Below are 57071 nucleotides of genomic sequence, written 5' to 3' on the forward strand. Positions count from 1 at the left end.
GAACGCGTCGCAGGCCTCGTCCAGCTCAACGTCAACCTTGCCGACAACCGCGAACTCGACGGCCTCGTCCGGGCGCTGGACGGGCGTTTCGTGCCGCCCTCCCCCTCCGGCGACCTCCTGCGCACGCCGGACCTTTTGCCCACGGGCCGCAACATCCACGGCTTCGATCCCTTCGGCATTCCGAGCGCCTTTGCCGTACAGGATGGCGAGCGGCAGGCCGCGCGCGTGCTCGACCGGTTTCTGAAGACCGAGGGACGCCTGCCGGAAACGGTAGCCGTCGTGCTCTGGGGGACGGATAATCTCAAGACCGGGGGCGCACCGCTCGCCCAGGCCATGGCCCTGATGGGCGCCAGGCCCCGGCTCGATGCCTATAACCGCGTCTGCGGCGCGGTGCTCATCCCGCTCGAGGAGCTGAAGCGGCCGCGCATCGATGCCGTCATGACGCTGTCGGGCATCTTCCGCGACCTCCTGCCGATCCAGGCGAGCATGCTGGCAGAGGCGAGCAGCCTTGCGGCGCTGGCCGACGAGCCGGTGGAGATGAACTTCATCCGCAAACATGCGCTCGCCTATGCGAGCACCCATGGCTGCGATGTCGAGGCGGCCGCCTACCGCGTCTTTTCCAATGCCAACGGTGCCTATGGCGCCAACGTCAACATGCTGATCGCCTCGTCTGCCTGGACAGACGACGAGGAGATCGCCGACACCTATACGAGCCGCAAGAGCTTCGCCATCGACAGCAAGGGCAAGACGAGCCAGCAGGCCGAGGTGCTGGATGCCGTGCTCGGCGGCGTCGACATGGCCTATCAGAACCTCGATTCCGTCGAGGTCGGCGTTACCACCATCGAACATTACTTCGACACGCTGGGCGGGCTGACGCGGGCCGTCATGAAGGCGCGCGGCGAGACGGCACTGCCGGTCTTCATTTCCGACCAGACGCAAGGCGAGGGCAAGGTGCGCACGCTCGGCGAACAGGTGGCACTGGAGGCCCGCACCCGTACGCTGAACCCCAAATGGTTCGAGGGCATGCTGAAGCACGGCTACGAGGGCGTGCGCCATATCGAGGCGCAGGTGACCAACACGCTCGGCTGGTCGGCAACGACGGGGGGCGTCGAGCCCTGGGTCTACCAGCAGATGACCGAGACCTTCATGCTCGACCCCTTCATGCGCCGGCGCCTTGCCGCGCTCAATCCGGCTGCGGCGGCCAAGGTCGCCTCGCGCCTGATCGAAGCCCAGGAGCGCCGCTTCTGGGAGCCGGATGCGCAAACGCTAGAGGCGCTGCGCCTTGCCGGCGAGGAACTGGAAGACCGGCTGGAAGGCCTGGTCAGGGAGGCTGCCCAATGAACATCTTCACCCACCCCAAGACGAGCGAGCGGGATCTGAGGCTCAAGGCCGCCGCGCTCGGCCGGGGCGAAGACGGTGACGGGAGCGTGCAGGTCCATCTCGACCCCACCGCAGACCTCGACGGCGCGAAGGTCTTTGCCATCTACGGCAAGGGCGGCATCGGCAAGTCGACGACCTCGTCCAACCTCTCGGTGGCCTTCTCCAAGCTCGGCAAGCGCGTGCTGCAGATCGGCTGCGACCCCAAGCATGACAGCACCTTCACGCTCACCAAAAGCCTGATCCCGACCGTCATCGACGTGCTGGAAAAGGCCGACTTCCACACCGAGGAGCTGCGGCCCGAGGATTACGTGGTCGAGGGCTATAATGGCGTGCAGTGCATCGAGGCGGGCGGCCCGCCGGCCGGCACGGGCTGCGGTGGCTATGTGGTGGGGCAGACGGTGAAGCTCCTGAAGGAGCATCACCTGCTCGACGACACCGATGTCGTGATCTTCGACGTGCTGGGCGACGTCGTGTGCGGTGGCTTTGCCGCGCCGCTCCAGCATGCCGAACGCGCGGTGGTGGTCGCCGCCAACGATTTCGATTCCATCTTCGCCATGAACCGCATCGTCTCGGCCATCAAGGCGAAGGCGAAGAATTATGACGTGCGCCTCGGCGGCGTCATCGCCAACCGCTCGCGCGAGACCGATCAGATCGACCGCTACAATGCCGCGATCGGCCTCAAGCGCCTCGCCCATGTGCCCGACTCCGACCACGTGCGCCTCAGCCGCCTGAAGAAAAGCACGCTCTTCGAGATGGGCGACAGCCCGGAGATCCTGGCCATCCAGCGCGAATACATGCAGCTCGCCGAGCGGCTGTGGGCCGGCGTGCCCGGCCTTTCGGCCGAGCCGATGAAGGACCGGCAGATCTTCGATTTTCTCGGTTTCGAATGAGAACAGGAAAGCAGTCCGCCATGAGCCATGCCGACCACATTGCCGATTACAGGCGCCGCACCGGGGAGATCGAGCACTATTTCGATCGCACGGCGCTGGATGCCTGGAAGCGGCTGACCAGCACCGAGCCGGTCGGTGGCATTCGCGCCACGGTGCGCCGCGGCCGCGACACCATGCGCGCCACCCTGCTCGACTGGCTGCCGCAGGACCTTTCCGGCTGGCGCATCCTCGATGCGGGCTGCGGCTCGGGTGTCCTGTCGCTGGAGCTTCTGGCCCGCGGCGCGGATGTGCTCGGCGTCGATCTCTCCGCGCAGATGGTGGAGCACGCCCGCGAGCGCGGGGAGGCGGCCGTGAAGGCCATGGGTGGCCGGCCGGGGAGCCTGCGCTTCGAGAGCGGCGACATGCTCGACACCCGCCATGGCAGCTTCGACGCCATCGTCGCGATGGATGTGCTGATCCACTACCGCGCCGCCGATGCCACCCGCATCCTCGAACGCATGGCGGCGCGCACCTCCCACACGCTCCTCTTCACGCTGGCGCCGGGATCGCGGCTCCTGCGCGCCATGCTCGCGACCGGCCGGATCTTCCCGCGCGGCAACCGCGCCCCTGCCCTCTATCCGGTCGCGCCCGAGCACCTCGTCTCCGGCCTCGTCAGCCGACCCGAAATGGCCGGCTGGGCAGGCGGGCGTAGCGCGCGCGTCTCGATCGGCTTTTATACCTCGCAGGCCATGGAGGTGAGGCGCCCATGAGCCGGATCCTCGCCCATCGCAAGCTCGTCACGGTCTGGCAGAAGCTCGGCACGCGCTTCCTGCCCTTTGCCGATGCCGCGACGGTCGATCTTCCGCTCGGGCGCCTGCTCCGCCTCTCGCTGTTCCAGGTCTCGGCCGGCTGCATCATGGTGCTGCTCAATGGCACGCTGAACCGCGTGCTGATCGTCGAACTCGGCGTGCCCGTCGCGCTCGTCTCCGCCGTCATCGCTATTCCCGTGCTCGCGGCGCCGCTGCGACTGTTCTTCGGCTACCGCTCCGACACCTACCGCTCCGTGCTCGGCTGGCGGCGCGTGCCCTATGTGTGGATGGGCAGCATGCTGCAGTTCGGCGGCCTCGCGATCATGCCCTTTGCGCTGCTCCTGCTGCAATCCCAGACCGTCGGGCCGGAATGGGCGGGCGCGGCCGGCGCGTGCCTTGCCTTCATCCTCTGCGGCTTCGGCCTGCACATGGCGCAGACGGCGGGGCTCGCGCTCGCAAGCGATCTCGCGCCGGAAGACAAGCGCCCGCGCGTCGTGGCCCTCCTCTATCTCATGCTGCTCGCCGGCATGATGGCGGCCTCGGCCTTCTACAGCGTCGCGCTCACCGATTTCACGGCCGTACAGCTCATCCAGGTCATCCAGGGCACGGCGGTGCTGACGCTGGTGCTCAACGTCATCGCCATGTGGAAGCAGGAGGCGCGCAACCCGCGCCTGACCGCCGCCGACCGGAAAGTGCCGGGATTCTTCGAGGCGCTGTCAGCCTATCGCAGCGATCCCGGCGTGACCCGGCTGCTCGTCGCTGTCGCCATCGGCTCCATGGCCTTTTCCATGCAGGACATCCTGCTCGAACCCTATGGCGGCGAGATCCTCGGCATGCCGGTCGGACGCACCACGCTGCTGACGGGCCTGTGGGCGGCCGGCGCCATGCTCGGCTTCATGCTTGCCGCCCGCAGCCTGCAACGCGGCGGCGCGGTGCATCGCATCGCGGCGCGGGGCCTCATGATCGGCATCGCCGCCTTCAGCGCCATCATCTTTGCCGAGCCCATGGCCTTCGACGCTCTCTTCTACATGGGCGCGGCCGCAATCGGGCTCGGCAACGGCCTTTTCTCGGTCGGCACGCTGCTGGCCGCCATGGCGGTGTCGCGTCGCGCCGACAGCGGCGTCGTCGTCGGCGCCTGGGGCGCGGTGCAGGCGACTGCCATCGGCACGGCCCTGCTTCTCGCCGGCTTCATCAAGAATGTCGTCAATGCGCTGGCGCTCTCCGGCGCGCTGGGTCTCGCCATGCTGACGCCGGCCTCCGGCTATCTCGTCGTCTACGGGCTGGAGATCGTCCTTCTGTTTTTCTGCCTTGCGGTGATCGGCCCCCTGTGTGGCGCCCGCACTGGCTCGCATGAACGCACTGAAACCCGTTTCGGCCTGGCAGACATGCCCGGCTGACCGCCATCATTTGGGGAGGCTTATATGACCGGATCTCTCGTCGGCAGCATGGATGTGGCGCAGGTGGTGCTCTACGCCTTCTGGCTCTTCTTTGCCGGGCTCATCTGGTATCTGCGCCAGGAGGATCGCCGCGAAGGCTATCCGCTCGAGGAAGACGCCACGGGCCGCTACAACAAGCATCCCTTCCTCTTCGTCCCGCCGAAGAAGACCTTCGTGCTGCCGCACGGCCAGGGCACGCATGCCGTGCCGGACTTCGTGCGCGACACCCGCACCCTATCGGCCCGCCGCATCGCCAAGGCCCCGGGCTCGCCGATCGAGCCGGTCGGCAATCCGCTGCTGGCCGGCGTCGGGCCGGGCTCCTGGGCGGAACGCGCCGAGCGTCCCGACATGACCGCCCATGGCGATGCCCGCATCGTGCCGCTCAGGGTGGCCGAAGGCTTTGGCATTGCCGAGGGCCAGAAGGATCCGCGCGGCCTGCCGGTCGTCGGCTGTGACCGGCGCGATGCGGGTATCGTCACGGATGTCTGGGTCGACCGCGCCGAGCAGCTCCTGCGCTACTACGAGGTGACGCTGGCCGAGGGCGGGCGAAGCGTGCTGCTGCCCAACAATTTCGTCGTCTTCCAGACCGTGCGCGGCCGCCGGCAGATTTTCGTCCACGCCATCACCGCCGCCCAGTTCGCCGACGTGCCCGCCACGGCCGCGCCGGAGACGGTGACGCTGCGCGAGGAAGACCGCATCGTCGCCTATTTCGGCGCTGGCCTCCTCTACGCGACCCGCGACAGACAGGAGCCGCTGCTGTGAAACAGTTCGTCGTCCGCGAGCATGAGATCGAGCCGGTTCCGGGCCTTCCGGGCACGCTTCCGGCCGGGGAGCGCATTCTCTGGCAGGGACGCCCCAGCGCCCGGCTCGTCGCCCGCCATAGCCTGAAGAACATCTATCTCGCCGCCTATTTCGTCATTCTCGCCGTCTGGGCCATCGCCGCCGGCCTTTCGGATGGCCAGCCGGTCGGCGGCATCCTGTTTGCCGTGGCGGTGCTGACGGCGATCGGTGCCCTCCTGATCGGCCTTGTCGAGCTCTTTGCCTGGGGCGTCGAGCGCACCACGCTCTACACCATCACCTCGGAGCGTCTCGTGATGCGCTTTGGCGTGGCGCTCTCCATGACGCTGAACCTTCCCTATCGCCGGATCAATGCGGTCTCGATGGCACCGCGCGGCAAGCGGGGCGGCACGATCGCCATCGCGCTCCTGCCGGGCCATCGCCTTTCTTGGCTGGTGCAATGGCCGCATGTGCGCGGCTGGCGCTTTTCAGAGCCGCAGCCGGCGCTGATCTGCCTTGATGACGCCGCCGGCGTTGCCGAAATCCTGGCGCGGGCCGTCATCGCCTGGCGCAACAGCCCGGCCGGTGCCCATGGGAAGACGGGTGTCGCCCGTCCGCTTGAGCCGGTGATCGACGCGCCCGACTACCTGCCCGGCGGCCATGCCGCCGCGGCGGAATAGGAGGCACGCCATGACCTCCGCCCTCAGCCTCGGCTATCTCGACAAGCGCCGCCCCGGAAAGACCGCGCGCATTCCGACGCCGCTGATCGTGGCCGCTATCGGCCTGCTCTTCTTTGCCACCGGCGCGGTTCTCTTCGGCCAGACCACCGGCCGCGGCCTTGTCAGGGTTGACAATGGCCGTGCGGTCGCCGTGCGCGATATCGTCATCGGCCGTGGCACCGGCGATGTCGTGACCGTCACCGACGCGCGCACTGGCGAGCGGATCGCCGCCTATGCGAAGGATACGGGCGGCTTCGTGCGCGGCTCGCTGCGCGCCTTCGAGCGCATGCGCCAGATATCGGTCGTGCCCGTCGAAACGCCCTATCGCCTCATCCGCTGGGAAAGCGGCCATGTCAGCCTATCGGATACGGCGACGGGCGAACGCATCACGCTCGAAGCATTCGGCCGGGACAATGCAGCAGCCTTTGCCGCCCTGCTCGGCAACCAAGGAGGATCCCGCCCATGATGTCACCGCTCACCGCGCTTTTTGCCCTGATGCGCCGACGCGAGACCGTCGACTGCACCGTGGAGATCAACAACACCTTCGAGGCGCTCGGCGCCCATCTGCGCTTCGACAACGGGGTCGTCGTGCATCCCGGCGACGAAGTGCAGGTGCACGGCGCGCCCGTGCAGATCCCCTATGGCCAGTGCCGCAATTTCCGCCGCAAGGCGACGATCACGCGCGCCGGCGCGCTCGAGCGGGCATGGACCCGCGCCACCGGTGATCTCGACATGATGGAACTGTGCGAATTCAGCTTCACGGAAAGGGCCCTGTCATGAACAACCACGTTTCCACCAGCGACCTTCACGATCATGAACCGGCCATCGAGGACCGCCTTGCGGGCGTCAACGACACGACCCGCAGCGCGCTCGTTTCCACCATGCTGACGCCGCGCTTCTACACGACCGATTTCGAGGAGATGGACCGGATCAATGTCGAGCCCGTCCGCGCCGAATGGGACGTCCTGATCGCGCAGATGAAGAGCGACCCGAACCGCGGCCACTTCAAGCGCAATGCCGACTGGGAAGACATCGACATCGACGCGCTGCCGGATGGCCTGCGCGAGGAGTTCATCGACTTCCTCGTTTCCTCGCTCACCTCGGAATTTTCCGGCTGCGTGCTCTACAAGGAGATGAAGCGGCGCGGCAAGAACCAGGAGATCTGCGAACTCTTCGGCTATATGAGCCGCGACGAATCCCGCCATGCCGGCTTCATCAACGATGCGCTGAAGGAGTTCGGCATCGGCGTGAACATGGGCTTCCTCGCCAAGGCCAAGAAGTACACCTTCTTCAAGCCGAAGTTCATCTATTACGCCACCTATCTCTCCGAGAAGATCGGCTACGCCCGCTACATCACCATCTTCCGGCATCTGGAAAAGCACCCCGAACAGCGCTTCCACCCGATCTTCAAGTGGTTCCGCGAGTGGTGCAATGACGAGTTCTCCCACGGCGAGGCCTTCTCGCTGATCATCCGCTCCGACATAAAGCTGATGCAGGGCGTCAACCGCTACTGGATCAAGTTCTTCCTGCTCGCCGTCTTCGCCACAATGTATGTGCGCGATCACATGCGCCCGGCCTTCCACGCCGCGCTCGGCGTCGATATCGACGATTACGACATGCGTGTCTTCCGCCTGACGTCGGAAATCTCCCGCCAGTGCTTCCCGCTGGTGCTCGACCTCGACAATCCCGCCATGCGTGCCGGCTTCCGGCGCATGGAGCGCATCAACCGCAAGATGATCGCCGCCACGCAGGCCGGCGGTATCGGCGGGCGGCTGCGCAAGGGCTTCTGGACGCTGGCGGCCGCCGCCAATTTCTGTCGCATGTATGCGATCCCGACCAAGGAGAACGCCATTCCCGCCACCTCCCGCCTCCAGCCGGTCTGGTAGGCGGTGATGGCTTTTTCGCACCCGCTCGTCGTCGTCCTCGTCGCCATCGGCGTCTGGTGGCTGTCCACCGGGCTGGTGCTGGCCATGGTCAACCGCACGGAGCGGGGCGGCTGGCGGGCGCGGCAGGTGCTGCCGGTGATGACGCTCGCGGGCGGGCTCGGCGTGGTGCTGATGGTCTTCGGCGGGGCGGAGCGCACGCCGCTCGGCTCCTATGCCGGCTTCTTCGGCGCCCTGCTCGTCTGGGCCTGGCACGAGGCGGCGTTCCTCACCGGCGCGCTGACGGGCCGGCGCCGGGGCGAGTGCCCGCCGGGGCTTAAGGGTCTCAAACGCTTCAAGGCCGCTTTCGAGGCGGTCTGCGACCATGAGATCGCCATCCTCGTCACCGCGCTTGTCCTGTATCTTCTGCTGTACGATGCCGACAACCGCTTCGGGCTCGCCACCTTCGGCCTGCTCTGGGGCATGCGCATATCGGCGAAGCTGTTGATTTTCCTCGGCGCGCCGCACGCCGTCAGCGAGTTGATGCCGCGGCCGATCGCGCATCTGAAGACCTATTTCAAGACCGACCGCATCGCGCCGATCTTCCCGCTTCTGATGGTGGCGGCGACGGGCCTGTTCGCGGTGCTGGTGATCGGCGCCATGAGCGCCAGCGACGCCCATTCGCTGGTCGGCCATATTCTTCTGGCGAGCTTCATGGCGCTCGCCATTCTCGAACATCTCATTCTCGTGCTGCCGGTGTCGGACACGGCGCTGTGGCGCTGGGCCATGCCGCGAAAGGCAAAGCCCGTGCCCACCGTGCTGGTGGTGAGCGGGCGCGAGCCGGCGGCCGAGGCCCGCACCGAACGGATTTTATGAAGGGGGCGCTCCCCTTCCCGCCACGGGTGGAGGGGAACACAGCGTCCGACATGACAGGGGAGGAAAGGCAGATGGATATCAACCAGCACATGGCGTCGGCTCTCGATGAGCTGCGCACCGCCGGCAATTATCGCGTTTTCGCGGAGCTCGAACGCCAGTGCACGGCGTTTCCGAAAGCCAGCATCCACACGGCCGAGGGGGTCGGCGAGGTCACCGTCTGGTGCTCCAACGACTATCTCGGCATGGGCCAGAATCCCATCGTCACCGATCGCATGATCGAGATCATCCGCAAATGCGGCGCCGGCGCCGGCGGCACCCGCAACATCTCCGGCTCCAACCACCACCATGTGCTCCTGGAGCGGGAGTTGGCCGATCTGCACGGCAAGGAAGCGGCGCTGATCTTTACCTCCGGCTACGTCTCCAACTGGGCAGCACTCGGCACGCTCTTGTCGAAGATCCCCGGTATCATCGTCTATTCCGATGCGCTGAACCATGCCTCGATGATCGAGGGCATCCGCGCTTCGGGTTGCACGCGCCGCATCTTCCGACACAACGACTATGGCCACCTGCGCATGCTGATGGCCGCCGATGATCCGGCCGCGCCGAAGCTGGTGGCCTTCGAATCCGTCTATTCCATGGATGGCGATATCTCGCCGATCCGCGAGATCTGCGATGTCGCCGACGAATTCGGCGCAATGACCTATCTCGACGAGGTGCATGCCGTCGGCATGTATGGCCCGCGCGGCGATGGCGTGGCGGCCCGCGAGGGGCTGATGCATCGCCTGACGGTGATCGAGGGCACGCTCGGCAAGGCCTATGGCGTCATGGGCGGCTATATCGCGGCCTCGGCGACGCTGGTCGATTTCGTCCGTTCGTTTGCGTCAGGGTTCATCTTCACGACCGCCATTCCGCCGGCACTCGCCGCCGCCGCAACGGCCTCGATCCGGCATCTGAAGGAAAGCCAGGTGGAGCGCGCCGAACATCGCGCCACTGTCGCCAAGGTGCGTGCGGCGCTGGACAGGCGCGGCATTCCGCACATGGCCAATGCCAGCCACATCGTGCCGGTGATGGTCGGCAATGCCGCCAAGTGCAAGTGGATCTCCGACGTGCTGCTGAATGATTTCGGCATCTATGTGCAGCCGATCAACTATCCGACGGTCGCCGTCGGCACGGAGCGGCTACGCATCACGCCGACCCCGCTGCACAGCGACGCTGACATCCGCCATCTGGCCGAAGCGCTCTGTTCGCTCTGGTCGCAATGTGCGCTCGCCCGCCGCGTCGCCTGAGATTTGGCCTTTGCCGGAAAGAGGCGTATGAGGGGCCCGTCGCCGGCCCCTCCCCTTGCGGGGCCTCCCCTTTTCCGGGGCCATGACACGAAAGAACAGACCATGCCGCGCCCGACTGCCCCCGTCATCATCCCTGCCGTTGCCGGCGACGGCGCGCTCTTTCCGATCGAGAAGATGAAGGCGCATGTGGACGGTCAGCTGCATCTCGCCGTCTCGGTCTTCGTCTTCGACGGCGAGCACCTGCTGCTGCAGCGCCGGGCGGCGGCGAAATATCACTGCGGCGGGCTTTGGGCCAACACCTGCTGCACCCATCCCAACTGGCGCGAAACGCTGGAGGCGGCGGCCGGCCGGCGGCTGACGGAAGAGCTCGGCTTCACCCTGCCGCTCGCCCGCCACGCCACCGTCGATTACGCCGCCGATGTCGGCAACGGCCTCAGCGAACACGAGCGCGTCACCCTCTTCAGCGCTACCGCCGACCGGCACAGGCTGGCCATCGCACCCCATCCGGACGAAGTCTCCGAGACGCGCTGGATCACCCGCGACGACCTCGCCGCCGAGATATCCGCCTTCCCCGAGCGCTTCACGCCGTGGCTGCGCATCTACCTCGCCCGCTTCCCCGGCCTGCACCTGCCACCCACCCGCCTCGCGGGGTGACGGGGGAGACTTTGACAGAGGGAAGACGCCGTTATACTATTTTCAATAAATCAGTATAACGGCGCGACGCGCGGATGGACGCTCCGATGAAGACCATCGATCTCATGTACCGCACGCTCTATGCGGAGCTGACACAGCGGGCGATGGATGAGCGGTTTATCAGCGAATTCAGCACCCGCGGCCGCTTCGTCCGGGTCAAGGTGAAGGACCGGGATTACTGGTATTTCGACCTGCCCGGCGAGAATGGCCGTCAGACACGCAAATATGTTGGCCCCGATGCCGATCCGGATATTCGAAGCCGCGTCGAGCGGTTCGCGGAACTCAAGGCCGATGCCCGCCAGCGCCGACGGTTTGTCACCACGCTGAAGCGGGAGGCGCGGCTTCCCGGCCCGGAACCTTTTACCGGCGAAATCATCGAGGCGCTGGCCAGGGCGGGCTTCTTCCGGCTGCGCGGCGTGCTGATCGGCACTGTCGCCTATCAGTGCTACCCCGCCTATCTCGGTATCCACCTGCCTTCGACCTCGATGCGCACGGCGGATGCGGATTTCGCGCAGTTCCACTCGATCTCTGTCGCCATTGAGGACCAGACCGCGCCGATCGGTGACGTCTTGCGGACCGTCGACCCGAGTTTTACCGAGGTGATGAGCCCGATGGATGGGCGGCGCCATATGATGTTCCGCAACCGGGATGGCTACAAGGTCGAGTTCCTGACCCCAAACACCTCCAGCGACGATTACCAGGGGCAGCCGGCCACCATGCCGGCGCTGGGCGACACGGGCGCGCAGCCCATCCGCTTCCTCGATTTCCTGATCTACCAGCCGGTTCTCGTCACGCTGCTGCATGGGTCCGGCGTGCCGATCCTCATTCCCGCGCCGGAGCGCTTCGCCGTGCACAAGCTGATCGTGGCGGCGCGCCGGGGAACTGAGGATGGCGGCGCTGCCAAGCGGGAGAAGGATGTCATGCAAGCCCTCACTCTCATGGAAGCCCTCATCGCCACCCGCCGCGCCGGCGACCTTGCCGATGCCTTTGACGAAGCGCGCGAACGGGGCGAGGCGTGGCGGGAGGCGCTCGCGAAAGGACTCGACATGATCGAGGATCGGGAGCGGCTGATGGCGGTGGTACAGGCGCTCGATGCGGCGTTGAAGGCGATCGGCGCTGGGCCCGTGATGCGGGACGGAGCGTCCGTGTGACGGCGTTATACTGGATTGAAGATTTCAGTATAACGCTTGATATTGCAAGCTTTCCGCCGTCCACCCTTCCTTGTCCGTCGATGATTGCGACTGCAAACAGCAAGGCCGCGCCTGAAGTTGCAGGGCGCGGCCTTTGTCAGCTTGTCTTGACGTCCCGGCTCAGTTCGTCGCCGCCGGCGCGGGCAGCGTCGTCGGGCCGTCGGCGCCCATGACTTGGGTCTTGCCGGGCTCGTACTTGGTATAGTCGGGCACGGCCGTGTCGCCCTTTTTGCCCAGCGCGTCCACATAGTCCTTCAGCATCGAAACGCCGTAGAGCGGCTTTTGCACGCCGTTGTGGCAGGTGAAGCAGCCGACCTTCAGCACGTCGCCTTCCGGTCCCTTGCGGTTGGCGGGGAAGACCGGGTCAAGGCCGGTCATGTAGGTGGCGTTAATGTCGCGGGTCATGCGGATGCCGTGCCAGGCGGTCACGCGTTGCGGCGGGCTCTGGTCCCAGTCGTTGAAGGCGCGGGAATTGTGGCAGGTGACGCAGTTGACGCCGAGGGATTCCGACATGTGGATCATCAGCGACCAGGTCTTCTCGGTCTCCTTGGTGCCGGCCGTCGAGGTGCCGCTCGGCAGGGCCGTGGTGGCGTGCACGCGGATCGGTTCGTTGCCGAGGAGGTAGGCGGCCAGCGCGTTCTGCGGCAGCGAGGTATTGCCGGCCAGCGCGGAGGCGACGTTCTGGCCGTCGCGGTCCTGGGTCATGTTGCCGGCCGGCTTCGGCTCCAGACTGGTGCTCCAGACATTGGCGGGCACGGCATTGCCGCGGTGACAGGTGTAGCAGGTGACGCCGGTGGCGCCGACATGCGGCGTCCAGTCGACATTGATCGCCTGCGTCATCTGGATCATGCGCCGGGCCACGACCTTGGTGTAGACTTCGTCCGACGCCATGTTTTCCGGATTGTGGCAGTAGTTGCAGCCCTGCTCTTCCGGCGCGATCCACGCGGTGATGGCGGCCATGGCCTGGTTAAACTGGTCGTCGGAGAGTTCGCCGAGAACCTGGACGTTCTGGTAGATGTTCTTGGCCTTTTCGCCGGCGGGATCGGGCACCCATGGCGGATCGGGCACGACGTTGGCCGCCTTCAGCGCCTCCTGGGTCTCGACATCCCGGTGAAGGACCATGCCGGTGCCGCGATAGCCGAGCTGGGTCGATTCCACCGGGGGCGCATCCCAGCCGGCACCCACGAAGCTTGCGATGGTCAGGAGCGTCCCGGCGGAGACGGCGAAGGGGATCCACAGTTTCATCGTCGTTCTCCTTACAGCGCCGGATCGACGACGCCGGGCCACATTTGCGGCAGCGGCGAGACGAGGCCGTGATTGACGCCCCACAGGTACCAGTTGTCGACCACCGTGCCGGTCAGCAGGATGCCGATGCCGCCGGTCAGCGGGGTCAGGATCGCGAACCACCAGGCCCAGCGGTGCACGGATTCCATCGTGGCGTTGAAGCCCATGGTCCAGCGCCAGAAGAGGGCGGCGCGCTCGGAGGCCGTGCCGCGGTCGGTGATCTGCTCCAACTCGCGCTCGCCGCCATATTTGCCGACGGCCAGGATCGTCGCGCCGTGCATGGCAAACAGCAGCACGGAGCCATAGAGGAAGACGATCGAGAGGCAGTGGAACGGGTTGTAGTAGAGATTGCCGTAGCGGATCGACAGCGCTGCGGTCCAGTCGAGATGCGGGAAGATGCCAAAGGGCACGGCTTCGGAGAAGTTGCCCATCAGCAGCGGGCGGATGAAGCCGAGCACCAGGAAGAGCCAGATGGCCGAGGCAAAGGCCCAGGCCACATGCATGCCGAGCTCCAGCTGCCGGGCGCGGCGGTAGATGCGCACCCACCATAAAATGACCGACAGCGTCAGGAAGAAGCCGGCGATCAGCCACCAGCCGCCTTCGGCGAGCGGCGGCAGAACTTTCAGCCCGTATTTGGCAGGCGGCGGCTCCAGCCCCAGCCAGAAGAGCTGGCGCACGAACTGGATCGGATCCCAGCCGACGGAGGCGAACATGTTGAGGCCGATGATCTCGAAGGCGATGAAGCCGAAGACCAGCGAGAGCGTACCGAGATAGCCGAGATAGATCGGGCCGATCTGGGCATTGCCGATGATGCCGAAGAGGCGCACGAAAAAAGCCTTGCCGGTGCGCGGACTGTCGCCGCGCGGCAGCGGCATGCCCTCTTCGATCGGGCCTGATATCTGGATCGGCGTGATGATGTTCTGATATTGCACCATGACGGTTTCCCCCTCACTTCCAGATCGGCAGCTCGAGCCACCAGTTCCACCATTCCGGCCAGCCGCGGTTCCAGAAGGGGCCGCTGATGACGATGCAGACAGCGCTCCAGAAACCGGCATTCAGCGCCAGGATCAAACCGAGACGGTGGATGCCGAGCGTGCCGATGGAGTAGCCGATGATGTCGCGGAAGAAGGTGTCTTCGTATTCCGGCGTCTTGACCTCGGCCTGCTGGCCGGGCGCATCGCGCGAGGCGCCGGGATTGGCCGCCGACAGGATGAGGCCGCCATGCAGGGAGAGTGCGAATGTCGTCGTGAAGAAGAACGACACGGCGATCATGTGGGCGGGATTATAGTGGAAATGCAGATACTGGTAGCCGACGTTCGACACCCAGTCGAGATGGCTGAAGATGCCGTAGGGGAAGCCGTAGCCCCAGGCGCCGAGCAGCAGCGGGCGGATGACGACCAGCGTCGCATAGGCAAAGATGGCAAAGGAAAAGGCGAAGGGCACGTGATAGCCCATGCCGAGCTTGCGGCAGATTTCCACCTCGCGCAGCGCCCAGGACGAGAAGGCGCCGAGCGCGCAGACGGTGATGATCTGCCAGAGCCCGCCTTCCTTCAGCGGCGCGAGCGCCAGCCCGTAGGAAATGTCGGGCGGGGCGATCGAGATCTGCCAGATGTTCCAGGTGGGACCGATGGCCGCGCCGTAGATGATCAGCGCCGTGCCCAAAATGGCGAAGAAGGCCGTGGTGACCCCGAAGAAGCCGACATAGAAGGGCCCGACCCAGAAATCGAACAGGTCGCCGCCGATCAGCGTGCCGCCGCGCACGCGGTATTTGCGTTCGAAACTCAGCAGCGCCATCAGGGGTTCCTCCTCGGGCCGTCCGCAGATTTTGGCGGTCGCCGCCGCGTCATTCGCGGAGCGTCCCGGCCGGTGTTCGGCGGCGGGCGGGGCCAGATGTCCGGCCGCGCCCGCTGCCCTCTTGGGGTTCAGCCGATGAGCCGCTGATCCTGATCGCTGCCGATGACGTGTTCGATCGCGCTGGTCTTCAGGGGCTTGCCCTCAAGCCAGTTGAACCGGTCCGTGCTCAACAGGATGAAATGGATCAGAATGGCGAGCGTGAACAGGAAGACGGACAGAGCAACCAGCGCCTTGCGCGGGTCGAACATCAGCCAGATTCTCCACATTGTCGCTCTCCTCAGGCCAGCATCGGCAGAAGCGCCTGGGCCGACTGGTTGATGTTCTCAAGGAACACATACCCTTCCGGCCCCGGGATCCAGGGACGCCACATCCAGACCAGGATGTGCGCGACGACAGCAATCGCCGTGAACATCAGGAAACCCTGGATGAAGAGCCCGTGGAACTCGCGCGCTTCGCTTTCGGTCAGACCCGAAAGTGAAACATTCGATGGATCAGCCATCAAACGCACCTCCTAGCCTCGAATACCGCGGCACCCCCGCGGCGGGGTTCCGGCAGACCGCGAGCGGCGCTGCCGGGGTCCTGACGGTGTCGAGAACACCGCCAAAGCTTGACAAGGTCACGCGTGGAAGGCGTAACCGACGGCCGCATAGGCCGAGGACCGGGCCTCGGCGAAGACCGATTGATCGGAAGACGCCGCCTTGCCGGAGGCGAACGCGGTGGCGCGCCTGGCCAGCGCCGCCATCAGGCAAAGCGGGTAGGAAATCAGGAAGAGTTGGCGCATCTCGATCCGCTCGGCGCGACGATCGAGATGGACGCTTCCGGCCGCGCCGGTGACTGCTGGTTTCTGGTGCATGGCATGCCCTCCTCGCGGCCCGTCGGGCCATCCGTGTTCCCTTGCCGGTCCGCTGATCACGCGGGCAGCGGCACTTTCGCGGCCCGCGCCACATGGGCGGGCGTCACTTCGCTGGCATCGGCCCTCTCGGCCTCGCGCTCGGCCGCATCGCGCAGCCGCTTGGCGGCGGAGATGCGCACCAGCACGGGTTCGTCGGCCATCTGTTTGTCGAAAAGCGACTGGGCCTCCGGCTGCCATGGAAACTCGCCGGAACGTCGCGCCGTCGTTGCTTCGATGGCGTCGAGTTCGCTGGCCTTCGGCAGGATCGAAAACAGCATGTCGAAGAGCGCATTGCAGACTTCCTGGATCAGCCAGGCCGCACCCGAATAGCCCATCACCGGCGTGCCGGTGTGGCGGCGCACCACGGCGCCGGGGAAGGAGAGCTGCACGAAGGTGGCCCGCGCATTGCGCTCAGCGAGATACATGCGCTCGTTGAAGGAGCCAAAGAGGATCATCGGCGGACGCTTGGCGACGAGCTCGGCGACAGCCGCATTGTCGGTCTTCTCGCCCGGACGGCGGGCGACGGCGAAGGTGCAGGGCAGGCCCATCTCGCCTTCGAGAAACTGCTGGACGCCGCGGGCATAGGTGTCGGTGGCGACGACCGCGAAGCTTGCGGTCGCGAAGAAATCCTGCGTCACCGAGCGCCAGAGATCCCACAGCGGCTTCAGCGTCGTGTGCTTCTCGCGCGTGATGAAAGGTTCCGGGTCGAGGCCGAGAAGCGCGCCGAGGCTGCGCAGGAAGGCAGTCGTCTGGTGGATGCCGATCGGCGCCTGCAGGTAGGGCCGGTCGAGGCTTTCGCAGAGCAGACGGCCGAATTCGCGGTAGAGACAGATGTTGACGTCTGCATCCGCCAGCTTGCGCACGTCTTCGAGATGGCTGCCAAGCGGGAAGATCATGTTGATCTCCGCGCCGATGCCTTCGACGAGCCTGCGGATTTCGGCAAGATCGGAGGGCATGTTGTAGGTGCCGTAGATCGGGCCGATGATGTTGACGCGGGGCTTTGCCCCCTCCGGCCGGCGGCGCGGGGCGGGCACCTTGCCGCCCTTTGGGCCGAATTCCGTCCACAGCCAGCGCAGCGCCCGGTCCGCGCTCTGCCACTGGTCCTCGTCGATGGTGCGCGGCAGGAAGCGCAGGATGTTGGAACCCTCCGGCGTCACGCCGCCGCCGATCATCTCGGCGATGGAGCCGGTGACGACCACGGCCGGCAGATCCGGATCGAGCGCGCGGCGCGCCCGTTTCATGGCGCCTTCCGTGCCGTGCTGGCCAAGTTCGTCCTCTGACAGACCGCTGACGACGATCGGCAATTCGTGCGGCGGCAGCGCGTCGGTGTAGTGCAGCACCGAGGTCACCGGCAGGTTCTCGCAGCCGACGGGGCCGTCGATGATGACCTGCAGGCCCTTGATCGCCGTGAAGGCATAGACGCTGCCCCAGTAGCCGCCGGCCCGGTCGTGGTCGAGGATCAGCATCCGACGCTCTCCCCGTTGTCGACCGCGTTCATCGACTTGCGCACCTTGGCCGCATAGGTCTTGCGGAAGCTGCCATGGTCCTTCGGCGTCTCCTGCCAGATGCCGGCCGTCTCGCCGGAGCCGACGCCGGCGAAGAAGGCATCCATGGCCTCGAACCGCGCCTTGTTGGCGATGGCGGCATTGATGACGTCGGGCAGCGAGCCCGCACCGGCCGGGCCCATCAGCGGGCGGGCCGAGATAAGATTGGTGAAATAGAGCGCCGGCGTTGCCGTCTCCTTGGCCTTCTGCACTATGGGCGTGGTGCCGATGGCGAGATCGGGCGAAAATTCGTGGTAGGCGTCGAGATCGTCTTCGAGCGAGGCGCGGAAACGCAGCTCGACGCCGTGGGCCGCGAGCCATTCGGCATCGGCGGCATTCCACGGCGTGCGCGGACAGGCCGTGCCGACATAGCGCAGATCCGCGCCAAGCTCGACCAGCAGGCGGCCGACGATGAGTTCGGAGCCCTCGTAGCCGGAGAGCGTGATGCGGCCGTCGATGCGCTTGGCCTGAAGGCTGGCGGAAATTGCGCCGCGCATGGCATTGCGGCTTTGGTCGATCCGGGCGCGGGGCACGCCGCAGGCCGAGCCGATGGCCGAGAGCCAGGCATCGGTGCCTTCGAGACCCACCGGCGCGGAGCCGACGACAGGACGTCCGGCGGCTTCGAATTCGCGGATGCTGGCGGTGTAGAAGGGATGGATGGCGGCGACTGCGGCGCAGTCGAGCGCGCCGTAGAGATCGCGCCATTCGCGCACCGGCACGGTCGGGCCGGCGGCAAGGCCCATCGGCTCCAGCATGGCGCCGATGACCATGGGGTCGGCCGGGAACATTTCGCCGAGCAGCGTGACGGTCGGGCGGTCGGTGGTCTGCTGGCGCGGGCGCTGCACGGGCCCGGCTTCAACCTCCTGCCGGGCATAGGCGAGCATGGCAGCCGAGAGCACGTCCTTGGCCTCCGCATGGGTCGGCACGCCGAAGCCGGGAACGTCGATGCCGACGATGCGCACGCCGGAAATTTCGCGCGGCAGCATCTTCAGCGGTACGCCGGATGCGGTGGGCACGCAAAGATTCGTGACGACGACGGCGTCGTATTTCTCCGGGTCCGCCATCTGGTGCACGGCCTCGACGATGTCCTCGAAGAGCTTGCCGGTGACCAGCGTTTCGGAACTGAAGGGCACGTAGCCGACGGAGCGTTTCGCGCCATAGAAATGCGAGGTGAAGGTCAGGCCGTAGACACAGCAGGCCGAGCCCGAAAGGATCGTCGCGACGCGGCGCATGCGCAACCCGACGCGCAGCGAGCCGAAGGCCGGGCACATGGATTGGGGCTGGTCGTGGGGACCCTTGGGATAATCGGCCTCGAAGCGATCCATCAGCGCACCGTTGCCGGCGGCGCGGGCTGCGGCACGCGAAAGCTCGGCGCCACTGTGGCAGGCGCCTTCCCCCGCCGCGTCGGAGGGGCCGGAGGCGTCGATTGGGGCCGTGTCGGCTACGTCGAAGGGCTTGAGGTCATCCATGATCAGGCTCTTCCGACCGTGTCGTAGATGACTTCGAGCGAGGGGCGCACGAGTTGGCCGGCGGCGCACATGTCGGCGGCGGTCGCCGGTTCCAGCCGGTAGTCGGCGCCCGTCTCGCTGGCGTCGAAAAGGGAAAGCAGGCCATCCTGGTCGAGCGGGCGCGGCAGCACCGGCGGGGCCTCGGCAAGGTTGATCGAGAGCGCCTCGAACAGCGGGCCCCAGCGATTGTCGGGCGTGCCGATGATCTGGTAGTTGGCGCTCTTGCGGCGGATGTCCTCATCCTGCGGGATGGCGGCGAGGACGGGAATGCCGACGGCTTCGGCAAAGGCCGCGGCCTCGCCCGTGCCGTCATCCTTGTTGATGACGAGTCCGGCGACGCCGACATTGCCGCCGAGATTGCGGAAATACTTCACCGCTGAACAGACATTGTTGGCGACGTAGAGCGACTGCAGGTCATTCGAGCCGACGACGACCACCTTCTGGCACATGTCGCGGGCGATCGGCAGGCCGAAGCCGCCGCACACGACGTCGCCGAGGAAGTCGAGCAGGACGTAATCGAAGTCCCAGTCGTGGAAGCCGAGCTTTTCCAGCGTCTCGAAACCGTGGATGATGCCGCGTCCGCCGCAGCCGCGACCGACTTCCGGGCCGCCGAGCTCCATGGCGAAGACGCCGTCGCGCTTGAAGCAGACGTCGGAGATCGAGACTTCCTGGCCCGCCGCCTTGCGCATCGAAGCGGTCTGGATGATCGTCGGGCAGGCCCGGCCGCCGAACAGCAGCGAGGTCGTGTCGCTCTTCGGATCGCAGCCGATCAGAAGCACCTTCTTGCCGAGCTGGGCGAGCATGTAGGAGAGGTTGGCGAGCGTGAAGCTCTTGCCGATCCCGCCCTTGCCGTAGATGGCGATGATCTGCGTTTCCTTCTTCACCGGGCCCGTTTCCGGCAGGTCCGGCTCGATCATGGCTTCTTCGCGCAGCTGATCATGCATCAGGTTGCGGCTGTCGAGGTCGAGGGTCATGCGGCGGTCCTCCAGTCGATCACCATTTTCAGGCAGTCGGCATCTTCGAATGCGGTGCGGTAGGCGGTTTGCGCCTTATCGGGCGTGGCGCGGTGGGTGATGAGACCTGCGAGCGACAGGCGCCCGACGGCAATGAGGGCCAGAACGGCGTCGACGTCTGCGGGCGTGAATTCGGCGGCGATCGACAGACGCAACTCTCGCATGAAGGCGGCGGTGAAGCCGAAATCGATGCGCGGGCCGTAAAAGCCGGCCAACACGATCTCTGCGGGCCGGGCAAGGCGCGGCACGATGCGGTCGATGAGGCCGGCATCGCCGCTGGCCTCGATGACGCCGGAAAGGCCGGTGCGGGTATCGTCTGCGGGGGCTGTGACGGCGTAGCCTTGGGCGCCCTGGCGGCGGGCCGGATTGATCTCCCAGACGACGGGTCCGGGCCGTCCGAGGGCCAGCAGCATCCGGGAGATCAGCCGGCCGAGCACGCCATGGCCAACGACAAGGTCGACCGGTCCGCCGGCGCGCGAGACGGCGTGATGGGCGGTGGCGGCGAGCGCCAGCAGCACCGCCTCCTCGCCCAGCGTCTCGGGAATGACGACGGTGCGCGGGCCGGGCACCACGAGGCGGGAGGCCGTCGCGCCGAACAGGCCGGCCGCCTCCTGATAGCAGGCTGCGCCGGGAACGAAGACGAGGCTTCCGACAGAGCGCCCCGACGACGCGCCGGCGGCAACGACGCGGCCAATCGATTCGTAACCGGGAACGAGCGGATAGGCGAGGCCCGGAAAGGCGGGCATGGCGCCGGTGAAGAGCAGCTTTTCGGTGCCTGTGGAGATGCCGGAGGCCACCGTCTCGACCACCACGTCGGCAGCGCCGGCGGCGTGGAGCGCCAGCCGTCGAACGGCGACACTGCCCGGTCTTTCGAAGATGACGCCTGCCGCCTCCATCATGTGCCTCCCCAGCACGGGTTCGTTCGAACTCCGACTGTCATCTTAGATTGACAGTCATGATCGTCAACTAGAATTTACACTTTTTAACGGTTTGGGAATTTGCCCGCTAGCGAATGGCGGTGAAAATGCCGGCAATCAGCCGGTTGGGAGAGGCAATCTCGCGGATGTCGCGGAAGCCGGCTGTGGCAAGGAGCGCCGAGATTTCGGCTGGGCTGCGGCAGCGACCGGAGCCCATGGCCAGGAAGTAAAGGCCGAAATAGGCCGAGGAGAGCCGTGCGCCCGCCTCTGCCCCGCGCATGGCCTCGGCGATGACGAGCCGGGTGCCGGGCTGCAGCGAACGGTGGAGATTGGCGAGGATGGCGCCGACGCGCTGATCGTCGTGGTCGCACAGGATGCGGATCAGCGTGACGCAATCGGCGTCGGCGGGCAGCAGGTCGCGGGCAAAATCGCCGCCGCTGGTCGAGGAGCGGGACGCAAGGCCGCCCGCCTGAAGCCTCTCCGCGCCCCGTTCGGCAACGGCGGGCAGATCGAAGAGGGAAAGGCGCAAGGCCGCATGACGCCGGCCGGCCGCGATCAGGAACGCCCCCTCTCCGCCCCCGACATCGAGCACTTGGCGATATACGCCGAAATCATGGGCATCCAGCAGGCAGGCGGCCATCATGGCCTGGCTCTCGCGCATCAGCGTCGAATAGGCCGCGACAGCCTCCGGTGGGAGCGCGCCGGGATCGGCACTGCGCGCATAGGCCCAGTAGCGGCCGAGCGCGGCCTCCCCGCCCGTGCCGGCCAGGAGCTGTTCGGGCTCCAGGAGATCGCGGTAGAACATGTCGTGGTGCAGCACCATGGCCGAAAGACCGCGGTCGCTCGCCAGCACGACGCCGGCATCGCCGAGCGCCCACAGGTCCGGCGCGGCCTCGATGGTCAGCCCGAGATCGGCATTGACGGTGAGCAGCAGCCGCGCGTGCTCGACCGGCAGCCCGAGGTGACGCGCAAGGGTGGCCGTGTCGGCGGGGCGCTCCAGCAGCGCGGCGTAGAGCCCGAGACGCACACTGGCCAAGAGAATCTGCGAATGGACGAAGCCGCTCATGAGGCTGAAGAGGCCGGCGGCGTTGCGGTTCGCGATGCCCCGGAGCAGCGGCAGGCGGGCGATCAGCCGGCGAAAGCCGGGCCGGGCGATCTGCCGATTGCGCCACAGCCGCAGCTTCAGGGACAGGGCGAGCGGCAGCGGGAGAGCCGGGCGCGGCCGGCCGGACGCCGCGTTGATTTCGCTCTCCTCGTGCGCCGCGACCATCGCGGTCAGGCCGCGCTGGCGGCGAGCTTCTTGGGCATCAGGCGCACGGCTTCGTTGCGGATCATGCCGCGTAGCGCCTCGGCGCCGGCGCAGTCCGGCACGCTGTCGGCGGCGGTGTCGACGAGGTCGCGCAGGTGTGCCATGGCACCGGCAACACCGCGCACGGCGACGATGTTGGGCCGGCCGTTTTTCTGGTCCTGATGGACGGGCTTGCCGATGGCGCTGTCACCATCGCCCAGCGCGTCATAAAGGTCGTCGGCCACCTGATAGGCCGAGCCGAGCGCATCGGCGAGCGTCAGCCAGTCCTGCGGGTGGCCGCCGGACGCGATCGCCCCGGCCGAGACGGCGCCGGCAAAGAGCGAAGCGGTTTTGGCGCGGTGATACTGGTCGATGTTGATCTCCGGCTCGCTTTCCCAGGCCTGGCCCGCCACGAGGCCGAAGGGCGCGCCGACGGCCTTGGCGATGGTGGCGATGAGCGGGCCGGTGAGGCGCGGCGCATGCACGGTCTCGCGCGCCAGCGTCTCAAAGGCCGCGACGATCAGCCCGTCGCCGACGAGCAGCGCGCTCGCCTCGCCGAATTCGGCCTGCACGGAGGCGCGGCCGCGGCGGATGGCGGCGTTGTCAAAGCAGGGCATGTCGTCATGCACCAGCGAGGCGCAGTGCAGAAGCTCGATGGCGGTGGAGGCCGCCGTTGCCGAAACGGGGTCGCGGTCGCCGCAGGCCGCGGCGACCGCGAGACACAGTCGTGGCCGGATGCGCGCGCCACCGGGAAACACCGCATGCTTCATGGCGCGGGCCAGGCGGGGCGGACATCCGCTGGCCGTTGCCATGCGCAACGCGTGCTGCATGCCGGTTTCGATACGCTCCGACAGATCCATGTCACCCTCCCTGCACAGAATGTCAAAATCAGTTGACGAAATTCTGTGTCAACATAAATTGACATAGACAAAGGGAATGTCAACGTGTCGGGAGGCGGTTTTGCCTGAAGGTCCGGACGAAACGGTGGTGGTGATCGGCGCCGGCATGGGCGGCCTTGCCGCGGCCATCCGTCTGGCGGCGGCCGGCCTTCGCGTCAGCATCGTCGAGGCGCGGCAAAGCCCCGGCGGCAAGCTGCGACAGGTGCCGGCCGGTCCCGCGTGGCTCGATGCCGGCCCGACCGTGCTGACCATGCGCTGGGTCTTCGACGACCTCCTCTCTGTCTGCGGCACAAGCCTTGCGGATGAAATCAGCCTGACGCGCGCCACCACACTCGCCCGCCACGTCTGGCGCGGCGGGCAGAGCCTCGATCTCTTCGCCGATGTCGCCGAAAGCCGCCGCGCCATTGCCGATTTCGCCGGGCGGCGGGAGGGCGAGGGCTTTTCCCGCTTTGCCGCGGACAGCGCGCGCATCTTCACGCTGCTCAAGGACACGTTCATCGACGCGACGCGGCCCAATCCCCTGTCGCTTTCGGCCCGCATCGGCCTGATGCGTCCCGGTGCGCTGCTGGCGCTGAGGCCCTTTTCGACGCTCTGGTCGGCGCTCTCGACCTATTTTGCCGATGAGCGCCTGCGCCAGCTTTTCGGCCGCTACGCTACCTATTGCGGCTCTTCGCCATTCGATGCGCCCGCTACGCTGATGCTGGTGGCGCATGTGGAGCAGGCGGGCGTCTGGATCGTCGAGGGCGGCATGCAGGCGCTGGCGCTCCGGCTGGCCGAGATCGCGGAAGGGCTCGGCGTCACCTTTCATTATGGCGAGCGGGTCAGCGCGATCCTGAAGGACAGCGCCGGGCAATCCGTTGCGGGCGTGCGGTGCGCCAGCGGCCGCGTGCTGCCGGCATCCGAAGTGATCTTCAACGGCGATGCGGCCGCGCTCCCGGGCCTGCTGGGGCGGCCAGCGGCGCGCCCACCCGCGCCGCCTTCCCTCTCCGCCCTGGTCGCCTGCACGCTGACGGCGCCGGAGCCGGGGCCGCTAGCCCATCACACCGTGCATTTTTCCGATGACTACCGCGGCGAGTTCGAAGCGATCTTCAAGCGGGGAGAGCCGCCCGCCGACCCGACCGTCTATCTCTGTGCGCCGGACCGCACGGCGGCGGGCGCGCGCCGGGCGGATGCGGCGGCGGACACGCCCGAACGGCTCTATGCGCTGATGAACATGCCCGCCAATGGCGACCGGCACAGCTATGACGAAAGCGAGATCGACCGATGCCTGAGCGCGATGGAGAGCCGGCTTTCGGCGAACGGATCGGCGCTGCGCTTCGACCGCAGCCGGATGACGGTGACGGCGCCGGATGGCTATTCCCGGCTCTTTCCGGCAACGGGCGGGGCGCTCTACGGCATGGCCTCGCATGGATGGGCGGCGTCCTTCCGCCGGCCGGGGGCGCGGACGGGCCTGAAGGGCCTTTATCTGGCGGGCGGCAGCATCCATCCGGGCCCGGGCGTGCCGATGGCGGCGCTCTCGGGCAAGATCGCGGCGGCGAGCCTGATGGCCGACCGACGTTCGGACGGCCCGTCGAGCCGGGTGGCTATCAGTGGTGGTATGCCGATGCGGTCAGCGACTGCGGCGCCTTTGCCCTGACGGTCATCGCCTTCGTCGGCTCGGTCTTCTCGCCCTATTACCACTGGTCGGGCCGCAAACGCCCGGAGAACCACGTCGCCTTCAACGTCGCTCTCTACACGCCGACGGGCAATGTCTGGGCGATGACGGAACGCGGCGCGGGGGCGCTGGCGCGCAGCGAGACGGAGATCGCGATCGGCCGGAGCCGGATGGCGGTCGACGCTTTCGGCGCTCTCTCGATCCACTTCGATGAGACGGCGCTTCCCTGGCCCGGACACCGCCTGCTGCCCCGCCGCATCACCGGCTCCATCCGCATCGAGCCGGAGGCGCCCTCCGGTCCCTGCCTGCGGCTCGACGGCGGCGGGCATCACCACTGGCAGCCGCGCATTCCGACCGGGCGTGCCAGCGTGAGCTGCGATGCCCTGCCCGGCGGCGGCTGGCAGGGGCACGGCTATCACGACTGGAACGCGGGCACGCGCCCGCCCGAGCAGGACTTTTCCGGCTGGGACTGGGCCCGCGGCATTCTGCCGGAGACGGGGGAAACGGTCATTCTCTACGATGCGCGCCTCGCCGATGGCAGCCGCCGCGCCTTCGGCCTACGCTACGCGCCCGGCGGATCGGCAGCAACCCCCGAGGTCTTCACCTTGCCGCCGCCGCAGGCCCTGCCGCGCGGCTTCTGGGGCGTGACGGGATCCATCGCCTGCGATCCCGATGCGCGGCCCGTGCTGCGTCGCCGGCTGGAGGATACGCCCTTTTACACGCGCGCGCTGGTGGATGTCGTGCTGGGCGGCCGGCCCGTCAGTCTCGTGCAGGAAACGCTGGACTGCAAACGCCTCGCCAACCCGCTGGTGCGGCTGATGCTGCCCTTCCGCATGCCGCGCCGGGGTTAGCGCTGACTGTCATCCCCCGGTATCTTCTCGTCGCTTTTCCGGTCGTCGTAGCGGGCAAGGTCACGCTTCTGCCAGATGTAGAAGGCGAGCACGAGGCCGAAGACGAAGAGCGCCTCGATGAGGCCGAAATAGTGCTCATACACGGTGCGGCGCCCCCTCCCCTGCCGCGCGGGCCGGCGGGCGGCGTTCGGTGCGGGCGCGGTGCTGGAGATCGAGCAGCAGGGCGGCGAAACGGTCGATCCCGCCTTCGCCCTCTCTCGGCGGTGCGGCAACCGCCCGTCCGGTGGCGGCCGCAACGAGGCTTGCAACGGAGGGATCGGCGGGGGCACGACGGGCTGCGGCCATGAATCCTTCGGTCAGCGCCACCGGCCGGCGGGCGGCGAGCAGGATGGCCAGCTTGCGCGGCAGCGATGTGCGGGCCCGGCGCGACAGGCTGTCATGGCCGGCGCCGGCGATCTGCCGGCCGATGTCCCGATAGGTGAGCGCGGCCGTGCGGATCGCGTGGCGGCAATCGGCCGGAAGCGCGACGATGCCGGCATGGGCGAGCGCATAATGCTGGTCGGCCTCGGCCAGCAGCCTTGCGACGACGGCGCCGATGGCCGGCGTGAAGCGCGGTGCGGCGCGAAGGGCTTCAGCATCGACACCCGCCTCCGCCAGCCAGTCCGAAGGCAGATAGAGCCTGCCATGGGCAAGGTCTTCCCCCACATCCCGGGCGATGTTGGTGAGTTGCATGGCAAGGCCGAGATCGGCGGCGCGGGCGAGCGCCCAGGGTTCGCTCGTTCCCATCACCAGCGCCATCATGATGCCGACGCTGGAGGCAACGCCGGCGGCGTAGTCCTTCACCTCACCGATAGTCCGGTACTGCCGGTCCGTCATGTCCATCTCGAAGCCATCGAGAAGGGCGACGGGCACTGCCTTGGGAATGCCGTGGGTTTCCACCAGCTGCGCGAAGGCGCGGTCGCAGGCATGGTCCGATGGCGTGCCGGCATAGAGGCGGTCGAGCCGTTCGCGCAGCCGCTCCAGCACATCCGGCCGGCGCCCGCGCGCATCCACCGCATCGTCGGAATGGCGGCAGAAGGCATAGAGCGCATGGGCCGCCTGTCGCGTGGCGCGCGGCAGAAGCAGCGAGGCGATGTGGAAGGATTTCGAGCCGCGCCTAATGGAGGCCGTGCAGCGGTCGAGATCCGTGCCGGCGCCGCTAAAGCCGTAATTCAGCGCGGCCGGGCGGTAGATGGCGGATCCGCGGTGAAGGGGTGTGGTGGTGACGATCTCGCTCATGCCACCCCTCCCCCGGCCTTCAGCGCCGCGGGGTCCGGCACGAGACCGGCGACGATGCGGGCCGAACAGAGCACGCCCGGCAGGCCCGCGCCCGGATGGGTCCCCGCACCGCACAGATAGAGATTGTCGAGCTCCTCCGACTGGTTGTGCGGGCGGAACCAGGCGCTTTGCAGCAGCTTCGGCTCCAGCGCGAAGGCGGCGCCCGCGAACGAATGCAGCCGCTCGCGAAAATCGATAGGGGTTGCGATGCGCGAGGAGACGATGTGGCGGCCGAGATCCGGCAGCACGGTTTCCTCCAGCCGCTTTTCGATGCGGCGGCGATAGATCTCCGCATCGCGGGCCCAGTCGGCATTGCCGGTGAGATTGGGCACCGGGCTCAGCACGTAGAAACTGTCGCAGCCATCAGGCGCGACGGATGGATCCACGGCGCTGGGGCGGTGCAGATAGAGGCTGAAATCGCCGGCCAGATGCTTGCGGTGGAAGATGTCGTCGAGCAGGCCGCGATAGCGGGGGCCGAAGACCATGCTGTGGTGATGCACGTCGCCATAGCGGCGATTTGTGCCGAAATACCAGACGAAGAGGCCCATGGAATAATCGCCGCGGCTGATCTTGCGATCCGTCCAGCGCTTGCGCGGCAGGTGGGCCAGGAGCTTGCCATAGGTGGTGGCGGGATCGGCATTGGAGACGACGATATCGGCGGCGATCGTCTCGCCCGAGGCGAGCCGCACGCCCGTGGCGCGACGCCCCTTGGTCAGGATCGTCTCCACCGTCTCGCCCAGCCGGATCGTGCCGCCGTTCAGCCGCACGAGCTTTGCAATGCCCGCGACCAGTGCATTGGTGCCGCCCATGGCGTAATGCACGCCGTGCCGGCTCTCCAGATGCGCGATCAGGCAATAGAAGGAGGTGGCGGAGAAGGGATTGCCGCCGATCAGCAGCGGATGGAAGGAAAACAGCGTGCGCAGCTTCTCGTGTCGGAAATGCTTCGCCACGACCGAATGCACGGAGCGATAGCCGCCGAGCCGCACGAGCCCCAGCATGGCTCGCGCCGTGAAGGCGAGGCTGTGGAACGGCCTGTCGGCCATCTCTTCGAAGGCGACCGCGTAGATCCGCCGGCTCTCCTCCATGAAGCCGCGATAGCCGGCAACGCCATGGATGGGATCGATCCGCGCCACCTCCGCCTCCATGGCGGCGGGGTCTCCCGAATAGTCGAACCATGTCCCGTCATCGAAGCGCACCCGGTAGAAAGGAAGGCAGGGCCTCAGATCGACATCCTCGGCAAAGGTGGCGCCGCAATCCTTCCAGAGCTCTTCGAAAAGAAACGGCGCGGTAATGATGGTGGGGCCGGCATCGAAGACGAAGCCATCCTGCCGGTGAGCATAGGCTCGCCCGCCCGGCGCATCGAGCGGATCGACCACCGTCACCCGATAGCCGCGGGCGGCGAGGAGAGCTGCGGCCGACAGGCCGCCGACGCCCGCGCCGATGACCAGCGCATGCGCTCGGGCCGGATCGGCTTCGGTTGTCAGAGTGGGACGGTCGATGGGAAAGCGCTGCGCCACCGTCATGCTGCATCCACCCCGGCCGGGCGCTCGGCTTCGAGCGCGGTTTCGATCATGCGGCAGACCGTATCGGCTGCCGCCTCATGCAGGAGATGGCCGCCTGTGGGCGTGCGCACCAGCCGGCCGCTCGGGGCGAGCCGGGCGGCATGGGCCGAATGTGCGGCCGGCACCATCGGGTCGTCATCCGCGGCAATCAGGGTGAGTGGCGCTGAAAATGTGGATAGCAGGCGATCGAAACGCTGGAGATCCCAGGAAGCCATCATGCCGAGCGCGCCGCGCACATGGCCGGAACTGGCCAGAAGCCGGCGGTAGAGATCGGCGCCCTTCGGATCGATGGCAGAGCCCGTGGCGCCCACGAGATTGCCGCCAAGCGGCGTGGCGCGGGCGAGAAGCGAAAACATGCGCGCCGAAAGCCTGCTCGAAAACAGCGCCTTTGCGATGGGCGAGAACAGGCGGTCGCCACGGATGGGCAGGAAAGCGCCGTTGATGGCGATGACGGCGGGCGCATCCCTTCGCTCTTCCCCTCCTGCGGACCTACCCCCGGGCCCTCCCCCCTCCCCTCCCCCAAGGGCGGTGGCGAGCGAGACGGCAATGGCCCCCCCGGCGGAATGGCCGATGATGGAGGCCGGCCGCATGGCGAGAGCGGCAAGCAAGGCTGCAAGCGCCGCGGTCATGCCCGGCAGGGAAAGATCCGCCATGCCCGCCATCGGCCGGGTAAAGCCGTGGCAGGGCAGGTCCGGCACGACAAGGCGGAAGCGCCGGGCGAGGATTGGCTGCACATGCCGCCAGGAATGGCTGGCCGCGCCCGTGCCGTGCAGCAGAAGAAGGACCGGCGCAGCGTGCGGCCCGGCGACCTGCACATGAAAGGAAAGGCCCCCCGCCTCCACGAAACGGCTGTGCTCGCGGTGTGGCCAGTCCTGCCCGTCGCGGCACCAGTCGAGTGAGTGATCGGCCGGCGAAGGGGCGCGTTTGGCATGGGCGCTCATGGCCGGCCCCCGGTCATGGCGGTCTCGACGAGGCCGGAAAGGCCGGAGGCGGCGGCGGCGCGCAGCACGTGCAGATCCGCGCCGAGTTCTTCGGCGAGCGCTGCGACGGCCGGACGCGGGCGCCGGGCGATATCGACGCAGATCGTCTTCAGCCCTTCGGCCCGGTAGCGGCGGGCAATGTCGTCCGCCTGCCGGGCCGCAAGTGCGCGGTCCGCCTCGCCGCCAAGCGCCACATTGCCGGCGCCGTCGGTGAGAACGACGACGATGGGTGTGTGGCCGCGCCGGCGGACCGATAGCGCCAGCTCCAGCCCCGTCTTCAGCCCGGCGGCGAGCGGCGTCGGCCCCCCGCCGGGAAGCGCGGCAAGGCGCCGCTTGGCGGCCACCAGCGAGCGCGTCGGCGGCAGCAGCAGATCGGCGCCTTCGGCCCGAAAGGCGATCAGCGCCACCTCGTCGCGGCGCACATAGCAGCGCGCCAGAAGCTGTTCGATGGCGCCCTTGGTCTCGCCGAGCCTGTCGAGCGCGGTGGAGCCGGAGGCATCGACCACGAAGATCGCCGTGGAGGGGGCGGCATGGCGGCGGCGGTGATAGCGAAAATCCTCCTTGCGGATCTGCGGCGTCGCCTGCCCCCCCTCCCCGCCCGCAAGGCTTGCCGCGATGGCGCAGCGGCGCAGGCGCTGGAAGGGCGCGGCGGCCCTCAGCGTTGCCAGAAGATCGGGTCGCTGATCGGTAAAGGGCGGCGTCGTGCCGGTGGCGTATGGACGACCGCGCCGGGCCTTGCGCATCTCGGCGCCGGCCTTTCCAGCCTGTTTTGCCTGGCGTGCCGCTCGCTCGCTGACGAGAAGCGACAGTCCGTCGATCGCGCCCGCCGAAACGGCCGCTTCGAGCCGGCTCAGCGCATCGGGGGGAGCGGGCGGTGGCGGCGTGTGGGCGGCCTCAGCCTCTTCCGGTGTGGGTTCACCGCTGGAGGGGCCGGGCGGCTGTTTGTGCGGAGGCTGGCTGGCTTCCGGATCGCTTTTCGACGGCGTCTGCGAAGGGGGTTCCGCCGAGAGCAGGCGGATGCCGAGGCAGAGACGCAGCGCGCCGACCGCATCTTCCGGCCGAACCTGCCGGCGGCCGGCCAGCATGGCGAGGATGCGCGCGACGGCGAAGAGATGCAGATGCGCGCGGGCCGAGCCGTGGCCGGCGGCAAAGGCAAGTGAAAGCATCTGTTCGAGAAGCCTGTTCGGAAGGCCGACGGCATGCCAGTCCCGCTGCTTCCCGGTCATGGTGAGACCGGCCGGCAGAGCGGCGCGTGTCGCCGAAAGGGGAATGCCGTCGAGGCTGACATGCAGGGCAAGGCGGTCCGTCAGCACGCAGGGCGGCGCCTCATCCGCCTCCGCGGCTTCATCCAGCGCCAGCACGACAAAGCGCCGCGGTTCCATGGCCTCGGCAAGGGTCGCCGCCGTGCCCGGTTCCAGCCGCTCGGCCATGGGCACGATCATCAGACCGGCGGTCACGGCGGATAGCAGCCCCTCTTCCTCAACACGCCTTCCGGTGCGCGCCGTGGCGGCCAGGTCGAGTCGGCCATGCAGGGCATCGCTGCCGGCGCCGGGTGGAAGGCGCCGGGTGGACACCGCGTTCCCGAAGCCGGCAATGAGATGATCGACGAAGGCATCGCGCACCCCGCCGGCCCGCGCCGTCAGCCAGAGCCCGCCGAGCGCGCCGCGCCCGACCGAGAGCACAGCGGCCGCCAGCAGCGCATCGTGCCAGCGTTCCGCCCCGCTCGCCTCGATGGCCTCCTGAAAGCGCTCGCTCGCCCCGACATCATCCATGGTGCTCACCCATGGGCATAGGCTTTTGCAGCGTTCACCGTCTGTGCCGGCACCTTGTTCTGGCTCGCATCGAGCGCGGCGAGCGCCCGTTCGATGCGCGGCGCGCTGCCAGCGTCATCCAGCGGATCGCGCCGGAGGCGATGGCACAGGACCATGGGCGCAATCGCCTCGATATCCGCCCAGGTGACGCTCTCGCGTCCCTCAAGCGCCGCCGCCGCACGGGCGGCGCGCATCAGGGTCAGCTCGCCGCGCATGCCGTCGATGCCGAGCCGCATGCACAGTTGCGAGAGGCGCGAGAGGATCATGTCGGAGATGGTGACGGCCCGCAGCAGGGCGCGCGCCGTCACGACGCGCTTGCGCACCGCCGCCTCCTTGCGCGCCCAGCTCAAGGCAAAGGCTTCGGGATCGGTCTCATAGGCATCGCGCCGGCGGATGACGTCGATGCGCTGCTGGAGATTGTCGAGAGTGCGGATATCGACGGCAAGGCCGAAGCGGTCGAGGAGCTGCGGGCGAAGGTCCCCCTCCTCCGGATTGCCGCTGCCGACGAGCACGAAGCGCGCGGCATGGCGGATGCTGATACCCTCGCGCTCGACGACATTGACGCCGGAAGCGGCCGCATCGAGCAATAGGTCCACCAGATGGTCTTCGAGAAGATTGACCTCGTCTACGTACAGAAAGCCGCGATTGGCGGCGGCCAGCAGGCCCGGCTCGAAGCGTTTTTCGCCGGAGATCAGCGCCGTCTCGATGTCGAGCGCGCCGCAGACCCGATCCTCGGTCGCGCCGAGCGGCAGATCGACCATCGGCGCGGGCTTTTGAACCACCGCGCTTGTGCGGCTGGCGCCGGGAGCGGAGCAGGCCGGACAAGCCCCCTGCGGCGTGTCAGGCAGGCAATTGTAGCGGCATCCCTCCCGCGTCTCGATCGCTGGCAGAAGTGCGGCCAGCGCCCGCACCGCCGTCGATTTGCCCGTTCCCCGGTCGCCGAAGATCAGCACACCGCCCAGCAACGGTTCCACCGCCGCCATCAGCAGCGCCTTCTTCATATCCTCCTGCCCGACAATGGCCGAAAAGGGAAAGGGCTTCAGCATGGGCCTGACCTCGATTGTGAAGTGTCAACAGATATTGACACTTCTGATGCGGTATTTGAAGGGGGTTGTCGCGATTTGTTGACAGGCTTCAAGGAAGCAAAGGCGTGACGGCCTTTCCGGGAGGCTGCGCGACCCGGAGAGGGAAAAGTCTGCTGAGTCGGGCCGAATCGCCTTAAACGGGGACGTCTGGCGCCGGATTTTTTTGCTGAAGCGGGAAAATCGCGGGCCAGTGATGGCCTGCGACAGTCCGATGAATGTCTCCAAGTCTCTGACATCCTAAAGGAATTCAAATTTCGGACTCTGGCCAGTCCGAAGCCGGCCAAATGCCTTAGGAATTTGTTAACCTTAAATTTCTTGCCGGGGTCCCAGAATCGGCGATAATAACGGTTAAAGGGCCGATTTGGGCTCAAAACCGTTATAGAAGAGTCTGACGCCCGATGAACGCTAAATCAAGCGCTTCCGCCGAAACGGTCGGGATGCACTTCGAAGACCAGATCCTCGAACAGGGCGATCTGATCTCCAAGAAGCTGCATCTCCTCAGCGTTCAGCGGTTTCCGCCCAATGCCAAGAAGGGGCTGCGCTCCTTCACGCTGGCGGAGGTCGCGGCCTATGTCGGCGTCTCCCAGAGCACCTTGAAGAAGCTGCACCTGGAGGGCAAGGGCCCCTCCCCCCAGACCTCTTCGTCCGGGCGGCGCAGCTATACGGCGGCGCAGATGCTGGAACTGCGCGACTATCTCGATGCCCACGCCCGCTCCGACAGCCGCATCTATGTGCCGCATCGTCGCGCCGGCGAAAAGCTGCAGGTCATCGCGGTCGTCAACTTCAAGGGCGGCTCCGGCAAGACGACGACGACGGCGCATCTGGCGCAGTATCTCGCGCTCACCGGCCACCGCGTGCTGGCGATCGACCTCGACCCGCAGGCCTCGCTCTCCTCGCTGCACGGCTTCCAGCCGGAGCTCGATCAGGTGCCCTCGCTCTACGACGCGATCCGCTACGATGCCAATCGCACGCCGCTTGCCGAGATCATCCGGCCTACCAATTTCCCCGGCCTCGACATTATCCCGGCCAATCTCGACCTTCAGGAATATGAGTACGACACGCCGCTCGCCATGGCCGACAAATCGACCAACGAGGGCAAGACCTTCTTCACCCGCATTTCGCGGGCGCTGGCGGAGGTGGAAGACCGCTACGACGTCGTCGTGATCGATTGCCCGCCGCAGCTCGGCTATCTCACCCTGACGGCGCTGACGGCGGCGACGAGCGTGCTGATCACCATCCATCCGCAAATGCTGGACGTGATGTCCATGGGCCAGTTTCTCCTGATGCTCGGCGGGATCCTGAAGCCGATCCGCGCCGCAGGCGCCGAAGTGAATCTGTCCTGGTATCGCTATCTCATCACGCGCTACGAGCCGACCGATGTGCCGCAGGCGCAGATGGTCGGCTTCATGACGACGATGTTCCACGAATTCATGCTGAAGAACCAGATGCTGAAGTCGACGGCCGTGTCCGATGCCGGGATCACCAAGCAGACGCTGTACGAGGTTGAGCGCGCCGCGATGAACCGCGGCACCTATGACCGGGCCATCGAGTCTCTCGATGCCGTCAATGGCGAGATCGCAAGTCTCATTCATCAGGCTTGGGGGCGGCGGGTTGTCGGCTGACAAAATCGGGGTTTTCGGCAAGAAATTCAGGTGCCTGTGAGAAATTGGAGCAAAGCGGATGGCGCGCAAGAACCTGTTGGAAGGATTGGCGGACCTGCCGGAAGAGCAGGGACCGTCCGCGTCCTATCCCATGCGCGGGGCGGGAAAATCGCTGGTGCGCTCGCTGGACGAGCTAGCGCGGCAGGCCGACAAATATCTCGAAGGCGAGGCAGTTCTCGAGCTTGATCCCGACAGCGTCGACGATTCCTTCGTGAAGGACCGGCTCTCTGACGACAATGAGGATTTCCGCACGCTGGTGGAGGCGATCCGCGAGCGGGGGCAGGACACGCCCATTCTGGTGCGCCCCCACGCCAGCGCGGCCGGGCGCTATCAGGTGGTCTTCGGCCATCGCCGCTTGCGCGCCGCCCGCGCTCTCGGCCGCAAGGTGCGTGCCGTCGTCAAGCCGATCGATGATCGCGCCCATGTGATCGCGCAGGGCCAGGAAAATTCCGCCCGCGCCAACCTCACCTTCATCGAACGGGCCCTCTTTGTCCGGCGTCTGCAGGATCTCGGCTATGACCGCGAGGTGATGGCGGCGGCGCTTGCCTCCAATGCGGCAGGCATTTCCAAGATGCTGTCGGTCACCGATCGCATCGCGCCGGAGACGATCGCCACCATCGGCGATGCCCCGTCCGTCGGGCGCGAGCGTTGGGTGGAGCTGTCGCTGCTGGTTGGAAAGGCCGGGAATGGCGCGCGGCTGAAGGCGCTGCTTTCCGCTCCCGTCTTCGAAACGCTCGGCTCGGACGAGCGCTTCCTCTATCTCTACAACGGCCTGAAGAGCGCGGCGCGCCCGGTGCGAAAGCATACGGCGCCGGCGCCGGCCGCGTCCACCTGGGCGACCCGCGAGCGCGATGTGGTGGCCGAACTCAAGCAGACGGGGAAGGCCTATTCCATTTCCCTGAAGGCGAAGAATGCCGTGCGTTTCGGCGACTTCCTGTCGCGAAACCTCGACACGATCTACCAGCAGTTTTTGGATGAAATGAAGGACGAAACCTAGGAAGCAAAAGAAAAAGGCCCCCGAACGGTTGCCCGCGGAAGCCCTTCTCATGTCTAGCAGCTAGAGAATCGCATTTCCCGGAATCGCAGTCAAGAGTCTTTGGCACCGTTTTGGTGAGCGGATTTCCTTTGCCTGAAAAAAGGCAGTGAAGACCATGCATACGGGACATGTAACGACGCCCTTCGGGCGGCGGCCAATGACGCTTGCCCTGGTGAAGAGCCAGATGGCGATGGCCGAGGCAAAGCCTATCACGGGCCGCATCGACAAATGGAAGGTGTTTCGCGACATCTGCGAGGCGCGCGAACGCTTCGGTCTGCAGGATCGGGCGCTCGCCGTGCTCGATGCGTTGCTGACCTTCCATCCGGAGGGGGAGCTCGATGCGGATCGGCCGCTCGTCGTTTTCCCCTCGAACGGCCAACTTTCCGTCCGCGCCCACGGCATTGCCGGCACGACGCTGCGTCGCCAGCTTGCCGCTCTCGTCGATGCCGGCCTCATCCAGCGCCGGGACAGCCCGAACGGCAAGCGCTATGCGCATCGCGGAAACGATGGCGCCATCGAACAGGCCTTCGGCTTCGATCTCCAGCCGCTGGTGGTGCGGGCGGCAGACATCGCGCTGATGGCGCAGGCCGAAGCGGCCGAAAAGCTCAGGCTGCGACGCCTGCGCGAGGCGCTGACCATCTGCCGGCGCGATGTGCGCAAACTGATCAGCGCAGCGGTGGAGGAGGGCGCGCCTGGCAACTGGGAGCAGGTCGAGGCGGTCTATGTCGGCATCATCGCCCGCTTGCCGCGTCGCGCGGCCGCTCCGGAGGTGACCGAAGTGCTCGAAGAGATGGAGATGCTGCGCACGGAAATCCTCAACCGGTTGCAGGATCAGCTCAATTCTTCAAAAATGGGCGGCAATGACCACCAGCATGGCGCCCACATACAGAATTCAAATACCGATCCCATCGATGAACTTGAACCTCGCTCCGAAAAAGAGCAGGGCGAAAGGCCTGAGCCAGACGTGGGAGAGGCTGAAGGCAAGATCGAAGAGAATGGCGCGCACCCGCCGCGGCTGATCGAGACGAAGGCGCGCAAGGCGGACGGTGCGCTGCAGGTCTTCCCGCTCGCCCTGGTGCTGAGGGCCTGCCCGACCATTGCCGATTACGGGCCGGGCGGCGAGCTTGCCAACTGGCGCGCTCTGATGGGTGCCGCCGTGGTCGTGCGCTCCATGCTCGGCGTCAGTCCGTCGGCCTATCAGGAAGCCTGCGAGGTGATGGGGCCGGAAAATGCGGCAACGGCAATTGCCTGCATTCTCGAAAGGGCCGGGCAGATCAATTCCGCCGGCGGTTACCTCCGGGACCTCACGCGGCGCGCCAAACGCGGAGAATTCGGGCTCGGTCCCATGCTGATGTCGCTGATCCGGCACAATGCCGGGCCAGGGCGGCAATTGGCATGATGGTCAAAATGGAGATGGTGTCATGCCCGATGGGCGCAGGATTTTCTTGGCTGGTTCCGTTCGGCACATGGCAAGGCGAAACAAGGTTGAGATTGTAACGCGAAAGCCACGGATAAGTGTTGCATGTCCAACATTTATGCTGTTGGATTTGCCGCATAGATCACTTTTGGGGCGGTTCAGGTGTTGTATGATGAAGATTTCCTGTCGCGGCTGGCGGCAGGGGTACAGGGTCTTGGTCCTGTCTGGGGCGTCTCCGGCGATGCGACGCTGCGACTCCTGACGATCTCGGAGAACGCGACCTTCCTGTTCGAGGATCCGGCGACAGGGCGCAAGCTTGTCGTCCGGGTGCACCGTCCCGATTACCACACGGAAGCGGAAATCCTTTCCGAGCTTGCCTGGATCGAAGCGCTGCGCGCCGAGGGCGTGGTGGCGACCCCGAAGCCTGTGGCGGCTGAAGATGGCGCCCTGCTGCAGCGGTTTTCGGACGGGGATAGCCTGCGCCATGCCGTCGCCTTCGAACACATGACGGGGCGCGAGCCGGATGCGGAGGCCGATCGCGTCAAATGGTATGGCGCGCTGGGCGAGATCAATGCGCGCCTGCATGGCCACAGCCGCCGCTGGGCGCGCCCGCAGGGCTTCGTGCGCAAGGTTTGGGATTTCGATCGCATCATCGGCGCGGGCGCCCACTGGGGCGACTGGCGCCAGGCGCTGGGGCTGACGGCCGATGGCAGGGCCGTTCTGGAGCGGGTCCATAGGCTCCTTCACGAGCAGACGGCCGCCTATGGAACGGGCGCCGACCGCTTCGGCCTCGTTCACTGCGACATGCGCGCCGCCAATCTGCTCGTCGATGGCGAGCGGCTCGGCGTCATCGATTTCGACGACTGCGGCCTTTCCTGGTTCGCCTATGATTTTGCCGCTGCGATCAGCTTCATCGAGCACGAACCCGTGGTGCCGGAACTGATGGAGGCCTGGCTCGACGGCTACCGGCGCACCGCGCCGCTGGCGGCCGAGCAGGCGGCGGCGCTGCCCATGTTCATCATGCTGCGGCGCATTCAACTGACGGCCTGGATCGCCTCCCATGCGGAGACCCCGACGGCCAGAAGCATGGGCACCGCCTACACCGACGGCACGGTCGCGCTCGCCGAGCGCTATTTGAGCGAACACGGCTGAGGGAGATACGGAATGAGCGCTGCAAAGACGGAAATTCTCGATCTGAACCGCTTCGATGCCAGCGCCGTTTCCGGCCTTTCGCCGGATCTCGCGGCGAAAGTGGCGCGCCGGCAGGCCCATTTCGGCGCCTCTTCCGTCCTCTTCTTCGAGCAGCCGATCGAGATGGTGAAGGCCGAAGGCGCCTATCTCATCGATGCCGAGGACCGGCGCTACCTTGACGTCTACAACAATGTCCCCTCGGTCGGGCATTGCCATCCGCGCGTGGTGGAGGCGATCGCCCGGCAGGCGTCGCAGCTCAACATCCACACCCGCTATCTGAACGACGTCGTCGATGCCTATGCCGAAGACCTCCTGTCCCGTTTTCCGGAGGGGCTCGATACGCTGATGATGACCTGCACGGGCAGCGAGAGCAACGATCTCGCCATGCGCCTTGCACGGATCGCGACGGGCGGTGAGGGCTTCATCGTCACCGAAGCCGCCTACCACGGCAATACGGCGCTGGTGACGGAGATTTCGCCCTCGTCGCTGAGAAGGCGCGACCCCGCGCCCTTCGTTGCCGTCATTCCGGCCCCGGCGGGGCGGGACGGCCAGGATGTCGCGGACAGTTTCGCCGCCTCCGTCGAAGAGGCCATCGCGGCTCTGAAGGCGCGGGGCGTCACGCTTGCGGCGCTCATCGTCGACACGATCTTCTCCAGCGACGGCATCTATGCCGATCCGCCGGGTTTCCTGCAAAAGGCGGTGGACGTGGTGCGGCGGGCCGGCGGCGTCTTGATCGCCGACGAGGTGCAGCCGGGCTTTGGTCGCACCGGCGGGGACGAGCGGGGGGAGGGGCTCTGGGGCTTCCAGCGCCACGGCGTGGTCCCGGAGATCGTCACCCTGGGCAAGCCGATGGGCAATGGTTTTCCGATGGGCGGCGTGGTGACGCGGCCGGATGTCGTGGCGCGCTTTTGCGAGGAGACCGGCTATTTCAACACCTTCGGCGGCAATCCGGTGGCTGCGGCCGCTGGTCACGCGGTCCTCAAAGTGCTGGACGAGGAGGGGCTGGTGGCGCGGGCCCGCAGCGTCGGCGCGCTTTTTCGCCGCCGGCTGGAGGGGCTCATGGGTGCACGGCCCGAGATCGGTGCGGTGCGCGGCGCGGGCCTGTTTCTCGGCCTCGATTTTACCGAGCCATCAACGGGGGTCCCGGATGCGGCGTTGGCGCGGGCCGTCATCAACGATCTTCGTGCGCACGGCATTCTCATCGGGGCGGCCGGCAAATATGGCGCCACGCTGAAGATCCGCCCGCCGCTCTGTTTCTCGAAGGGCGATGTGGACCTCTTCACCGACACGCTCGCCGCGATCCTGGCGCGCCGCTAGGGGCCGTGCGCGGGAACCAGGATTGCCCGACATGCTCTATCTTATTGTTTTCAAACAATTCGCATGCAAGGCCGCTCGCGTTGTCTTGCCGGCGGTGGTCATCGGGAGCGGTCTCGCATGAAGAGGCCGAAAAGCCTGCGCCAGCAGCGCATCCTCAGCGACCTCACGCAGACGCCGAGCCTTCGCGTTGCCGATCTGGCGCGCCGGCTCGATGTTTCCACCGAAACCATTCGCCGCGATCTCGACGAGTTGACAGGGCAGGGGCTGCTCAATCGCACCTATGGCGGCGCGGTACGGTCGCTTTCCACCGAACCTTCCGTCAGCGAGCGGCATCTGCTCTTTCCGGCCGAGCGTGAACGCATCGCGAAGGCGGCGGTGGAGAGGCTCGCGGGCGCCCGCGTGCTGATGATCGGCTCCGGTGCGACGACCGTCCACACCGCGCGGTGCGTCGCAGCGAAGATGCGCGACATCACCGTGCTCACCCACTCCTTCGGCGTCGCGACCGTGCTCGCGCTAAATCCGACCATCCGCGTCCTGATGCTGCCGGGCGATTATCACGCCGGCGAAGGCGCCACGGTGGGCGCCCAGGCGGTGGCGTTCCTTCAGGGGTTCAACGCCGATGTTGCCGTTCTCGGCGCCAGCGGCCTTGGCGCCGATGGCCCTTCGGACGCGCTGATCGAGTGCGGCGCCGTCTATACGGCGATGATCGCGCGCGCCGCCCGCACCCTCGTCGTCGCCGACCATTCAAAGCACGACCTCATCTTTCCCGCCCGTTATGCCCCCTGGAGCGCCATCGGCGACCTCGTCACGGACAGGCAGCCCGGCGGGCCGCTGGCCGACCAGCTCGTGGTAAACGCCGTGGCCGTTACGCTCGCCTGAGACGGGCGGTGGAGCCGGATGTCAGGCCGAGCGGACCTCGTCCGTCGCACCGGTCAGGTGTTCGACGAGGGCAGGGAACGCCATGGGCCTGCCGAGCAGATAGCCCTGCAGCAGTTCACATCCGGCGCCGCGGGCGAAGGCGGCCTGCTCAGCCGTCTCGATCCCCTCGGCGGTAACGGGGATGCCGAGCGCGTTGGCAAGATCGATGGTCGCCCGGACGACGGCGTGTTCGTCGCTGGCAATCAGCGAGCGGTCGATCTTGACCTTGTCGAAGGCGAACTGGCGCAGCGTCCCGATGCTGGCATGGCCCGAGCCGAAATCGTCCATGGCAAAGCGCACACCTTTCGCCCGCAGGGCGGTCATGGACCGGCACGCGCGCTCCGGATGGGAGATGAGGGCACCCTCGGTCACCTCAAGGATCAGCCTTGAGGCGGAAAAGCTGTGTTTTTCCAGAACCTTTTCGATCTCGAGGGCGAAGCGGGGATTGGCCAGTTGGACGGGCGAGATGTTGACGGAAAGGTCGAGCTCCGGAAACACGGCAAGCGATATCAGCGCCGCTTCCAGCACGTTCATCGACAGGCGTTCGATCAAGCCTGCCTTTTCGGCAAGCGGAATGAAGACGCAGGGGCTGACCGGGCCCGTCGCAGGCGACCATCGCGCCAGTGCCTCCACGCCCTTCGTACGTCCGCTCCGCGTGCAGACGAGGGGTTGGAAGACGACGTGGATCTCGTCGCTGTCGATCGCGGTCCGCAGTTTTTCCTCAAGGGCAAACAGGCTTTTGCGCTGCGCATCGAGCTCCGCCGTGTAGCTCTGTACCTGGCCACGGCCCGCATCCTTGGCGCAGTAAAGGGCGAGATCGGCGCGATGCACCGTTTCAAGGGCATCATGCCCGTCCACGACGCCCGCATAGCCGATGCTCGCGCCGATCTCCACATGGTGGCCGTCGATCAGGAAAGGTTGGGCCAGCACATGGACGATCGTGTTGCCGATGTGTGATGGATCGCGTTCGCCCGCGTGCAGCAGCGCGAATTCATCGCCCCCGAAACGGCCGATGGCGAAGGCTTCGGATGTGGTCTTGGTGAGCGTCTCGGCGATGGCGCGCAGCAGCCTGTCCCCTGTCGCGTGTCCCCAGACATCGTTGACACCCTTGAAGCCGTCGAGATCGATCAGGTGGAAAATGCTTCCCGCCGGGGCGCGATCGATGGCGGCGATCATGCCGGCCCTGTTGTAGAGCCCCGTGAGGTGATCATGCGTCGCGTCATGGATGGCCTTGACCGCAAGATCGCTTTCTTTCTTCAGTTCGAAACGGAAGGCGGAGATGACGATCAGGATGAGGGCGAGGAGCAGGCCGCCGAGGGCGATCAGTGTCGGAAGCGCTGTGTTGTAGACGGCCGTTCCGGGGTCGGTTTTCGGCCAGACAAAGTAACCGAGCGGCTCTCCCTCGAAATTCGTGATCAGCCGCCATGACTGTCCGGGATCGGGGCTCGCCTGGATTCGCAAGGCGTTGATCTGAAACTCCTCGGCAATCGCGCCGACAAATCCGGGCGTCAATGTCTTGAAGAAGGTCAGGGTCGTGTGCGCCGTATCCAGATCCGGGTCGTTGACCGGGCGAATGCCGAGCGTTGCCGTCACAACGATCGAGCCGTCAATCTGATAGAGATCGAACACGGTGCGAATGTTCTCCAGCCGGGAGGCGACAAGCGAGCGCTTGACGATACCGGGACCGAACAGGGCGACGGCGTCGATCGGCTGGCCTTTCCGGTAGGCCGCGATCTGCGCTCCGTCCGGCCCAAGGACGATGACGCCGTCATAAAGGGGATAATCCGCGCTGACCGCGCCCCAGTTGTCCTCGATCCAGGCGACGGGATCGCCGGACCGTACAGCTTCATAGGCATCGTCCCAGACGGCATTGTCTCGCACCGTGCCGGCCAGCCGTTTCTTCACAGAGGACATGGCGGCCGATACCGCATTCACCAGGCGCCGCTCATCGAGCTCGTTGGTCGCGTCGCGCATCGTCGTGACCGTGCTCAGTGCCAGCGCACCGATAGCGACAAGCAGGCCGATGACGAGCGTCACCGACAGGGCAAACTTGTACGACATACGCGCAATTTTGAGACGAGCTGCCACCGGCTATCCGCAAAGGGGGGGAGGGCGACCTCATGTCGTTGCATCGGTGGGTGCGTGATGCACGCCGAAATTTCACGGTGTCACTCCTATCAAAAACCCCTTGCCGTTTCGTTTGAACGACCGATCGAAACTTGGGTTCCAATCTTGAGGATTGGTTTACCATGCGGTTTCGCCGGGCCCTGATCCGCGGCCTTTGCGGTGGCAGGCTGCCCGCCGCAAAGGGTCACTGTCTGCGTTCGATGGTGATCCGGACACAGGCAGTCACGGGATGACCCGCAAGACCGCTCACGCGGCTGCGGACGACTTGGCCGCATTTTCGCGGCCGCCCGACCAGGCGAGATTGCCCCGATAGCGCGAGGCCATGCGGCCCTCATCGTCGAGTGTGACGAGGGACAGCCAGCCATTGTCGAAGAGCGCGCGCACGGCCGGGTGGCGGGCGAGGATGTCGGTGATCGCCTCCGTGGGTGCCTCGACGACGACGGTCAGCCGCAGCGGTTCGTGAATGAAGGTCTCGCCGTCATGCACGGATTGCCAGGGCAGGCCAGCCCTGAGATTGCCGCCATTGCCTTCGGCAACGCCGATGCCGCCCACCACATTGTGCAGGAGCTTGTTGCCCGCGCCGAAGAGGGCAGGGGCGATGGCCGAGCCGAAATATTGCAGGCTGATCCAGCTCGCCACCACCACCGGCGCCGTCAGGATGAGTTCCAGCGTCTTGAAGCCGGTGTCGCTGCGCCAGTCATAATCATGCAGGAAGGCCTGGCCGGAAAGCGACCGGCCCACTGTCCGGGCGCGCGGCGCGGCGATGAAGGCGCGGCAGCCGGCAAGGCCGAGTTCGGGGCGCACCTGCGACCAGTCGCGGCTGCGCGCGGCAAGACTTTCCGCCCGCGCGCCGTGAAGGCGAAGGGCGCGTTCAGCCCGCGCAAGGCACCCGGCCTCGGCCAGCCAGCGGCGCAGCCGCTTGCGGTCGGCCGCATCGATCGGCGTTGTAAGATCCGCGTCGAAGAGCGTCACCTCATCGGTCGTCGTGTCGTGCAGGGCGGGAATGAAGACCGTATCGGCAGGGATCTGCGGCCCCTCTTGCCGAAGCGCCGCCCGCACGGCGGGATCATTGAGGAGGCCGGTAAGCAGCCGGGCATTGACGTCGCCGGCATGGCCGCCGCAGGCGCCGCATTGCAGGGCGCTTGCAAAGGGGTTGTTCGTCACGCTCGCGCCATGGCCGGCGATCAGCACGTAACGGGCAAACCCTGTCGTCAGCGACATGGCCTTCAGCACCGACCGTGCCATGGCGACACGCGCGGAAACATCCGGCTGCGGCGCGAGGCGAGGCCGGGCTGGGTCCTTGCTGCCGTGGGCGCTGAAACCGAAGCCGTCGCGCAAAAGCTTGCCGGCATAGACCGGCCCCATTGCCTCGACGAAGGCGAAAGAGGAAACGGCCGCGAGCTTGAACCGGCCCCAGGCCCGGATGGCACGGGCCCCGAAGCGTGCCTGCCGGTCGGCCTCGGCGCTCTTGTCCTCGGGGCCATCCACGGCGCTGCAGCTGAAGACGGAGGGCTTCAGGAGAACCGGCAACCGGTGTTCGGCGCAGTCGGAGGCAAAGCCGCGATGCTGCGCACCGAGACCGAAGAAGCCGGCAAAGCCGAGCGTGCGGATAGCCGGATCGAGGCTTTCCAGCGCGCGGCGAAAGACCTCGGAGCGCACATCGATGCAGAAGGCGGCCTGCACCATGGGCCGTTCCGATGTCCCCTGTGGCAGGGCCGGTCTCGGAGCGGGTGTGGCGAGCGTTTCGCCGAGCACGCGCTGCGTGGCACGTTCGGCCGCCGCCTGGAGGACGGCGTCGATGATCATCTCGGCGTCGGGCGCGAGCGGCGCCGTGTGGCTGGTCCGCACCCGCTGCCAGTCACTCCCGACGAGGGGCTGGTGCTTGAGGAAGAGCGCCTCCTCGAAGACGAGCCGGATGGCCAGAAGCTCGAGCGCCGTCGTATCGCTGCCGCCGCCGACGTCGGCGGTGAACTGCAACTGGCGGGCAAATTGCGCCGTGCCGCCGAGGCCAAGCAGCAACTGGTGGAAATAGGTGCCGGGATCGGCCCCGAGCCCAAGCGTCATGGCGGCCCGCGCGATGGCGTCCACCGGCGCTTCCGGCGTGGCCGCCACATGGGCGCCGAAGCCGGAAAGGCCGATGATTTCCGGCGTCAAGTCGTGGCTGGCGAAGGCCCGCCAGGCCGTGTAGAGCCCGCCGCGCCGCGAGGCGGCCCAGAGCGCCTGACCCTCGTCGAAAAAGCCGGCGGCAAAGACGCCGATCCGGTCCGCCACCAGCCCCGGCCAGTCCTTGCCCGTCGCATGGGCGCAAAGCTCGGCGATGGTCGGCAGGGCTTCGACGGGCGCCGGTTCATGGGCAAGCGCTGCCGTCAGAGCGGCAAGATCGATGGCCGGATCGAGATCGCGGACGGCCGTCTCGGCGGAGAGCGCCGCAAGAAGATCGGCATCGGTAATCTCGCCCCGCGCGATCCGCTCGGCGTAATGGCTGCGGGGCAGGGCGAGGCGGACGCCGCTGATGCGGGCAAGCCGCGCCGCCGCCATTTCCAGCCGTTCACCGCTCTGGCCGAGGAAAGGATTGACGGCGACGGTCGCGGTGAGGGGAAAGGCGGGCGGAATGGCTCTCACCGCAGCGTCGGCCGCCTTCGCAAGCGCTTCGCCGTGCAGGGGCTCGACATGCAGGGCGGCGACGGAGCGTGCATCCACCGACCGGGTCTGAGGGGAGATCGTCTTGGTCATCGCATCACTCCTTGATGGCGGCGGGGGTAGGGGGGGTAATCGACGGGCAAAGCCCGGTTTTTTTATCTGTCGACCAGCCGCCGATCAGCCGGTCGAAGAGCGCATTGACGTAAAGCCCGTTGGCGAGGTGTACGCGCAGGCCCGCCGCTGCGGGGTGGTAGGCCCAGAGCGGGAAGAGCGACTGGGCGACGGCCACGGCGCCGAAGGTGACGACCGCCAGCAGCATCAGCGTCCATTCGAGCGGCCCCGGCGCCGGCGTTGCCGGAAGCGTGCCGGTCAGAAGCCAGTCGGCGAGGCGCTGCAGGGCGAAATAGGCCGTGGCGGCCGAGACGGCGTAGAGCGCGGTGCGCCAGGTCAGCGCCCTGGGCGCGGCATCGGCAAGGCCCTGCGCGATGAGGTAGGCTACGCCGAATATCAGGATGGCGCCAAGCGCCAGCGCCTGCGGCGGCTTGTCCGCAAAGCCGAAGAGGAGGCCGATCACCGCATAGATGGCGAGTGCCAGCAGGAAGGCGCGGCCGACCGCCCGCGCGTCGGGGATCGCCACCGGCCCCGGCCGACGGATGGCCGCCACCGTTTCCACGGCGGAGCCGGAGGAGAGGAAGGCATGGGCCTTGTAGAGCGAGTGGGCCACGATGTGCAGCAGCGCGATGGGGAAGAGCGCAAGACCGCACTGCAGGATCATGAAGCCCATCTGCGCCACGGTGGACCAGGCGAGCGAGGACTTGACCGCCGACTGGGTGAGCATGACGACGCTGCCGAAGAGCGCGGTAAAGCCGCCGACCATGACGAGAACCGCCAGCACCACCGGTGCCTGAAGCATGACATCGGCAAAGCGGATCAGGAGGAAGCCGCCCGCATTGACGATGCCCGCATGCAGGAGGGCCGAGACCGGGGTCGGGGTTTCCATCACCTCCGTCAGCCAGCCATGGGTCGGAAACTGCGCCGACTTCAGGAGGGCGGCGAGGGCCAGAAGCGCGGCGGCGAAGGCGGGCAGGGCGCTTTGGGATGCGGCGCTCTCGCCGGCCTGGGCAGCGGCAAGGATTTGTCCGATGTCGCCCGTGCCGTAGGCGATGGCCAGCAACACGGCCGCGCCGATCAGCGCCGCATCGCCGATGCGCGAGACGATGAACTTCTTGCGGGCAGCGCGTGCGGCCGCGATCCGTCCGGGATAGAAGAGCAGCAACTGGTGCAGAAGCAGGCTGGTGACGATCCAGGCCGCAACGAGCTGCAGCAGCGTGCCGGCCTGCACCAGCATCAGAACGGCAGCCAGGGTTGCCGTCATGAAGCCGGTGAAGGGCCCCTGCCGCGGCTCGCCATCCAGAAACGTGCCGGCGTAGCGCAGCACCAGCCAGCCGATGAAGGAGACGAGCAGCATCAGGATGAGGCTGACGAGATCGAGCCGGGGGGCGAAGGCGACGAGACCATAGCCGAGCGCCGGTCCGGTGCCCGGCCCGTAGGCCGCCAGAACGAGGGCGGAGAGGAGGGCGACGAGCATGGCGCCGAGCGCGCTGGCTTCGGCGACCTGCACCGCCCGACGCGGGCGAAGGCCGGGCGCCTTGAATGCGTAAAGGGATGCGAAGGCCAGCGCGAGCGGCGCCAGCAGCGGCAGGGCGCGCGCCAGCGAGATGAGATGCGGGGCAAGATCTGGCAGCGTAAAAGGTGGGATCATCGAGCGTCTCCGGTCTGGACCGCGTGCCGGAGGGCGATTGCGGCCGTATGGAAGCGCTGATAGCAGCCGGAGGAACTCAATAAAAATTCATTGTTTATCGAAAATCGTTCTATAAAATATATGAATGACCGAGCTCAACTATCATCACCTGCGCTACTTCCGTGCCGTTGCGCATGATGGAAACCTGACGCGGGCGGCCGAGCGGCTAAACCTGTCGCAATCGGCCCTGTCGATCCAGATAAAGCAGCTGGAAACGCGGCTCGGCCAGGCCCTCTTCGAGCGGCGCGGCCGGCAACTTTACCTCACCGAGGCCGGGCGTATCGCGCTCGACCATGCCGATACGATCTTCGCGGCCGGCGAGGAGCTGGTGGAAACGCTGAAGGAAACCGGCCGGGCGCGCCGCGCCATCCGCATCGGCGCGCTGGCGACGTTGTCACGCAATTTCCAGATGGAGTTCCTGCGCCCCATCCTCGGGCGCAGCGACGTCGACATGATCCTGCGCTCGGGCAGCACGGGCGAGCTTCTCTCCAGCCTCGAGGCGCTCAACCTCGACATCGTCCTTCTCAACCAGCCGCCGCGAGCCGATGCGGTGACGTCCTTCATCGCTGAGACCGTCTACGAGCAGCGCGTCAGCCTGATCGGCCGCCCCGCCTATGGCAGGCCGGGCGAAAGCCTCGCCGACCTCCTCGCCCGCCATCCGGTGGTGCTGCCGACGCTGGAAAGCGGCGTGCGCGCCCAGTTCGATGCGCTGGTCGCGCGCCTTGCCATCACCCCGCAGATCGCCGCCGAAGTGGACGACATGGCAATGATGCGCCTGCTCGCCCGCGAAGGTGCCGGCCTCGCGGTCCTCCCCCCCATCGTCGTCAAGGGCGAGCTCGAAACGGGCCTGCTCACCGAATTCGACGCCCTGCCGGGCCTCACCGAAACCTTCTACGCCGTCACCACCAAACGCCGCTTCCCCAACCCGCTGATCCGGACGCTGCTGAACCGGTAGGGGAGGGTGAAAATGCGATCAGCGGGCGGCATGCAGACCGTTTGCCACCCGCTCCCGGATGAGGCGGGTGACGGCGGAGACCGTGTAGCGGCCGGCGCTGACGGAGGCGACGAGGACGAACTCGACATCTTCCATCGTCGGCAGGGCCTGCGGTGGCAGTTCCCGCAGTCCGGAGGGCGCGACGAGGTTGCGGGGCTGGACGAGGACGCCCATGCCGGCCCGCGCCGCAGCCGTCAGGCCGCCGAGGCTCTAGCTGTAGCAGACGATCCGCCAGGGGTGCTTGGTGCGATCGAGCGCCTCCATCAGCAGCGTCCGCGTCACGCTCGGCCGGGAAAGACAATGAGTGGCAGGATGGGCTTGGTCAGCACGGCCTCCGGAGCGGCCGCCAGCCAGACCAGCGGCTCGCGCAGCCCGAGTTTCTGGCTGGCGATCGTGAAACTGCCGAGCTGGGCAATCGAAACGAAGCTGCGCAGGTGGACGAGATTGAAAATATCACGTTTCCCGATGACCGTTATTTCTTGCATTGGATTTGACGATAACTAGTGTCGGGCCTCTGTCCAGGCCCACGCGAACCAAATTCAAGCGAGCCAAATTCAAGCGAGCCAAATTCGAGCGAGATTGCCGATGAAGCGCCTCCTTCCCGATACGTTCACGCTGCTGCTCGTCGCCACGGTGGTGCTGGCGAGCTTCCTGCCGATCGCCGGAGAGCCGGCCGAATGGTTCGGCCTCGCGACCAATCTCGCCATTGCCCTTCTGTTCTTCCTTCACGGCGCACGGCTTTCAACGGATGTCGTGGTGGCCGGGTTTCTGCATTGGCGTCTGCAGAGCTTCATCCTCGCCGTCACCTTCGTGGTCTTTCCGCTGCTCGGTCTGCTCCTCGGCCTCCTGTCGCCCTGGCTGATCCCGCCGGCTCTCTATCTCGGCCTTCTCTATGTCTGCGTGCTGCCCTCGACGGTGCAGTCCTCCATCGCCTTCACCTCGATTGCTGGCGGCAATGTGCCGGCTGCCATCTGCGCCGCATCCGCATCGAACATCCTCGGCATGTTCCTGACGCCGGCGCTTGTGGCTGTCCTTTTCACGGCGGGTGGCCACGTCGGGGTGTCGCTTGAGATGATCTGGAAGATCCTGCTGCAGCTTTTCGCGCCCTTCGTGCTGGGGCAGATTCTCCAGCCCTTCATCGGCAACTGGATCCGGGCGCGCAAATCGCTGCTCGCGCCGGTCGATCGCGGGTCGATCCTGATGGTGGTCTATCTCGCCTTTTCCAATGCGGTGATCGAAGGCATCTGGTCGAACGTCTCGACGGCCGATCTGGCGCTGGTGATCGGCCTCGACATTGCGCTTCTCGTCATCGTCCTCCTCATCACCACCTTTGCCTCGAAGCTCTTCGGCTTCAGCCGCGAGGACCGGATTGCCGCGATTTTCTGCGGCTCGAAGAAGAGCCTTGCCAGCGGCGTGCCCATGGCCGGCGTCATCTTCGCCGGCCAGTCGGTCGGCGCCATCGTCCTGCCGCTGATGCTGTTCCATCAGATCCAGCTGATGGTCTGCGCCTGGCTCGCGCGCGGTTTTGCGCAGAAAAGGGCGCAGACGGAGCGCGTGCTCAAGGCGGCAGCCTGAGAGAAAGCCTTGTTTTGCCGTTACGGCATTTCTAAGCGCGGGGCACCATCCCGCGCGCTCAAAGGGAAAGCGATGTTCATCCGAGCTGCAACGGACCAGGATCGAAGTGCCATTTGGGAAATCCTGCGCCCGACAAGTCGCGGCGGCGAAACCTAGGCGCTCGACCCGGATCTCAGCGAAAACGACGCCTTGGCCTACTGGATGGCTCCCCAACGGGACACCTTCGTTGCGGAAGAAAACGGTCTTATCGTTGGCACCTACTTTCTCAACGCCAACCACGCCGGTGGCGGGCAGCACGTTTGCAATTGCGGCTACATGACGGGAACTGCCGCACGTGGCCGCGGCGTTGCCCGACAGATGCACGAGCACTCGCTGACCCATGCCCGAGCACGGGGTTTCCGGGCGATGCAGTTCAACTTTGTCATCAGGACCAACGAACGCGCGGTGCGGCTGTGGCAGTCCCTCGGCTTTGACATCGTCGGCAGGCTCCCAGAGGCATTCCTTCACCCGTCGCTGGGTTATGTCGACGCGTTCATCATGTTTCGCAAGTTTTAGACGCATCGCACGCGTGGCGCGTGGACGAGCGGCCAACCCGGGTGAAAACGATCAGGCGTCAGGTTCCATAACGTTGATTACCCGAGAAGTCGCGTGTAGCGGGTACATTCTATTTCCAAGTGCGGCCCCCTCTTGTCGATGGGGCGAAAAGGGCGAGCCCTAGAGGGAAAGTTGACGGATGAAGGTTCCGAAGAGTTCGGCCTGGGAGGAAATGCCGAGCTTGTGGTAGATGTTCTTCCGGTGGATCTTGACGGTTCCCTCCACGATTCCGAGCTGTTCGGCAATCGACATGGTCGAATGGCCCCGCAGGATCAGCGAGGTGATCTCGATTTCGCGGGGCGTCAAGAGGCCGTCGGTCATGCGGGTCAGCGTGAGGTTGATCGCATCCGCCGGCGGCTGGTCAAGGCGCATGGCGGTAGCGGCCCGGTTGAGGTGGTTCTCAAGCAGTGGCCTGACGACCGGCGCGGCGCCATGGACGCTCCTCAGGTCACGCTGGCCGAAGGCGGGAGCGCTGAACGGACGGGTGAAGCTCAGCACGACGCCATGGTCTTGCGCCGGGCGACAGATGATCCCCACCTCGTCGCGGATGCCGGTCAGCGCATAATGCTGGCGGAAATATTCGGAACTGTAGAACTGGTCGGGTGCCATGTCGCGCAAGCGCCGCACCCCCTCGACACCCGGGCTGGTGGCGGCTGCGTAAAACGGATCGAGGAGATAGGGACCGGCCACGTAGGCATCGATCACCGTCCCTGCCCGTAAATCGCGGATATTGTGGAAATGCACGATCGGCCGCCCGACGCCGCGATAGCCGAACACCATGAGGATGTCGAAATCGAGGACGATCCGCAGCAGGTCCTCCAGCCGATCCGGAAATTCCGGCGTGCCGACGGCCGCCATCGCTTCGGCCAGCGCGCCGTTCCAGGCTGCGAAATTGCTGATCAACAACCGGATCCTTCCCCTTTTGACGCTTGAGCGCGTCAGCGGTATGCGCCCGGACTGCCTCGATCCTACCAGGAGGAGCGCTTCTGCAAATCCCGCTTCGGCGAATATGCTCCGGCCACAAGACCGTCACCCCTGCCCTATCCCTCTGGGGATATTTTTTTAACCGGAACGCTCCTCTAACCTCAAGCCAATTCTGGGGCAAAAGACATGACGAAGACGACAGAAGCGGCGCAGGTGTTCGAGAGGATCATCCGGGAAAAGGGTGCCGATGCCGTCCACATCGGCATGGTCGATCCGGAAGGCGAGTTCCGCGACAAGCGTGTTTCGGCTGAAAAGGCGATGAAGCTGGCCAAGCAGGGCTACCCCTTCTGCGAGGTTCTGTATTTCTGGGACATAGCAGAGGAGACGTTCCGCGACGGCGCCTTCATCGACCGCCCGGCGGCGCTCTTTGCCGACACGATCCGCACCTATCCCTTCGCCGAGCGCTCTGCGCTCTGCCTTGCCGACTTTACCGGAGAATTTGGCCGGCGCACACCGCGAAATGTCTGCCTTGACCAGATCGCCAAGGCGAAAGCGCTGGGTTTTGACGTCTTTTCTGCCTTCGAGTTCGAATTCTTCGTGTTCGACGAGACGGCCGAAACGATGAAGGCGAAGGATTACCGCGACCTCACCCATTTTGCGCAGGGCAATCGCACCTATTCGCTGCAGACATCGGCCCTTCATGGCGACCTACTCGAAGGTCTCGAGGAGACGATGGGTGTCATGGATGTGCACCTCGATGCCATCCACACGGAGCTTGGACCGGGCTGCTTCGAAGCGCCGCTTGTCTATGCCGGTGGCATCAAGGCGGCGGACGACGCCCTCCTGTTCAAGAACTTCGCCCGCTCCTACTTTGCCCGCAACGACCTGACCGTGAGCTTCATGTCCAAGCTCTCGCCCTCCCTGTCCGGCCAGTCGGGCCATCTGCATCTTTCGCTGCGGGACAAGCAAGGCAATCCGGTCTTTGCGGATCGCGCGCAGCCGGACGGGCTCAGCACCGCCGCCCGTCACTTCATCGGCGGGCTGTTGCAGCTGATGCCGGAACTGCTCGCCATGTGCTCTTCCACCGTCAACGCCTACAAGCGTCTGGTGCCGGGCGCCTGGGCGCCGACGGCGTCGAACTGGGGCGTACAAAACCGCACCGCCGCCCTGCGCGTCATCAATGACAATCCAGATGCGACACGGCTCGAATTCCGCGTGCCCTCGGCAGACACCAATCCCTACCTCGCGCTCGCCATGATGCTGGGCGCCGGCCTTTACGGCATGGAGAACGGCATCGAGCCGCCTGCCGGCAGCGCCGAGAATTTCTATCTCGCCAGGCCCGCTGCCGAAACCGTCTTCCCGCGCGACCTCTGGGATGCGGCACAACGGCTGAAGGCAAGCCGTGCCGCAACCGCACTCTTCGGCGGCGATTTCGTCGCAAGCTTCGTGGAAAGCCGCGAGGTGGAGTTTTCGGCCTATCAGAAACAAGTCAGCGAGTGGGAACTGAGGCGCTATCTCGGCGTCGTCTAGGACATTTCCCAGCCGAAGTGTGAGGACAAGGCGGCAGGAAAACAAGGCATCGGGCGTCATCCGGCCGGCGGGGAACGAGGATCGATCTGATGATGCGTCAGGGGACAGCGCTCCTGACGTGGTAAAGACTGGGACGAAGGAAAGGGAAGAAAAATGACAAAGGGAACAGCAGACCTCAATCGCCGCGCCGTGCTCCAGGGCATGGGCGGGCTCGGCGCCGCCGCCATCGTCGGCAGCTTTCTTGCAAGACCCGGCGCTGCCCACGCGGCCGAAAGCCTGAACTACATGTGCTGGGAAGGCTACAATGCCCCCGGCATCCTCGATCCGTTTCAAAAGTCCAAGGACGTCTCGATTTCGGTCGACCTTATCACTGATTCCGCCGGCGGCTTTGCCAAGCTCGCGGCGGGTGCATCGCGCGATTTCGATCTCGTCTCCTCCGACAGCCCATGGATCCAGCGCATGGGTCCGGCAGGGTTCTGCCGTTATCTCGACGATGCCGAATTCGCCGAGCAGTATGCGGAGTTCTATCCGCAATTTGCCGCGCCCTTCGCCCCGTTGCAGCACGACAGCAAGGCGACTGGCCTGCCGACCCGCTGGGGCTGGGTCGGACCGACCGTCAACACCAAGTTCGACACACTTGAAACCTGGTCGAGCTATGCGCCTGTCTTCGACAGCGCCTACAAGGACAAGATCTGCCTTCTGGACTGGGGTGACTGGCCGATCATGCCGCTGGCACTCTATGCCGGCGTCAACCCCTATGAGGAACTGGACGACAAGGCGCTGGAAGAGGTGCGCAAGGTGCTGCGTGCGGCCTTCAAGAACACCCGCGCGATCGTGGCCGATCTTGCCATCGCCCAGAAAGGCCTGATCGACGGCTCCTTCCGCGCGCTGATCGGCGGGGGCACCTACTGCACCTCGGCGCTTCGCATGAAGGGCCATGATTACATCCAGTCCATCGTGCCCGAGCCGAAGAACGGCCTGAAGCAGGGCATCATCTGGATGGAGGCGACCGGTCTCATCGACAACGGCAAGAACTCGCAGATCGCCGCCGACTTCCTGAAATACATCGTCTCTCCTGATGTCGCCAAGCAGTTGGCGATCACCGAGGCCACCTGCAATCTCGTCCCCAACGCGAAGGCGGAAGCGCTGTTTTCCGAACAGGAGCGCAAGGCTCTGCAGATGGACTACATGTGGACGGCCTGGGACAACAGCCAGTTCCACCGCGTTGCGCCCAACATCGACGACATGCTGGCGATCTGGCAGGAAGAACTGGCCGCGCGCTGAGCGTAGCCCCGTGTCCGGCCCGCATGACCCTGCGGGCCGGATGTTTCGACAGGTAACCGGTCTGGGGGAATGGAAGCGTTGGCAAGCCCGATCATCGACGCCGTCACCATCGTCAAGGATTATGGCGCGGCCCGCGCGCTTCACGGCGTTTCGCTGCAAGTCGGTGCGGGGGAATTCGTCGCGCTTGTCGGCCCGTCCGGTTGCGGAAAGACGACGCTGCTGAAGATCCTCGCCGGCTTCGAGGACCTGACCGGCGGCAGCCTGAGCATCCGGGGCGATGACATGGCCGGCGTTCCGGCCGCGGCCCGGCCGACCCGCATGGTGTTCCAGAAGCTCGCGCTCTTTCCCCACAAGACGGTGGCCGACAACATCGCCTTTCCCTTGAAACTCCAGAAGGTCGCCAGGGTCGAGATCGAGGCGCGCGTGCGCGCCATGATCGATCTGATGCACCTGAAGCCGGAGTATCTCGACCGCTATCCCGCGCAGCTCTCCGGCGGCGAGCAGCAGCGCGTGGCGCTTGCCCGCGCGCTCGTCTCGAAGCCGAGCGTGCTGCTGCTCGACGAGCCGATGAGCGCGCTCGATGCCAAGCTCAAGAAGTCGCTGCAGGCAGAGCTGAAGAAGCTGCACCGGGAGATCGGCACGAGCTTTGTCCTGGTGACCCACGATCTCGAGGAAGCGATGATGCTGGCCGATCGCATCTGCGTCATGCGGTCGGGGCGCGTCATCCAGATCGGCACGCCGACGGACATCTATTACCGCCCCGCAAACAGCTTCGTCGCCGGCTTCATCGGCGAGACCAACTTCCTGCCCGTCCGCGCCGAACCGGCGGGTAACGGCGCCATGACGGTGACATCGCCGCTCGCGACCGGCGCGCCTGCACGGCTTGCCGCCGACCATGTCTCCCCCTCGTTGACGCCAAACGGCACGGCCCTTCTCGTGCGTCCGGAGACCATCCGCTTCCTCGATGCAACGGGGGAAAATGGCGTCTGGTCGATGACGGGCATGGTGGAGGAGTATTTCATCAAGGGATCGTCCACCCAGTACCGGGTGCGCGTGACAGGGCTCGATGCGCCGGTGGTGATGGATCTCGCCGGGTCGATCATGCTTCCCGCGAAGGTCGGCGAAACCGTGCGGATCGGTTTCGATCCCGCTGCCGCCTTCCTGCTTTCGGAGTGAAGCATGAAGATCGAACAGAAAAGCTGGAGAGATCCCGTCCTGATCGCCGCGGTGGCGCCGCTTGCCCTCGTCATGCTGGTCTTCTTCCTGGTGCCGCTTGTCATGACGGCCGTGCTGACGTTCCAGACGACGCAATATTACCGGCTGGTCTGGACCTGGGATCTGAAGATCTGGACGGAGGTCTTCTCCAAGCCGCACTACTGGACGATCATGGGCAGGACCATGGTGATGGCGCTGATCTGCGTGGTGTTGTGCGTCCTGATCGCCTTCCCGGCGGCCTATGCGCTCGCGACGCGGCTGAAAAGCTACAGCACCGCCATCCAGATCCTCATCATCTTCGCCTTCCTGACCGATGCCGTGCTGAAGACCTTCGGCTGGATCCTGGTGCTCGACAAGAACGGCGTGGCCAACTGGCTGCTTGCCCATCTCGGCTTCCCGGCGGAGGCGCTCAACCTGCTCTTCAGCCCTGCGGGAACGATGATCGGCATGGTCTACAATCTCGTCGTCTATCCGATGTTCACCATCTATCTCTCGCTGGTCAGGATCGACCGCGACCTGCTGCTGGCCGCCTATGATGCGGGGGCGTCGCGCGTGCGCGCCTTCTTCGAAGTCACGCTGCCGCTTGCCCGTCCCGGCCTTTACTCCGGCGCCATCCTGGTTTTCGTCCTCAGTCTCGGCGCCTTCCTTGAGCCGAGGGTGCTCGGTGGCGGTACGGCGCCGCTGGCCTCGGAACTGATCCGCCAGAGCTTCGAGACCCGCGTCAACTGGCCGCTCGGCGCGGCTTTAACCCTGGTGCTGATCCTGATCGGCGCGCTGACGCTCGCCCTTGTCGGCGTGATCGCGCTGCGCAACCCCTTCGGCAAGCGGAGGGCTGCGGCATGAGGACAACCCGCGTCAAGGACATGGTGCTCGATACGGCGCTGGTCGGCAGCGTGGTCTTGCTGCTTGTCTTCTTCTACGTGCCGATCGTGACGCTCGTCGCCTTCTCCTTCACCTCCAGCCGGGTGCTGACCCTGCCGATCGAAGGGTTCTCGTTCGCATGGTATGGAGAGTTGTTCCGCAAGCCGGACTTCCTGCCGGCCGTCGCGAATTCTGCGATCGTCGCAGCGGTCTCGACCGTCTTTGCAACCGTTTTCGGCACCGCCGGCGCCCTTGCCTGGATCCGATACCGGTTCCGCCTGCAATCGCTTTTCCGCGCGGTTACCTTTGCGCCGCTGCTCTTCCCGCAATTGCTGCTCGGCGTGGTCATGCTGCTCTGGTTTTCGGTGCTTGGCAATTGGCTCGGCTTTTCGACGGGGCTGGTGACCGTCGTGATCGGGCATATCGTCTACATCACCCCCTTTGCGCTCGTCATCGTCGCCGTGCAGGTCCATGGCTTTGACGAGACGCTGGAGGATGCGGCCCGCGATGCCGGCGCTTCGGGCTGGGAGGTCTTCCGCGAAGTCACGTTCCCGCTGCTGTGGCCCGGCATCTTCTCCGCCGCCACCTTCTCCTTCCTGCTGTCGTGGGGAAACTTCTACATCTCCTATTCCCTTTCCGGGACGGCACGCACGCTTCCGGTCTTCGTTTACAGCGGCATCGCCGTCGGCTCCTCGCCAATCTATCCGGCCCTCGCCACCCTCAACTTCATACCGGCCCTTCTGCTCGTCGCCCTTGCCGAATACATGCGCCGCCGCGCGCTGAAACGGCAGGCGGCTGCCGGCAGTTGACAGCCGAAAGGTTTTCATCATGTCCCTGCACACTGCCGCCACCGCCTCGAACTGGAGTTTCCCGACCGCCGTGCGCTTTGGCGCAGGCCGAATCGAGGCGCTTGCGGCCTTCGTGCGCGAACTCGGCGCGGCGCGCCCGCTGGTGGTGACCGATGCGGGGCTCAAGGACCTTTTCCCGGTGCACCGCACCCTCGACGTGCTGCGGAAAGGCGGCCTGCAGCCCCGCCTCTATTCCGAGGTCAAGCCGAACCCGACCGGCAGGAACGTCGCCGACGGCGTGGAAGCGATGAAGACCGGCGGCAATGATGTCGTGGTCGCGATCGGCGGCGGCAGTGCGCTCGATGCTGCCAAGGCCATTGCCTTCATGGCCAGCCAGTCACGCCCCATATGGGATTTCGAGGATATTGGCGACAATTTCATGCGGGCCGACACCTCGCGCCTGACCCCCGTCATCGCCATTCCGACGACGGCGGGCACGGGCTCGGAGCTTGGCCGCTCCTCCGTCATCACCCATGATGATGAGCATCGGAAGGTCATCATCTTCCATCCGCGCATGATGCCGGCCATCGTCATCATGGATCCTGAACTGACCGTCGGGTTGCCCGCCCCCATCACGGCGGCAACCGGAATGGATGCGCTCTCGCATGCGCTCGAAGCCTTCTCGGCGCCGAGCTTCCACCCGATGGCCGAGGGCATCGCGTTGAATGCGCTTCGCCTCATCAAGACCTGGCTGCCCGCCGCGGTGGAGGATGGCAGCAATCTTGAAGCCCGTGCGCAGATGCTAATCGCCTCCGGCATGGGCTGCGTCGCCCTGCAGAAGG

At 66.2% G+C, this 57071-nt stretch carries 51 protein-coding genes and 2 pseudogenes (1 of these 53 running past the window's edge); 30 read left to right on the forward strand and 23 right to left on the reverse strand.

The window, feature by feature from the left end:
• From F3H41_RS19810 to F3H41_RS19870, 13 genes are all read left to right on the forward strand, one after another.
• The coding region (locus F3H41_RS19810) for a cobaltochelatase subunit CobN (RefSeq protein ID WP_188129552.1) at window positions 1–1341 on the forward strand (1341 nt) is incomplete at its 5' end.
• Window positions 1338–2270, forward strand: coding sequence for a ferredoxin:protochlorophyllide reductase (ATP-dependent) iron-sulfur ATP-binding protein (bchL, locus tag F3H41_RS19815; protein WP_149740427.1), 933 nt, complete (start codon window positions 1338–1340; stop codon window positions 2268–2270). The genes F3H41_RS19810 and bchL, both read left to right, overlap by 4 nt.
• A 20-nt stretch (window positions 2271–2290) precedes the next feature.
• Window positions 2291–3019, forward strand: coding sequence for a magnesium protoporphyrin IX methyltransferase (bchM, locus tag F3H41_RS19820; protein WP_149740428.1), 729 nt, complete (start codon window positions 2291–2293; stop codon window positions 3017–3019).
• Window positions 3016–4455: a BCD family MFS transporter gene (locus F3H41_RS19825; protein ID WP_149740429.1), complete on the forward strand. Its 1440-nt coding sequence runs from the start codon at window positions 3016–3018 to the stop codon at window positions 4453–4455. The genes bchM and F3H41_RS19825 overlap by 4 nt, the downstream gene beginning before the upstream one ends.
• 24 nt (window positions 4456–4479) lie before the next feature.
• A complete protein-coding gene (gene puhA / locus F3H41_RS19830; protein ID WP_149740430.1) occupies window positions 4480–5256 on the forward strand; it encodes a photosynthetic reaction center subunit H in 777 nt (258 codons plus the stop codon).
• Entirely contained in the window at window positions 5253–5951 is a 699-nt protein-coding gene (gene puhB / locus F3H41_RS19835; RefSeq protein ID WP_149740431.1) for a photosynthetic complex putative assembly protein PuhB, read from the forward strand. The genes puhA and puhB overlap by 4 nt, the downstream gene beginning before the upstream one ends.
• A 10-nt stretch (window positions 5952–5961) precedes the next feature.
• Window positions 5962–6456 carry a photosynthetic complex assembly protein PuhC gene (puhC, locus tag F3H41_RS19840; RefSeq protein WP_149740432.1) on the forward strand — a complete coding sequence of 165 codons (495 nt, stop codon included), beginning with the start codon at window positions 5962–5964 and terminating at the stop codon, window positions 6454–6456.
• Entirely contained in the window at window positions 6453–6770 is a 318-nt protein-coding gene (locus F3H41_RS19845; protein ID WP_244616290.1) for a hypothetical protein, read from the forward strand. The genes puhC and F3H41_RS19845 overlap by 4 nt, the downstream gene beginning before the upstream one ends.
• A complete protein-coding gene (gene acsF, locus F3H41_RS19850) occupies window positions 6767–7876 on the forward strand; it encodes a magnesium-protoporphyrin IX monomethyl ester (oxidative) cyclase (protein ID WP_149740433.1) in 1110 nt (369 codons plus the stop codon). Before F3H41_RS19845 ends, acsF begins: the two co-directional genes overlap by 4 nt.
• A gap of 6 nt (window positions 7877–7882) precedes the next feature.
• Window positions 7883–8728 carry a putative photosynthetic complex assembly protein PuhE gene (gene puhE, locus F3H41_RS19855; protein WP_149740434.1) on the forward strand — a complete coding sequence of 282 codons (846 nt, stop codon included), beginning with the start codon at window positions 7883–7885 and terminating at the stop codon, window positions 8726–8728.
• Between the two features lie 71 nt (window positions 8729–8799).
• Window positions 8800–10014: a 5-aminolevulinate synthase gene (gene hemA, locus F3H41_RS19860; RefSeq protein WP_149740435.1), complete on the forward strand. Its 1215-nt coding sequence runs from the start codon at window positions 8800–8802 to the stop codon at window positions 10012–10014.
• A 102-nt stretch (window positions 10015–10116) separates the two neighbouring features.
• The gene (idi, locus tag F3H41_RS19865) at window positions 10117–10668 is read left to right on the forward strand and encodes an isopentenyl-diphosphate delta-isomerase (protein ID WP_149740436.1); all 552 of its coding nucleotides are present in this window, start codon (window positions 10117–10119) and stop codon (window positions 10666–10668) included.
• 86 nt (window positions 10669–10754) lie between these two features.
• Window positions 10755–11858: a GSU2403 family nucleotidyltransferase fold protein gene (locus F3H41_RS19870; protein WP_149740437.1), complete on the forward strand. Its 1104-nt coding sequence runs from the start codon at window positions 10755–10757 to the stop codon at window positions 11856–11858.
• 159 nt (window positions 11859–12017) lie between these two features.
• Here F3H41_RS19870 and pufC read toward each other — a convergent pair whose 3' ends face one another.
• The 12 genes from pufC to F3H41_RS19930 all read right to left on the reverse strand — a co-directional run bounded on the left by pufC (window position 12018) and on the right by F3H41_RS19930 (window position 23057).
• Complete coding sequence (gene pufC, locus F3H41_RS19875; protein ID WP_149740438.1) at window positions 12018–13142, reverse strand: photosynthetic reaction center cytochrome PufC; 1125 nt, start codon at window positions 13140–13142, stop codon at window positions 12018–12020.
• A gap of 11 nt (window positions 13143–13153) precedes the next feature.
• On the reverse strand, window positions 13154–14116 hold the full coding sequence (gene pufM / locus F3H41_RS19880) for a photosynthetic reaction center subunit M (RefSeq protein ID WP_149740439.1): 963 nt from the start codon (window positions 14114–14116) through the stop codon (window positions 13154–13156).
• Between the two features lie 13 nt (window positions 14117–14129).
• Window positions 14130–14975 (reverse strand): photosynthetic reaction center subunit L, encoded by an 846-nt coding sequence (gene pufL / locus F3H41_RS19885; RefSeq protein ID WP_149740440.1) that lies wholly within the window; start codon window positions 14973–14975, stop codon window positions 14130–14132.
• Between the two features lie 128 nt (window positions 14976–15103).
• On the reverse strand, window positions 15104–15301 hold the full coding sequence (gene pufA / locus F3H41_RS19890) for a light-harvesting antenna LH1, alpha subunit (RefSeq protein ID WP_149740441.1): 198 nt from the start codon (window positions 15299–15301) through the stop codon (window positions 15104–15106).
• 11 nt (window positions 15302–15312) lie between these two features.
• Window positions 15313–15534, reverse strand: a complete 222-nt coding sequence (pufB, locus tag F3H41_RS19895) for a light-harvesting antenna LH1, beta subunit (protein ID WP_149740442.1) — start codon at window positions 15532–15534, stop codon at window positions 15313–15315.
• A 117-nt stretch (window positions 15535–15651) separates the two neighbouring features.
• Window positions 15652–15888 (reverse strand): hypothetical protein, encoded by a 237-nt coding sequence (locus F3H41_RS19900; protein ID WP_149740443.1) that lies wholly within the window; start codon window positions 15886–15888, stop codon window positions 15652–15654.
• A gap of 56 nt (window positions 15889–15944) precedes the next feature.
• The gene (bchZ, locus tag F3H41_RS19905) at window positions 15945–17393 is read right to left on the reverse strand and encodes a chlorophyllide a reductase subunit Z (protein ID WP_149740444.1); all 1449 of its coding nucleotides are present in this window, start codon (window positions 17391–17393) and stop codon (window positions 15945–15947) included.
• On the reverse strand, window positions 17387–18940 hold the full coding sequence (gene bchY / locus F3H41_RS19910; RefSeq protein ID WP_149740445.1) for a chlorophyllide a reductase subunit Y: 1554 nt from the start codon (window positions 18938–18940) through the stop codon (window positions 17387–17389). Before bchY ends, bchZ begins: the two co-directional genes overlap by 7 nt.
• A gap of 2 nt (window positions 18941–18942) precedes the next feature.
• A complete protein-coding gene (locus tag F3H41_RS19915) occupies window positions 18943–19953 on the reverse strand; it encodes a chlorophyllide a reductase iron protein subunit X (RefSeq protein WP_188129553.1) in 1011 nt (336 codons plus the stop codon).
• Window positions 19950–20888, reverse strand: coding sequence for a chlorophyll synthesis pathway protein BchC (bchC, locus tag F3H41_RS19920; protein ID WP_149740502.1), 939 nt, complete (start codon window positions 20886–20888; stop codon window positions 19950–19952). Before bchC ends, F3H41_RS19915 begins: the two co-directional genes overlap by 4 nt.
• Before the next feature lie 109 nt (window positions 20889–20997).
• Entirely contained in the window at window positions 20998–22179 is a 1182-nt protein-coding gene (locus tag F3H41_RS19925) for a methyltransferase (RefSeq protein WP_149740446.1), read from the reverse strand.
• 5 nt (window positions 22180–22184) lie between these two features.
• Window positions 22185–23057, reverse strand: a complete 873-nt coding sequence (locus F3H41_RS19930) for a polyprenyl synthetase family protein (RefSeq protein ID WP_149740447.1) — start codon at window positions 23055–23057, stop codon at window positions 22185–22187.
• Between the two features lie 100 nt (window positions 23058–23157).
• Here F3H41_RS19930 and crtD point away from each other — a divergent pair, with 100 nt between their 5' ends.
• Entirely contained in the window at window positions 23158–24732 is a 1575-nt protein-coding gene (gene crtD / locus F3H41_RS19935) for a 1-hydroxycarotenoid 3,4-desaturase CrtD (protein ID WP_280177056.1), read from the forward strand.
• Window positions 24733–24854: 122 nt separating this feature from the next.
• Complete coding sequence (locus F3H41_RS19940) at window positions 24855–25601, forward strand: carotenoid 1,2-hydratase (protein ID WP_244616291.1); 747 nt, start codon at window positions 24855–24857, stop codon at window positions 25599–25601.
• On the opposite strand, the gene F3H41_RS21380 is transcribed toward F3H41_RS19940, so the two are convergent.
• Genes F3H41_RS21380 through bchI form a run of 6 tightly spaced genes read right to left on the reverse strand, consistent with a single transcriptional unit; the run spans window position 25598 to window position 32317 of the window.
• On the reverse strand, window positions 25598–25744 hold the full coding sequence (locus F3H41_RS21380) for a hypothetical protein (RefSeq protein WP_188129554.1): 147 nt from the start codon (window positions 25742–25744) through the stop codon (window positions 25598–25600). The genes F3H41_RS19940 and F3H41_RS21380 overlap by 4 nt on opposite strands.
• Window positions 25737–26879 carry a phytoene/squalene synthase family protein gene (locus tag F3H41_RS19945; protein ID WP_149740449.1) on the reverse strand — a complete coding sequence of 381 codons (1143 nt, stop codon included), beginning with the start codon at window positions 26877–26879 and terminating at the stop codon, window positions 25737–25739. Before F3H41_RS19945 ends, F3H41_RS21380 begins: the two co-directional genes overlap by 8 nt.
• Window positions 26876–28441, reverse strand: a complete 1566-nt coding sequence (crtI, locus tag F3H41_RS19950) for a phytoene desaturase family protein (RefSeq protein ID WP_149740450.1) — start codon at window positions 28439–28441, stop codon at window positions 26876–26878. The genes F3H41_RS19945 and crtI overlap by 4 nt, the downstream gene beginning before the upstream one ends.
• Window positions 28438–29421: an alpha/beta fold hydrolase gene (locus tag F3H41_RS19955; protein ID WP_149740451.1), complete on the reverse strand. Its 984-nt coding sequence runs from the start codon at window positions 29419–29421 to the stop codon at window positions 28438–28440. Before F3H41_RS19955 ends, crtI begins: the two co-directional genes overlap by 4 nt.
• Window positions 29418–31232 (reverse strand): VWA domain-containing protein, encoded by a 1815-nt coding sequence (locus F3H41_RS19960; RefSeq protein WP_149740452.1) that lies wholly within the window; start codon window positions 31230–31232, stop codon window positions 29418–29420. The genes F3H41_RS19955 and F3H41_RS19960 overlap by 4 nt, the downstream gene beginning before the upstream one ends.
• Window positions 31233–31237: 5 nt before the next feature.
• Complete coding sequence (gene bchI, locus F3H41_RS19965) at window positions 31238–32317, reverse strand: magnesium chelatase ATPase subunit I (RefSeq protein WP_149740453.1); 1080 nt, start codon at window positions 32315–32317, stop codon at window positions 31238–31240.
• Window positions 32318–32754: 437 nt separating this feature from the next.
• Here bchI and repA point away from each other — a divergent pair, with 437 nt between their 5' ends.
• The 6 genes from repA to F3H41_RS19995 all read left to right on the forward strand — a co-directional run bounded on the left by repA (window position 32755) and on the right by F3H41_RS19995 (window position 39857).
• Window positions 32755–33978, forward strand: a complete 1224-nt coding sequence (gene repA, locus F3H41_RS19970) for a plasmid partitioning protein RepA (protein WP_149740454.1) — start codon at window positions 32755–32757, stop codon at window positions 33976–33978.
• Window positions 33979–34036: 58 nt separating this feature from the next.
• Entirely contained in the window at window positions 34037–35014 is a 978-nt protein-coding gene (gene repB, locus F3H41_RS19975) for a plasmid partitioning protein RepB (protein ID WP_149740455.1), read from the forward strand.
• Window positions 35015–35168: 154 nt separating this feature from the next.
• Entirely contained in the window at window positions 35169–36452 is a 1284-nt protein-coding gene (gene repC, locus F3H41_RS19980) for a plasmid replication protein RepC (protein WP_149740456.1), read from the forward strand.
• Window positions 36453–36632: 180 nt separating this feature from the next.
• Entirely contained in the window at window positions 36633–37622 is a 990-nt protein-coding gene (locus F3H41_RS19985; protein ID WP_149740457.1) for a phosphotransferase, read from the forward strand.
• Between the two features lie 12 nt (window positions 37623–37634).
• Window positions 37635–38978 (forward strand): aspartate aminotransferase family protein, encoded by a 1344-nt coding sequence (locus tag F3H41_RS19990; RefSeq protein ID WP_149740459.1) that lies wholly within the window; start codon window positions 37635–37637, stop codon window positions 38976–38978.
• Window positions 38979–39095: 117 nt separating this feature from the next.
• Window positions 39096–39857, forward strand: coding sequence for a DeoR/GlpR family DNA-binding transcription regulator (locus F3H41_RS19995; protein ID WP_149740461.1), 762 nt, complete (start codon window positions 39096–39098; stop codon window positions 39855–39857).
• A 21-nt stretch (window positions 39858–39878) separates the two neighbouring features.
• Here the strand turns inward: F3H41_RS19995 and F3H41_RS20000 are convergent, their stop codons facing one another.
• The 3 genes from F3H41_RS20000 to F3H41_RS20010 all read right to left on the reverse strand — a co-directional run bounded on the left by F3H41_RS20000 (window position 39879) and on the right by F3H41_RS20010 (window position 46425).
• On the reverse strand, window positions 39879–41957 hold the full coding sequence (locus tag F3H41_RS20000; protein ID WP_149740462.1) for a bifunctional diguanylate cyclase/phosphodiesterase: 2079 nt from the start codon (window positions 41955–41957) through the stop codon (window positions 39879–39881).
• 312 nt (window positions 41958–42269) lie between these two features.
• Window positions 42270–44756 (reverse strand): DUF2309 domain-containing protein, encoded by a 2487-nt coding sequence (locus F3H41_RS20005; protein ID WP_149740463.1) that lies wholly within the window; start codon window positions 44754–44756, stop codon window positions 42270–42272.
• A 4-nt stretch (window positions 44757–44760) separates the two neighbouring features.
• Window positions 44761–46425: a proton-conducting transporter membrane subunit gene (locus tag F3H41_RS20010; RefSeq protein WP_149740464.1), complete on the reverse strand. Its 1665-nt coding sequence runs from the start codon at window positions 46423–46425 to the stop codon at window positions 44761–44763.
• Window positions 46426–46549: 124 nt separating this feature from the next.
• Between F3H41_RS20010 and F3H41_RS20015 the strand changes: the two genes are divergently transcribed.
• Complete coding sequence (locus F3H41_RS20015; RefSeq protein ID WP_149740465.1) at window positions 46550–47419, forward strand: LysR family transcriptional regulator; 870 nt, start codon at window positions 46550–46552, stop codon at window positions 47417–47419.
• Window positions 47420–47437: 18 nt separating this feature from the next.
• Here the strand turns inward: F3H41_RS20015 and F3H41_RS21650 are convergent.
• Window positions 47438–47838 (reverse strand): annotated as a pseudogene (locus F3H41_RS21650) (LysR substrate-binding domain-containing protein); the annotation flags it as partial.
• A gap of 205 nt (window positions 47839–48043) precedes the next feature.
• Here F3H41_RS21650 and F3H41_RS20025 point away from each other — a divergent pair.
• Both F3H41_RS20025 and F3H41_RS20030 read left to right on the forward strand, forming a co-directional pair.
• Window positions 48044–49033 (forward strand): bile acid:sodium symporter family protein, encoded by a 990-nt coding sequence (locus F3H41_RS20025; RefSeq protein ID WP_149740466.1) that lies wholly within the window; start codon window positions 48044–48046, stop codon window positions 49031–49033.
• A 72-nt stretch (window positions 49034–49105) separates the two neighbouring features.
• A pseudogene (locus tag F3H41_RS20030) lies at window positions 49106–49588 on the forward strand (GNAT family N-acetyltransferase).
• A gap of 159 nt (window positions 49589–49747) precedes the next feature.
• Here F3H41_RS20030 and F3H41_RS20035 read toward each other — a convergent pair.
• Window positions 49748–50530: a LuxR C-terminal-related transcriptional regulator gene (locus F3H41_RS20035; protein WP_149740467.1), complete on the reverse strand. Its 783-nt coding sequence runs from the start codon at window positions 50528–50530 to the stop codon at window positions 49748–49750.
• Window positions 50531–50737: 207 nt separating this feature from the next.
• On the opposite strand from F3H41_RS20035, the gene F3H41_RS20040 reads away from it, so the two are divergent.
• The 6 genes from F3H41_RS20040 to F3H41_RS20065 all read left to right on the forward strand — a co-directional run.
• Window positions 50738–52081, forward strand: a complete 1344-nt coding sequence (locus tag F3H41_RS20040; RefSeq protein ID WP_149740469.1) for a glutamine synthetase — start codon at window positions 50738–50740, stop codon at window positions 52079–52081.
• Window positions 52082–52234: 153 nt separating this feature from the next.
• Entirely contained in the window at window positions 52235–53365 is a 1131-nt protein-coding gene (locus F3H41_RS20045; RefSeq protein WP_149740470.1) for a PotD/PotF family extracellular solute-binding protein, read from the forward strand.
• Window positions 53366–53443: 78 nt separating this feature from the next.
• Entirely contained in the window at window positions 53444–54541 is a 1098-nt protein-coding gene (locus tag F3H41_RS20050; protein WP_188129557.1) for an ABC transporter ATP-binding protein, read from the forward strand.
• 3 nt (window positions 54542–54544) lie between these two features.
• Complete coding sequence (locus tag F3H41_RS20055; protein WP_149740473.1) at window positions 54545–55423, forward strand: ABC transporter permease; 879 nt, start codon at window positions 54545–54547, stop codon at window positions 55421–55423.
• A complete protein-coding gene (locus F3H41_RS20060) occupies window positions 55420–56250 on the forward strand; it encodes an ABC transporter permease (protein ID WP_149740474.1) in 831 nt (276 codons plus the stop codon). Before F3H41_RS20055 ends, F3H41_RS20060 begins: the two co-directional genes overlap by 4 nt.
• A 19-nt stretch (window positions 56251–56269) precedes the next feature.
• Window positions 56270–57071: the 5' portion of an iron-containing alcohol dehydrogenase gene (locus F3H41_RS20065; protein WP_149740476.1), read on the forward strand. It continues 362 nt past the right edge of the window; only the first 802 of its 1164 coding nucleotides appear in the window; its start codon is at window positions 56270–56272; the stop codon falls past the right edge of the window.

Source organism: Rhizobium sp. RU20A, assembly GCF_900155885.1.
Classification (GTDB): Bacteria; Pseudomonadota; Alphaproteobacteria; order Rhizobiales; family Rhizobiaceae; genus RU20A.

Coding starts and splice junctions, on each gene's coding strand:
- bchL (WP_149740427.1), top strand. CDS start 1,338: ATGAACATCTTCACCCACCCCAAGACGAGCGAGCGGGATCTGAGGCTC.
- bchM (WP_149740428.1), top strand. CDS start 2,291: ATGAGCCATGCCGACCACATTGCCGATTACAGGCGCCGCACCGGGGAG.
- F3H41_RS19825 (WP_149740429.1), top strand. CDS start 3,016: ATGAGCCGGATCCTCGCCCATCGCAAGCTCGTCACGGTCTGGCAGAAG.
- puhA (WP_149740430.1), top strand. CDS start 4,480: ATGACCGGATCTCTCGTCGGCAGCATGGATGTGGCGCAGGTGGTGCTC.
- puhC (WP_149740432.1), top strand. CDS start 5,962: ATGACCTCCGCCCTCAGCCTCGGCTATCTCGACAAGCGCCGCCCCGGA.
- F3H41_RS19845 (WP_244616290.1), top strand. CDS start 6,453: ATGATGTCACCGCTCACCGCGCTTTTTGCCCTGATGCGCCGACGCGAG.
- acsF (WP_149740433.1), top strand. CDS start 6,767: ATGAACAACCACGTTTCCACCAGCGACCTTCACGATCATGAACCGGCC.
- puhE (WP_149740434.1), top strand. CDS start 7,883: ATGGCTTTTTCGCACCCGCTCGTCGTCGTCCTCGTCGCCATCGGCGTC.
- hemA (WP_149740435.1), top strand. CDS start 8,800: ATGGATATCAACCAGCACATGGCGTCGGCTCTCGATGAGCTGCGCACC.
- idi (WP_149740436.1), top strand. CDS start 10,117: ATGCCGCGCCCGACTGCCCCCGTCATCATCCCTGCCGTTGCCGGCGAC.
- F3H41_RS19870 (WP_149740437.1), top strand. CDS start 10,755: ATGAAGACCATCGATCTCATGTACCGCACGCTCTATGCGGAGCTGACA.
- pufC (WP_149740438.1), bottom strand. CDS start 13,142: ATGAAACTGTGGATCCCCTTCGCCGTCTCCGCCGGGACGCTCCTGACC.
- pufM (WP_149740439.1), bottom strand. CDS start 14,116: ATGGTGCAATATCAGAACATCATCACGCCGATCCAGATATCAGGCCCG.
- pufL (WP_149740440.1), bottom strand. CDS start 14,975: ATGGCGCTGCTGAGTTTCGAACGCAAATACCGCGTGCGCGGCGGCACG.
- pufA (WP_149740441.1), bottom strand. CDS start 15,301: ATGTGGAGAATCTGGCTGATGTTCGACCCGCGCAAGGCGCTGGTTGCT.
- pufB (WP_149740442.1), bottom strand. CDS start 15,534: ATGGCTGATCCATCGAATGTTTCACTTTCGGGTCTGACCGAAAGCGAA.
- F3H41_RS19900 (WP_149740443.1), bottom strand. CDS start 15,888: ATGCACCAGAAACCAGCAGTCACCGGCGCGGCCGGAAGCGTCCATCTC.
- bchZ (WP_149740444.1), bottom strand. CDS start 17,393: ATGCTGATCCTCGACCACGACCGGGCCGGCGGCTACTGGGGCAGCGTC.
- bchY (WP_149740445.1), bottom strand. CDS start 18,940: ATGGATGACCTCAAGCCCTTCGACGTAGCCGACACGGCCCCAATCGAC.
- F3H41_RS19915 (WP_188129553.1), bottom strand. CDS start 19,953: ATGACCCTCGACCTCGACAGCCGCAACCTGATGCATGATCAGCTGCGC.
- bchC (WP_149740502.1), bottom strand. CDS start 20,888: ATGGAGGCGGCAGGCGTCATCTTCGAAAGACCGGGCAGTGTCGCCGTT.
- F3H41_RS19925 (WP_149740446.1), bottom strand. CDS start 22,179: ATGGTCGCGGCGCACGAGGAGAGCGAAATCAACGCGGCGTCCGGCCGG.
- F3H41_RS19930 (WP_149740447.1), bottom strand. CDS start 23,057: ATGGATCTGTCGGAGCGTATCGAAACCGGCATGCAGCACGCGTTGCGC.
- F3H41_RS19940 (WP_244616291.1), top strand. CDS start 24,855: ATGACGGAACGCGGCGCGGGGGCGCTGGCGCGCAGCGAGACGGAGATC.
- F3H41_RS19945 (WP_149740449.1), bottom strand. CDS start 26,879: ATGAGCGAGATCGTCACCACCACACCCCTTCACCGCGGATCCGCCATC.
- crtI (WP_149740450.1), bottom strand. CDS start 28,441: ATGACGGTGGCGCAGCGCTTTCCCATCGACCGTCCCACTCTGACAACC.
- F3H41_RS19955 (WP_149740451.1), bottom strand. CDS start 29,421: ATGAGCGCCCATGCCAAACGCGCCCCTTCGCCGGCCGATCACTCACTC.
- F3H41_RS19960 (WP_149740452.1), bottom strand. CDS start 31,232: ATGGATGATGTCGGGGCGAGCGAGCGCTTTCAGGAGGCCATCGAGGCG.
- bchI (WP_149740453.1), bottom strand. CDS start 32,317: ATGCTGAAGCCCTTTCCCTTTTCGGCCATTGTCGGGCAGGAGGATATG.
- repA (WP_149740454.1), top strand. CDS start 32,755: ATGAACGCTAAATCAAGCGCTTCCGCCGAAACGGTCGGGATGCACTTC.
- repB (WP_149740455.1), top strand. CDS start 34,037: ATGGCGCGCAAGAACCTGTTGGAAGGATTGGCGGACCTGCCGGAAGAG.
- repC (WP_149740456.1), top strand. CDS start 35,169: ATGCATACGGGACATGTAACGACGCCCTTCGGGCGGCGGCCAATGACG.
- F3H41_RS19990 (WP_149740459.1), top strand. CDS start 37,635: ATGAGCGCTGCAAAGACGGAAATTCTCGATCTGAACCGCTTCGATGCC.
- F3H41_RS19995 (WP_149740461.1), top strand. CDS start 39,096: ATGAAGAGGCCGAAAAGCCTGCGCCAGCAGCGCATCCTCAGCGACCTC.
- F3H41_RS20000 (WP_149740462.1), bottom strand. CDS start 41,957: ATGTCGTACAAGTTTGCCCTGTCGGTGACGCTCGTCATCGGCCTGCTT.
- F3H41_RS20005 (WP_149740463.1), bottom strand. CDS start 44,756: ATGACCAAGACGATCTCCCCTCAGACCCGGTCGGTGGATGCACGCTCC.
- F3H41_RS20010 (WP_149740464.1), bottom strand. CDS start 46,425: ATGATCCCACCTTTTACGCTGCCAGATCTTGCCCCGCATCTCATCTCG.
- F3H41_RS20015 (WP_149740465.1), top strand. CDS start 46,550: ATGACCGAGCTCAACTATCATCACCTGCGCTACTTCCGTGCCGTTGCG.
- F3H41_RS20025 (WP_149740466.1), top strand. CDS start 48,044: ATGAAGCGCCTCCTTCCCGATACGTTCACGCTGCTGCTCGTCGCCACG.
- F3H41_RS20040 (WP_149740469.1), top strand. CDS start 50,738: ATGACGAAGACGACAGAAGCGGCGCAGGTGTTCGAGAGGATCATCCGG.
- F3H41_RS20045 (WP_149740470.1), top strand. CDS start 52,235: ATGACAAAGGGAACAGCAGACCTCAATCGCCGCGCCGTGCTCCAGGGC.
- F3H41_RS20055 (WP_149740473.1), top strand. CDS start 54,545: ATGAAGATCGAACAGAAAAGCTGGAGAGATCCCGTCCTGATCGCCGCG.
- F3H41_RS20060 (WP_149740474.1), top strand. CDS start 55,420: ATGAGGACAACCCGCGTCAAGGACATGGTGCTCGATACGGCGCTGGTC.